This is a genomic window from Streptodolium elevatio, from assembly GCF_053592165.1.
On sequence record NZ_JBSFVE010000001.1, the window covers coordinates 464,325 to 521,995 of the forward strand.

38 protein-coding genes and 1 riboswitch (2 of these 39 cut by a window edge) are annotated in these 57,671 nt (G+C 72.9%); of the genes, 13 read left to right on the top strand and 25 right to left on the bottom strand.

The features are described from left to right. The 6 genes from sucD to ACWD12_RS02060 form a co-directional block, all read right to left on the bottom strand. Positions 1–490 carry the 5' portion of a succinate--CoA ligase subunit alpha gene (sucD, locus tag ACWD12_RS02035; RefSeq protein WP_358356643.1) on the bottom strand. Its footprint begins 395 nt before the window's first position, so only the first 490 of its 885 coding nucleotides appear in the window; it begins with the start codon at positions 488–490; its stop codon lies off the left edge, out of view. Positions 491–507: 17 nt separating this feature from the next. Further along, a complete protein-coding gene (sucC, locus tag ACWD12_RS02040) occupies positions 508–1,683 on the bottom strand; it encodes an ADP-forming succinate--CoA ligase subunit beta (RefSeq protein WP_450097929.1) in 1,176 nt (391 codons plus the stop codon). Positions 1,684–2,053: 370 nt separating this feature from the next. Beyond that, a complete protein-coding gene (locus tag ACWD12_RS02045; protein ID WP_358356670.1) occupies positions 2,054–3,205 on the bottom strand; it encodes a VWA domain-containing protein in 1,152 nt (383 codons plus the stop codon). A 104-nt stretch (positions 3,206–3,309) separates the two neighbouring features. Continuing rightward, complete coding sequence (locus tag ACWD12_RS02050; protein ID WP_450097930.1) at positions 3,310–5,985, bottom strand: DUF5682 family protein; 2,676 nt, start codon at positions 5,983–5,985, stop codon at positions 3,310–3,312. Continuing rightward, positions 5,985–7,136: an ATP-binding protein gene (locus tag ACWD12_RS02055; protein WP_450097931.1), complete on the bottom strand. Its 1,152-nt coding sequence runs from the start codon at positions 7,134–7,136 to the stop codon at positions 5,985–5,987. Before ACWD12_RS02055 ends, ACWD12_RS02050 begins: the two co-directional genes overlap by 1 nt. 323 nt (positions 7,137–7,459) lie before the next feature. Continuing rightward, positions 7,460–8,164, bottom strand: a complete 705-nt coding sequence (locus ACWD12_RS02060) for a hypothetical protein (RefSeq protein ID WP_358356639.1) — start codon at positions 8,162–8,164, stop codon at positions 7,460–7,462. Positions 8,165–8,361: 197 nt separating this feature from the next. On the opposite strand from ACWD12_RS02060, the gene ACWD12_RS02065 reads away from it, so the two are divergent. Together ACWD12_RS02065 and ACWD12_RS02070 are read left to right on the top strand one after the other, a co-directional pair. Continuing rightward, the gene (locus tag ACWD12_RS02065; protein WP_450097932.1) at positions 8,362–10,536 is read left to right on the top strand and encodes a histidine kinase; all 2,175 of its coding nucleotides are present in this window, start codon (positions 8,362–8,364) and stop codon (positions 10,534–10,536) included. 132 nt (positions 10,537–10,668) lie between these two features. Continuing rightward, positions 10,669–11,352 carry a response regulator gene (locus ACWD12_RS02070; RefSeq protein WP_450097933.1) on the top strand — a complete coding sequence of 228 codons (684 nt, stop codon included), beginning with the start codon at positions 10,669–10,671 and terminating at the stop codon, positions 11,350–11,352. Between the two features lie 205 nt (positions 11,353–11,557). Here ACWD12_RS02070 and ACWD12_RS02075 read toward each other — a convergent pair whose 3' ends face one another. Further along, entirely contained in the window at positions 11,558–13,090 is a 1,533-nt protein-coding gene (locus tag ACWD12_RS02075; protein WP_450097934.1) for a DUF5691 domain-containing protein, read from the bottom strand. Positions 13,091–13,283: 193 nt separating this feature from the next. Continuing rightward, the gene (locus ACWD12_RS02080) at positions 13,284–14,720 is read right to left on the bottom strand and encodes an SWIM zinc finger family protein (protein WP_450097935.1); all 1,437 of its coding nucleotides are present in this window, start codon (positions 14,718–14,720) and stop codon (positions 13,284–13,286) included. 521 nt (positions 14,721–15,241) lie between these two features. On the opposite strand from ACWD12_RS02080, the gene ACWD12_RS02085 reads away from it, so the two are divergent. Further along, positions 15,242–16,225, top strand: a complete 984-nt coding sequence (locus tag ACWD12_RS02085) for an esterase/lipase family protein (RefSeq protein ID WP_450097936.1) — start codon at positions 15,242–15,244, stop codon at positions 16,223–16,225. Between the two features lie 234 nt (positions 16,226–16,459). Further along, on the top strand, positions 16,460–18,343 hold the full coding sequence (locus tag ACWD12_RS02090) for a peptidoglycan DD-metalloendopeptidase family protein (protein ID WP_450097937.1): 1,884 nt from the start codon (positions 16,460–16,462) through the stop codon (positions 18,341–18,343). A gap of 198 nt (positions 18,344–18,541) precedes the next feature. Here ACWD12_RS02090 and pcrA read toward each other — a convergent pair whose 3' ends face one another. Together pcrA and ACWD12_RS02100 are read right to left on the bottom strand one after the other, a co-directional pair. Further along, positions 18,542–21,019, bottom strand: a complete 2,478-nt coding sequence (pcrA, locus tag ACWD12_RS02095; protein ID WP_450097938.1) for a DNA helicase PcrA — start codon at positions 21,017–21,019, stop codon at positions 18,542–18,544. 65 nt (positions 21,020–21,084) lie between these two features. Continuing rightward, positions 21,085–21,438 (bottom strand): hypothetical protein, encoded by a 354-nt coding sequence (locus ACWD12_RS02100; protein ID WP_450097939.1) that lies wholly within the window; start codon positions 21,436–21,438, stop codon positions 21,085–21,087. 226 nt (positions 21,439–21,664) lie between these two features. Then, positions 21,665–21,801, top strand: a riboswitch (cyclic di-AMP (ydaO/yuaA leader). A gap of 8 nt (positions 21,802–21,809) precedes the next feature. Between ACWD12_RS02100 and ACWD12_RS02105 the strand changes: the two genes are divergently transcribed. Next, positions 21,810–22,892 carry a C40 family peptidase gene (locus tag ACWD12_RS02105; protein ID WP_358356622.1) on the top strand — a complete coding sequence of 361 codons (1,083 nt, stop codon included), beginning with the start codon at positions 21,810–21,812 and terminating at the stop codon, positions 22,890–22,892. Positions 22,893–23,010: 118 nt separating this feature from the next. On the opposite strand, the gene ACWD12_RS02110 is transcribed toward ACWD12_RS02105, so the two are convergent. Together ACWD12_RS02110 and ACWD12_RS02115 are read right to left on the bottom strand one after the other, a co-directional pair. Continuing rightward, positions 23,011–23,610: a LuxR C-terminal-related transcriptional regulator gene (locus ACWD12_RS02110; RefSeq protein WP_450098197.1), complete on the bottom strand. Its 600-nt coding sequence runs from the start codon at positions 23,608–23,610 to the stop codon at positions 23,011–23,013. Between the two features lie 170 nt (positions 23,611–23,780). Further along, entirely contained in the window at positions 23,781–25,058 is a 1,278-nt protein-coding gene (locus ACWD12_RS02115; protein ID WP_358356620.1) for an ATP-binding protein, read from the bottom strand. A 210-nt stretch (positions 25,059–25,268) separates the two neighbouring features. Between ACWD12_RS02115 and ACWD12_RS02120 the strand changes: the two genes are divergently transcribed. Next, the gene (locus ACWD12_RS02120) at positions 25,269–26,525 is read left to right on the top strand and encodes a PspC domain-containing protein (RefSeq protein WP_450097940.1); all 1,257 of its coding nucleotides are present in this window, start codon (positions 25,269–25,271) and stop codon (positions 26,523–26,525) included. Next, on the top strand, positions 26,512–27,252 hold the full coding sequence (locus tag ACWD12_RS02125; protein WP_450097941.1) for a hypothetical protein: 741 nt from the start codon (positions 26,512–26,514) through the stop codon (positions 27,250–27,252). Before ACWD12_RS02120 ends, ACWD12_RS02125 begins: the two co-directional genes overlap by 14 nt. A gap of 140 nt (positions 27,253–27,392) precedes the next feature. Here the strand turns inward: ACWD12_RS02125 and ACWD12_RS02130 are convergent, their stop codons facing one another. Continuing rightward, positions 27,393–28,694: a hypothetical protein gene (locus ACWD12_RS02130; protein WP_450097942.1), complete on the bottom strand. Its 1,302-nt coding sequence runs from the start codon at positions 28,692–28,694 to the stop codon at positions 27,393–27,395. 174 nt (positions 28,695–28,868) lie between these two features. Between ACWD12_RS02130 and icmF the strand changes: the two genes are divergently transcribed. Beyond that, the gene (gene icmF / locus ACWD12_RS02135; protein ID WP_450097943.1) at positions 28,869–32,087 is read left to right on the top strand and encodes a fused isobutyryl-CoA mutase/GTPase IcmF; all 3,219 of its coding nucleotides are present in this window, start codon (positions 28,869–28,871) and stop codon (positions 32,085–32,087) included. A 203-nt stretch (positions 32,088–32,290) separates the two neighbouring features. Here the strand turns inward: icmF and ACWD12_RS02140 are convergent, their stop codons facing one another. Together ACWD12_RS02140 and ACWD12_RS02145 are read right to left on the bottom strand one after the other, a co-directional pair. Then, entirely contained in the window at positions 32,291–34,414 is a 2,124-nt protein-coding gene (locus ACWD12_RS02140; protein ID WP_450097944.1) for a hypothetical protein, read from the bottom strand. A gap of 209 nt (positions 34,415–34,623) precedes the next feature. Beyond that, positions 34,624–35,823 carry an MFS transporter gene (locus ACWD12_RS02145; protein WP_450097945.1) on the bottom strand — a complete coding sequence of 400 codons (1,200 nt, stop codon included), beginning with the start codon at positions 35,821–35,823 and terminating at the stop codon, positions 34,624–34,626. An 86-nt stretch (positions 35,824–35,909) separates the two neighbouring features. Here ACWD12_RS02145 and ACWD12_RS02150 point away from each other — a divergent pair, with 86 nt between their 5' ends. Then, a complete protein-coding gene (locus ACWD12_RS02150; protein WP_450097946.1) occupies positions 35,910–37,100 on the top strand; it encodes an ROK family transcriptional regulator in 1,191 nt (396 codons plus the stop codon). A gap of 21 nt (positions 37,101–37,121) precedes the next feature. Here the strand turns inward: ACWD12_RS02150 and ACWD12_RS02155 are convergent, their stop codons facing one another. Continuing rightward, positions 37,122–37,631, bottom strand: a complete 510-nt coding sequence (locus ACWD12_RS02155; RefSeq protein ID WP_450097947.1) for a DUF1990 family protein — start codon at positions 37,629–37,631, stop codon at positions 37,122–37,124. Positions 37,632–37,750: 119 nt separating this feature from the next. On the opposite strand from ACWD12_RS02155, the gene ACWD12_RS02160 reads away from it, so the two are divergent. After that, a complete protein-coding gene (locus tag ACWD12_RS02160) occupies positions 37,751–38,356 on the top strand; it encodes a Uma2 family endonuclease (protein ID WP_450097948.1) in 606 nt (201 codons plus the stop codon). 70 nt (positions 38,357–38,426) lie between these two features. Here ACWD12_RS02160 and guaA read toward each other — a convergent pair whose 3' ends face one another. Then, positions 38,427–40,016, bottom strand: coding sequence for a glutamine-hydrolyzing GMP synthase (guaA, locus tag ACWD12_RS02165; protein WP_450097949.1), 1,590 nt, complete (start codon positions 40,014–40,016; stop codon positions 38,427–38,429). Between the two features lie 345 nt (positions 40,017–40,361). Between guaA and ACWD12_RS02170 the strand changes: the two genes are divergently transcribed. Further along, complete coding sequence (locus tag ACWD12_RS02170; RefSeq protein WP_450097950.1) at positions 40,362–40,658, top strand: chorismate mutase; 297 nt, start codon at positions 40,362–40,364, stop codon at positions 40,656–40,658. Positions 40,659–41,267: 609 nt separating this feature from the next. On the opposite strand, the gene ACWD12_RS02175 is transcribed toward ACWD12_RS02170, so the two are convergent. The 6 genes from ACWD12_RS02175 to ACWD12_RS02200 all read right to left on the bottom strand — a co-directional run bounded on the left by ACWD12_RS02175 (position 41,268) and on the right by ACWD12_RS02200 (position 53,285). Further along, a complete protein-coding gene (locus tag ACWD12_RS02175) occupies positions 41,268–42,842 on the bottom strand; it encodes a succinic semialdehyde dehydrogenase (RefSeq protein WP_450097951.1) in 1,575 nt (524 codons plus the stop codon). A 135-nt stretch (positions 42,843–42,977) separates the two neighbouring features. Then, entirely contained in the window at positions 42,978–45,053 is a 2,076-nt protein-coding gene (locus tag ACWD12_RS02180) for a protein kinase domain-containing protein (RefSeq protein ID WP_450097952.1), read from the bottom strand. Positions 45,054–45,311: 258 nt separating this feature from the next. Beyond that, the gene (locus tag ACWD12_RS02185) at positions 45,312–47,132 is read right to left on the bottom strand and encodes a serine/threonine-protein kinase (protein ID WP_450097953.1); all 1,821 of its coding nucleotides are present in this window, start codon (positions 47,130–47,132) and stop codon (positions 45,312–45,314) included. Between the two features lie 131 nt (positions 47,133–47,263). After that, positions 47,264–49,045, bottom strand: coding sequence for a serine/threonine-protein kinase (locus tag ACWD12_RS02190; RefSeq protein WP_450097954.1), 1,782 nt, complete (start codon positions 49,043–49,045; stop codon positions 47,264–47,266). Positions 49,046–49,165: 120 nt separating this feature from the next. Further along, positions 49,166–51,343, bottom strand: coding sequence for a serine/threonine-protein kinase (locus tag ACWD12_RS02195; protein WP_450097955.1), 2,178 nt, complete (start codon positions 51,341–51,343; stop codon positions 49,166–49,168). A gap of 232 nt (positions 51,344–51,575) precedes the next feature. After that, complete coding sequence (locus tag ACWD12_RS02200; protein ID WP_450097956.1) at positions 51,576–53,285, bottom strand: glycerol-3-phosphate dehydrogenase/oxidase; 1,710 nt, start codon at positions 53,283–53,285, stop codon at positions 51,576–51,578. Between the two features lie 263 nt (positions 53,286–53,548). On the opposite strand from ACWD12_RS02200, the gene ACWD12_RS02205 reads away from it, so the two are divergent. Further along, a complete protein-coding gene (locus tag ACWD12_RS02205) occupies positions 53,549–54,496 on the top strand; it encodes an HAD family hydrolase (protein WP_450097957.1) in 948 nt (315 codons plus the stop codon). Positions 54,497–54,585: 89 nt separating this feature from the next. After that, complete coding sequence (locus ACWD12_RS02210) at positions 54,586–56,340, top strand: serine/threonine-protein kinase (protein WP_450097958.1); 1,755 nt, start codon at positions 54,586–54,588, stop codon at positions 56,338–56,340. Between the two features lie 97 nt (positions 56,341–56,437). Here ACWD12_RS02210 and ACWD12_RS02215 read toward each other — a convergent pair whose 3' ends face one another. Beyond that, a complete protein-coding gene (locus tag ACWD12_RS02215) occupies positions 56,438–56,761 on the bottom strand; it encodes a hypothetical protein (protein WP_450097959.1) in 324 nt (107 codons plus the stop codon). Positions 56,762–57,055: 294 nt separating this feature from the next. Next, a protein-coding gene (locus ACWD12_RS02220) for a GuaB3 family IMP dehydrogenase-related protein (protein ID WP_358355228.1) crosses the window boundary here: on the bottom strand, positions 57,056–57,671 show its 3' portion. The gene runs 500 nt beyond the window's last position; 616 of the gene's 1,116 nt are visible here — the last part of the coding sequence; its start codon lies off the right edge, out of view; it ends in the stop codon at positions 57,056–57,058.

Genomic DNA, 57,671 nt, shown 5'->3' on the forward strand with positions numbered 1-57,671 from the left:
TCAGCGTGCCGGACTTCGACACCAGGCCGATGCGGCCCGGCTTGGTGATGTCGGCAGGGATGATGCCCGCGTTCGACTGGCCGGGGGTGATCAGGCCGGGGCAGTTCGGACCCACGATGCGGGTCTTGCCGCCCTTCTGGCCGGCCAGCGCCCAGAACTGCGCGGTGTCGTGCACCGGCACGCCCTCGGTGATGACGACCGCGAGGCCGATCTCCGCCTCGATGGCCTCGACCACCGCGTCCTTGGTGAACTTCGGCGGTACGAAGATGACCGTGACGTCCGCGCCGGTCGCCTCGATGGCCTCGGCCACCGTGCCGAAGACCGAGATCTCGGTGCCGTCGACGTCGACCTTCTCGCCGGCCTTGCGCGGGTTCACGCCGCCGACGATGTTCGTCCCGGAGGCCAGCATGCGGCGGGTGTGCTTCATACCCTCCGAGCCGGTCATGCCCTGGACGATGACCTTGCTGTCCTTGGTCAGGAAGATAGCCATGGCTGGTTCGTGCTCCCTTACTTCGCAGCCGCGAGCTCGGCGGCACGGTCGGCCGCGCCGTCCATGGTGTCCACCTGCTGGACCAGCGGGTGGTTGGCGTCGGTCAGGATCTGACGACCCAGCTCCGCGTTGTTGCCGTCGAGGCGCACGACGAGCGGCTTGGTGACCGCCTCGCCCTTGCTCGACAGCAGCTCCAGCGCCTGCACGATGCCGTTCGCGACCGCGTCGCACGCGGTGATGCCGCCGAAGACGTTGACGAAGACCGACTTGACGGCCGGGTCGCCGAGGATGATCTCCAGGCCGTTCGCCATGACCTCGGCCGAGGCGCCGCCGCCGATGTCGAGGAAGTTGGCGGGCTTGACGTTCGCGTGCTTCTCACCGGCGTACGCGACGACGTCCAGGGTGCTCATGACGAGACCCGCGCCGTTGCCGATGATGCCGACCTCGCCGTCCAGCTTGACGTAGTTGAGGCCCTTGGCCTTGGCCGCCGCCTCCAACGGGTCGGCCGAGTCCTTGTCCTCCAGCGCCGCGTGGTCCGCGTGCCGGAAGTCGGCGTTCTCGTCCAGCGTCACCTTGCCGTCGAGCGCGATGATCTTGCCCTCGCCGGACTTGATCAGCGGGTTGACCTCGACCAGCGTGGCGTCCTCGGCGACGAAGACGGTCCACAGGCGCTGCAGCACGTCGACCAGCTGGTCGTGCAGCTCGGCCGGGAACTTGGCGGCCTCGACGATCTCGCGGGCCTTGGCCTCGGTCACGCCCTCGATGGCGTCGACCGGGATCTTGGCGAGCGCGTCCGGGTTCTCCTCGGCCACGACCTCGATCTCCACGCCGCCCTCGACGGACGCCATGGCGAGGAAGGTGCGGTTGGTCCGGTCGAGGAGGAAGGAGACGTAGTACTCCTCCGCGATCTCGCCCAGGCCGGCCAGCATGACCTTGTGGACGGTGTGGCCCTTGATGTCCATGCCCAGGATGTCGGTGGCCTTCTCGACCGCCTCGTCCGGGGAGAACGCCAGCTTGACGCCGCCCGCCTTGCCGCGGCCGCCGACCTTGACCTGGGCCTTGACGACAGCCTTGCCGCCCAGGCGCTCCGTGGCGGCCCGGGCCGCCTCCGGGGTGTCGACGACTTCACCGGGAAGAACCGGCACCTCATGCTTGGCGAAGAGGTCCCTCGCCTGGTACTCGAACAGGTCCACGCGCGTCCGTCCTTGTGATCGCGGTTGTTGTCGGAAGACATCGCGCCACGTTCGTCGACCACGAGGGTCCCGCGGAGGCCAGGAAGGCTCGCCCCCAGAACCCTGGTGGACGGCGTCCGTACGCGCAGCTGATCCGCTTGCAGATTAACCGGGACGGCAACCCGGTCAGAACCGGGGGCTTGATCACACCGCTTCATGTGTCGTACCGCCGACACCGACCGACCCCCGTCCGGGCCGGGTACGTCCCGTTTCACCCGATCCATCGTTGCGCACACCGCACGCTCGCGCACGCTCCGGTCCGAAATGCCGCTTCCGGATGTGGTGCAGCCCACGTCGCGCACACCGGCTCACCGGGTCGGTGAGCGCGGATTCACCCCTCCGGGACCGGCAGCGGCGTCCCCCGGACGGCGGCGGCCATCAGCTCCGGGAACAGATCGGGCGTGCAGGCGAAGGCCGGACTACCCAGCGCGGCCAGCGCCGCGGCGTTCTCGTGGTCGTACGCCGGGGCCCCCTCGTCGGACAGCGCCAGCAGCGTGACGACCTGCACGCCCGCCCGCCGCATGGCCGCGACCCGGCGCAGCATCTCCTGCCGCACACCGCCCTCGAACAGGTCGCTGACCAGCACCACAATCGTGTCCGAGGGCCGGGTGACCAGGCCCTGGCAGTACGCCAGCGCGCGGTTGATGTCCGTACCGCCGCCCAGTTGCGTGCCGAAGAGCACGTCCACCGGGTCGGCGAGCTGGTCGGTCAGGTCCACGACCGCCGTGTCGAAGACGACCAGCGAGGTGCGCAGCGACCGCATCGAGGCGAGGACCGCACCGAAGACCGAGGCGTAGACGACCGAGGCCGCCATCGAGCCGGACTGGTCGACGCACAGCACGACGTCCTTCCGCACACCGTGCCGCTGCCGCCCGTACCCGACCAGGCGCTCGGGCACCACCGTGCGGTGCTCGGCCTGGTAGTGCTTGAGGTTCGCGCGAATCGTGGCGTTCCAGTCGATGTCGGCGTGCCGCGGCCGGTGCACGCGCGTCGAGCGGTCCAGGGCACCCTGCACGAGGCTGCGCGTGCGCTGCGCGATCCGCCGCTCCAGGTCGTCGACGACGCGGCGGACCACGCCCCGCGCGACCTCCTTGGTCTCGTCCGGCATCAGCCGGTTGAGCGAGAGGAGGGTGCCGACCAGGTGCACGTCGGGCTCGACGGCCTCCAGCATCTCCGGTTCGAGCAGGAGCCGGGTCAGGTCCAGGCGCTCGATCGCGTCCTGCTGGAGGATCTGCACGACGCCGGGCGGGAAGTACTCGCGGATGTCGCCGAGCCAGCGGGCGACCGAGGGGGCCGAGGCGCCGAGCCCCGCGGAACGCGGCCCCGTACCGCCGCCGCCCCGGCTCTGCCCGGGCGCGGGACGGTAGAGCGCGGCCAGTGCCTCGTCCATGCGGCGGTCCTGGCCGGCGAGGCCGCAGCCGGTGCCGTCCGCGTCACCGCCCAGGATCAACCGCCAGCGCCGCAGGCGCTCGGGGTCCGCGATGCCGGGACCCGCCCCCGGCCCGGGCGCGGCCCCGGACGGTGCGCTGCCGGACGATGTGCCTCCGGACGATTCGCCTCCGGACGCCGCGCTGTCGTAGGACGTCGTCACGAGTCGCCTCCCGAGGGGACGGGGCCGCCGAGCAGGTACGCGACCAACGGCAGTGTGGAGTCCGCCCGATCGCGGTCGAAGGGGAAGTCGCCGTCGCCCGGGCCGCCCTGCCCGCCGCGGGCCGGGTTGCGCAGGCGTTCGCCCAGCGTGCGCCGCTCCGGCGCCGCGAAGCCGGAGAAAGTGCGGCGCAGCAGCGGCAGCACGTCGGTGAAATCCTCCGCGGGGATCCCGGACACCCACGCGTCGACCAGGCCGAGCAGCGCCTCGTCGTGCGCCAGCAGCAGGCCACCGCCGGACAGGAAGCCCTCGATCCACGCGGCGGCGTCGCGGTACGCCGTGCCGCGCGTCAGCGCCCGCGACATCCGCGGCCCGGCGTCGTCCGCGGTCAGCCGCCCCGCGTCCAGCAGCAGGCGGACCGCGCGGCCGGTCAGCAGGCCCGGGAGGCTGTCGCGGTCGGCGAGCCGGCCGAGCGCGGCGTACCAGTACTCGCGCAGGTCTTCGTCGCCCGGCCGCGGCGCGAGAAGTGTCGTGGCGTCGTGCACGTCGTCGAGGTGGCGGCGCATGTCGCGCGCACCGTCGTCGTCCAGGCCCGCGCAGGCCGGGACGAGGCCGACGCAGATGCGCAGCAGCATTCCGTCGACCACCGAGGCCAGCGCGGCCGTGTCGGTGCCGCGCACGTCCCCGTAGCGCAGCGCGCGCACCAGGGCGGGCAGCGCCTCCGCGAGTGCCGCGACGTCGGAGTCCAGCGCGACACGGTCCTCCAGCACGCGCATCACGGTCGGCAGCGCGTCCGGCAGGTCGGCCCGGAGGCAGCGCTCGGCGACGGCGGTCACCTCGCCCAACGACGAGGCGTGGACGGCCAGATCGACCGCCCGCGCGGTCGCCGCCGCCAGGACGGTGGTGCCCCAGATCCCCGCCTCCGCGACCCGGATCGCGAGTTCGGGCTGCCACGCGAGGGTCCACTCCTCGCGGAACGTCCCGGTGCCGCGCTGCCCGGCGGCCGGGACGCCCCACGCCACGTCCAGCAGGTCGAGCCTGGTGAGCAGGCGGCTTCGCGCGAGGTCGGTGGGCTTGCGCAGGTCGAGCCGCAGTTCACGCACCGCGGCCTCGGGGCCCAGCCGCAACTTCTTCTGCTGCCGGTTGAGGTCGCGTTGCAGCGGTACGGCGGGCACGCTGTCCGGCACGGTCCCGATGCGGTCGCCGACGACGATGTCGTCGTGCACAAGGGCGAGAGGCGCGTCGTCGCCGTCGCACATGACCGCGCGTACCGCCTCCAGGGTTTCGTCGAGCCCGGCGAGCGGGCGGCCGCGCAGCGTCGCCAACGCCTCGGCGTGCCGGACCGCCTCGATGACGTGCGCCGCCGAGACGGGCCGTCCGGCGTCGCGGAACAACCCCGCGATGCGCACGAACCAGTGGGGAAGCATGCGTTCGGGTGCGTGGTCGGCGAACAAGTGGTGGTACCAGCCCGGCGAGGCGACGCCCGCGCCGTAGCCCGAGGCGTGGGCGAGGCGGCGGTACGTCCACGGCACCCACGTGGCCTCGACCTTGACCTTGGGCAGCACGCCGCCGCGCGAGAACGCCGCGAACGGGGCCAGCACCGCACGGTCTTCGGCCGCGGGCCGGGTGGCCGCCAGCGCGGGTACGTGCCACGCCCCGCAGACCACCGCCACTTCGCGGAACCCCTGCTTGTAGGCGGCCGCGACGGCCAGCCGCATGTGCGCTTCGCGCGCCGCCTCCAGGTCGGGGAACGGCGAGGCGGGCGGCGAGGCGGGCGGCGGTGGTTCGGCCGCGGGGGTGCCCGTGGCGCCCTCGGCTGCGCCGTCGGCGCTCTTGCCGTCCGCGTCTGTGCCGTCCTTGCCCGGGCTGCGCTTGCCTGTGCCGTCGTTGCCTGTGTCGCCCGCTGCCGTGCCGACCGCGCGCAAAGCGGCCATCGCCTCGGCGAGGAGCGCGAACGGCGCCATCGGGTCGCTGTGGTCGGCCCGGTGCTCGACCGCGTCCTCCCACCAGCGCTCGGGGTCGTCGTGCCCGGCGACCCGGGCGAGCATCGCGATGGGGTCGGTGCGGGTGGCGGCCGGGTCGGTCACCGGGTCCGGTGCGCTGTCGCCTGCACCGCCGGGCCGGGTGTCGGTTCCGGCATCGGTTCGGGCGTCGGTCTTGGCGGCGGCATCGGTGTCGATCTCGGTATCCGTACCGGGGTCGGTGTCGGTGTCGGTGTCGGTGTCGGTGTCGGTGTCTTCCGCGGTCGGCGGCCCGTGCAGGGACGGGACCGGCAGCGCGTTGCGGGCGCGGTCCAGGGCGAAGGAGCAGCCGGCCGGCAGGTCGATGAACCGGACCGGGATGCCGTTGTCGAGCGCGTACCGGACGGCGACCCATTCGGGGCTGAACTCGGCGTACGGCCAGAACCCCGCCTGGGCCGGGTCGTCGACCGCGTGCGCGAGCAGCGCGACCGGCGGCTTCATGTCGGGGTCCGCGGCGTACGACAGCAGCAGGTCGGCCTCGGGCGGCCCCTCGACCAACACGATGTCCGGGGCGAGGGCTTCGAGGGCGGCGGCCACGGCCCGTGCGGAGCCGGGGCCGTGGTGGCGTACCCCGAGAAGATGCGGAGTCCTCGCCGCCTTCCCGGACTTCGCGGGCGTACCGGACTTCCCCGCCCGCGGGCCGGGGACCGTCATCAAGATGCCCCCGCCTCGCGGGCCGCGCGGTAGAAGTCCTGCCATCCGTCACGCGACCGGACGACCGTCTCCAGGTACTCCTGCCACACCACGGCGTCCGAGCCCGGGTCCTTGACCACCGCGCCGAGGATGCCCGCCGCGGTGTCCGCCGGACGCAGCACGCCGTCGCCGAAGTGCGCTGCAAGCGCCAGGCCGCCGGTGACCACCGAGATCGCCTCGGCCGTCGACAGCGTCCCGGACGGGGACTTGAGCTTGGTGCGGCCGTCCTCGGTCATGCCGGAGCGCAGCTCGCGGAACACCGTGACGACGCGCCGCAGTTCGGCCTCCGCCGCCTCGACCTTCGGCAACTGGAGCGAGACGCCGAGTTGTTCGACACGGCGGGCGACGATGTCGACCTCGTCGTCCGCACTCGCGGGCAGCGGCAGCACCACCGTGTTGAACCTGCGCCGGAGCGCGCTGGACAGGTCGTTGACGCCGCGGTCGCGGTCGTTGGCGGTGGCGATGAGGTTGAACCCGCGTACCGCCTGCACCTCGTCGTTCAACTCCGGCACCGGCAGCGTCTTCTCGGACAGGATCGTGATGAGGCTGTCCTGCACGTCCGCGGGGATCCGGGTCAGCTCCTCGACGCGTGCGATGCGGCCCTCGGCCATGGCACGCATGACCGGCCCCGCGACCAGTGCGTCCCGGGACGGGCCGTGGGCCAGGAGTTGCGCGTAGTTCCAGCCGTAGCGGATCGCCTCCTCGGGGGTGCCCGCGGTGCCCTGCACCAGCAGCGTCGAGTCGCCGCAGATGGCCGCGGCCAGGTGCTCGGACACCCAAGTCTTCGCGGTGCCGGGCACGCCGAGCAGCAGCAGAGCGCGGTCGGTGACGAGAGTGGTGACGGCAACCTCGACTATGCGTCGCGGCCCCACGTACTTCGGGCTGATCACGGTGCCGTCGGGTAGCACACCGCCGAGCAGGTACGTCGACACCGCCCACGGCGACAGCCGCCACCGCGGCGGACGGGGCCGGTCGTCGGCTCCGGCCAGCGCCGTGAGCTCGGCGGCGAAGTCCTGCTCGGCGTGCGGCCGCAGCGCGGTGCCGGTGTCCGCCCGGTCGCCGGCCGGGCCGGCCGCGCCGGTCGCGGGAGTCGTGGGTGCGGAAGAGGTCACGGACAGCCCCCGGAGTCGATGTGTGCGGTCTCTGGATCCGGCCGAGGGCCCCGGCCGCCGTGATCGCGGCTGCCCCGACATGTCCAAGACTGCCCGGCCGGTCTGACACGTTCCGGACCGCCCCCGCCTTCCCGCGGCGCACGCGCGAAAGCGCCCGAGGCGCCCGGCGAACCGGGAACCTCGGGCGCGGTGCGCTGACGGGGCTTCAGCGCGGTCTCGGGCACACCGGGACGCCTGCCGAGACGGCGGCCCCCCGCCACCGTCCCGGCAAAGCGTCCCGGTCACACAGCGTCCCGGTCACACAGCGTCCCCGCCCGCCGGCGTCAGCGGGTGATGGTGCTCTTGCCGAACGTCAGTCCCACGAACGTGACCACCATCCACAGCGGCATCGTGATCGCGGCAAGCCCCGGCACCGACATCACCACGAAGCCGATGACGGGCAGCGCCACCAGCACGGCACCGACCCACCCGATCCAGCGGTCGACGGTCCGCTCGCGAAGCGCCATCCAGCACACCGCGCCCGCCGCCACCAGGACCCCGAACCACGGGATGTAGGCGCCGAAGTCGTTGAGCATGAAGTAGACGTAGCGCCCCTGCACGTCGAACGCGTCGCTCTCCGGGCCGCCTTCGCCGTAGATGCCCATCGCGCCCTTCCACCCGTAGCCGAGCGTCAGCCCCCCGGCCGCGGACACCAGTGCCAGGCTCACCACACCGGCCGCCGTACTGCCCGGCACGCGCGGCTCTACGCGGCGGCGCCACGCGGCCGCGGTCACGAGCAGCAGCGCCACCGCGGCGAAGCCGCCGAGGAACCCGGCGCGCGACACCATGACCTCGACGTCGTTCACCCGGTCGATGGTCATCGTGTCGGTCGGGCCGTCCGGCATGCCCATGCGGACGTCCAGCATCAGCGTCGAGATCCCGCCCAGCGCGCCGGCCGCCGCCCCCACGAGCGGCCAGTAGGTCCGGCGCACCGGGGTCTCCCCCACCCCGGTGCGCCCGTCGACCGGGCCCGGTTCCGTGTACGTCATGTGGATCTTTCTCCCCCCACACATGTTCGCCGCCTGCTTGACAGCCCCCCGGCGGCACGTACCGGACCCGATGCCCGGCGACATGGTCCACTTTCCGCGCCGCCGCGTCCCGGGCACCAGGGACACCGGCACCCCTCGTCCGGGATATCGGCCGGACCCCGGTGCCGAGTCCACCGGGGCTGAGGCAGCATGACCGCGTGACCACGCATCTGCCCGACGCCGGCGGCCTGGGGGACGCAGACGAGCCGACGACCCCGGGTGGAGCCGGCACGCCCGCGAGCGGAGCCGCCGCGTCCGCGGACGCGCGCGAGTCCGGTGCCGGGTCCAGGTCCGGTGCCGCGCGCCCGTCGCGGCGCGGGCAACTGCGCGCCCTCGCGCTGCGGATCCCCGAGTCGCGCCTGATCGCGCTGGCCACCGCGCTGGCGGTGGTCGCCGTCGTGTCCAGCGTCGCGTACGTACCGCTGTACCACTGGACCGCGGCCCGTGCGGACCTGCGCGCGCTGTCCGCCGGCGACGTGGTGCTCGGCTCGGCGTGGCCGGTGATCGGGGCGTTCGTGGTGCGCGGGCGGCCGCGCAACCCGGTCGGGTGGCTGCTGCTGATCCCGGCCTCGCTGTCGCCGTACCTCAACTTGTCGCTGTACGCCGTCATCTCCGAGGAGATCGCCGACGACCCGCTGCCGTTCGCGGACTTCGCCGCGTGGATCGGGACCTGGGGATTCGCCCAGTACTTCGTGGTCGTGCCGCTGCTGCTCCTGGTCTTCCCGGACGGGCACCTGCCCGGGCGGCGCTGGCGGATCCCGGCGTACGCGATCGTCGCGGTGGCCACGCTCGCCGCGCTGGCCGCGATGTTCCGCGACGGACCGATCGACGTGACGGACCAGGTCCACAACCCCTATGCGATACCCGGCACCCGGTGGCTGGGCTACGTCACGCTCGCGGGCGCCGGAACGGCGTTGTTCCCGGGGACCGCGCTCGGCGTCGCCGCCCTGGTCGTACGCACCCGGCGCGCGGTCGGCGTGCAGCGCACGCAGTTGCAGTGGCTGGTGCTCGGCGGCATGGTCCTGGTCATCACGTGGACGCTGTCGCTCGTCATCGCGGGCCGGCTGACCATCGACGTCCTGTTCGGCCTGGGCCTGCTCGGGCCGCCGGTCGGAATCGCCGTCGCGATGCTGCGGCACCGGATGTTCGACGTGGTCGTGGTCCTCAACCGCACGATCGTGTACGTGGTGCTGACCCTCGTCATGGTCGGCGTGTACGCGGGCCTGGTGGTCGGCGTCGGACGCGCCGCGCCGACCTCGACGCTCGGGTTCGTCGCGGTCGCGGTGATCGCGCTGCTCGCCGCGGTCGGCCGGGGCGCGGTGCAGAAGGCCGTGGACCGCTGGCTGTTCGGGCACCGGCACGACCCGTACGCGGTGGTCGCCCGGGTGGGCCGCCATGTCGCGCCCGCGTCGGAGCCGACCGAGGCGTTGCAGCGGCTGGTCGACGCGCTCCGGCGGGCCCTGCGGCTGCCGTACGTCGCGTTCCAAGGCGACGGCGAGACCCCCGTGGTCGCGGTGAGCGGCACTCCGGTGAAGGGCTGGCGGGCGGTGCCCGCGCACGCTCTCGGGCAGCACATGGGCGAGTTGCACGTCGGGATACGCCCCGGCGACGAGCGCTGGACGCCGGAGGAGCAGGCGGCCGTGGAGGAGGTCGCGACGCGCGCGGCGACACTCGCCTACGCGGCGGGGCTGGTCGCCGACGTCGCGCGCAGCCGTGCCCGGATCGTCGTCGCGCGCGAGGAGGAGCGGCGGCGCCTGCGCGCCGACCTGCACGACGGCGTCGGCCCCGCGCTGGCGGGCACCGCGCATCAGCTCGACGCGCTGGCCCGCCGCATCGAGTCCTCAGACCGGCCCGAACTCGCGGACCGGGCCCGGTCGATCCGCGACCGGCTGCGCCAGACCGTGACCGACCTGCGGTCCGTGGTGCACGGCCTGCGCCCGCCGATACTCGACCAACTTGGCCTCACCGGCGCGCTGCGCGACCTGGTGGCGGGCTACGAGACGCCGCACTGCTCGGTGGAGCTGAGGCCGGGCCTGGACACGATGCCCGCGGCGGTCGAGGTCGCCGCGTACGCGATCGCCGCCGAGGCGATCACCAACGCCGTGCGGCACAGCGGCGCCGGCGAGTTGTGGCTCGACGCGGCCGTGCGCGCCGGAACACTCGTCATCGAAGTCAGCGACAACGGCTGCGGAATGCCGGTGTACCCGCACGCGGGGGTGGGCCTGCGCAGCATGGGGGAACGCGCGGGCGAGGTCGGCGGACGCGTGGACATCCTGCCGCGCGCGGGCGGCGGCACGATCGTGCGGGCCACGCTGCCAGGCGGCCCCCAGTGACCCGCGGCGCCGCGTATGAGGCGCGTGCGCACCTTCCGCGTTCGACGACATCGACGTCGTCCTGCGCAGCCGACCCGACGCCGCCCTCGGCGTCATACGAATCCAACCCAACACTAAAGAACGGGCAGGGAATTGAGCGAGGACACGACGCCGGTAGGGGTCTTGGTGGTGGACGACCACCCGGTCTTCCGGGCGGGCATGGTGGCAGTACTGGAAGACCTCGACGACCTCGACGTGGTCGGTCAGGCCGGGGACGGAGCGGCGGCCCTCGACGAAGTGGCTCGCCTGGCACCGGACGTCGTACTGATGGACCTGCGCATGCCCGGCATGGGCGGTCTGGAGGCGACGGCGCGCATCGGCACCACGCATCCGGCGACCGCCGTCATCGTGCTGACGATGGACGAGGACGACGACTCGGTGTTCGCGGCACTGCGCGCGGGCGCACGCGGCTACCTGCTGAAGGAGTCGGACGGAGACGACATCCGCCGCGCGATCCTCGGGGTCGCCCGGGGCGAGGCCGTCTTCGGACCGCGCATCGCCCAGCGCGTCCTGGCGTTCTTCTCCGCCTCGCCCGCGCACACCCGCGGCGCGGTGCCCTTCCCGCAGCTCACCGACCGGGAGCGGGAGATCCTCGACCTGCTCGCGCACGGCCTCGACAACGGCGCCATCGCGCGCAGGCTGGTGTTGTCGGAGAAGACCGTCCGCAACCGGGTGAGCGACGTCCTCGCCAAACTCCGCGCCCGCAGTCGCGCGGAAGCGGTGGCCATCGCCCGCGACGCCGGCCTGGGCCCGACGCCGCCCGCCAACCAGAACTGAAGTACGTCGGGGAGCGACGGCCCGGACTATGTCTTCAAGTCGCGTCGGGCCCACAGGACGGCGAGGACACCCACCAACCACCGCGCCTTCCGCCGACCCGATCGCCGTGCCAGTCGTGCCAGTCGTGCCAGGAAGAATCGTCGAGCTACCAGGCGAAGCACTCGTCGGCCGAGTCGTCAAAGCACTCGTCGACCCACCCACCGAACTACTCGTCGAACTCCGTTCGCATAACGGCGCGTTCGCGCAGCGTCGCGGCCAGGTCGGCGAAGGCCCGCCCCCAATAGCCGTCTTCACCCGCGGCACCGGCCAGTCCCTCGATCTCGGTGGCGAGTGCGGGGTCCAGCGATCGTGCGGCGAGCCCGGTGACGCCGCTGAAGCTCCACGGGTACGCCGACTCTCGGGCCGCCCGCGCCAGCGCCTCCACCACGGCCCGTCCGAGCACCTTCGGCCACACCGCCGGGCAGCCGGCCAGGAGTTGGAACGCCTCCGAAAGGCCGTGCTCCGCGACGTGCTCCGCGACATGCCCGGCGCGTTCGTCCGCGGGCAGTACGGAGAGCAGGCGCGTCGGCGCGCCGCGGCCCACCTGGGCACGCGCCCAGTCGGCGTCGCCCTGGGCGACCGCCGCCCGCGCCCAGCCGTCGCGGATGTCCTCCGCCCAGCGGCGCGGCAGCCGCCGCCGCAGGATCCGGTCCGGGGTCTCCCGGAAGACGTCGGCCCAGAGCGACAGCGGGGTGGCGGCGACGATCTCGCCGAGCCACCAAGCCCGTTCCTCCCGTCCGGTGGGCGACGTACCGGCTATCCCGTCGCGGCGCATCGCCTCGTCGCAGACCTCCGGCGGCAGGACGACCACCGCGGCGGCGCCGTCCCTGCGCACGCAGGCCCGGGCGCGCTCGGCCATGCGCCGGGCCAGCGCCGATTCGGGCAGCGTGCTCAGCAGCGCGGCCGCCCCGGCGCGTACGGCCTTGCCCCGGTCGTCGAGGGCGGCTTCGAGGAAGGGCTCGTCGTCGGGCGAGAGCCCGGTACGCAGGACCGCGAGGAACTGGGCTCGGTCCTCCGCGGGTTCCTCGCGCCAGGTCCGCGCCAACAGGTCGCGGGCAGCGGCCGGGTCGCGCTGCCGCAGTGCGGTCAGGTGAGCGAGGCGTTCGCCGAACAGGCCGTGCTGCCAAATCCCTTCGTCCGCGGGCGACGACGACGCCGGGTCCTCCGCGACGTCGGCGGCGGCGACGCGGGCGGCCCAGGCCCAGTCCGGATTGAGGCGAGCGAGCCAGCGTCCGCGCGCACCTGCCAACGCGGCGACGTCCGTCCGGAGTTCGCTGTGCGAGCGGGCGGTGTCGAGGAGTTCGGGCAGCTCCGACTCGGGCGCCCGGAAGCCGCGCGCCCGCGCCTCGGCGAGCCATTCCGGCAGGAGTTCGGCGATGGCGGTGCGCCGGTCGCCGGTGCTGCTGCCGAGCAGGAGGCGCAGCCGTCCGCGCGCCCGCTCGGGTACGGCGGGACGCGGGTCCGGAGCGCAGGCCGGCAGCGGTGTTGCTCCCGTCCCCGGACGCCGTCCGGCCCGCCGGTGGACGAGCGCCAACGCGGCGAGGTCCAGAAGGCGTTCGGCCGAGTCCTCGCGTCCGATGCCGTCCACCGCCGCGCCCAGCGCGCTGCTCTTGTCGACACCGGGGACCGGTCGCTTGCCCGTGCCCACAAGGGCGGTCGAGACCAGGTCCTCCCACAGCGTCTCGGTGCCTGCCGTCATCACGATCCCCTGTTCTCGCGCACCGAAGTCCTTGCGCGCTCAGCCGAGTTCGCGCACCGCCGCGGTCGTCGCCGCCCACGCTCGGCGCCGGTCACCCTCGGCGCCGCCCGCCCTCGTCACCGGTCACACCCTCGTCGTCCATCGCCCATGTCCACGTTCGCCCTCGTGCCCCGCCGGCCGGCCTGCCGACTGCTCAGAGCGGCACGGCCCGGCCTTCGTGCCAGCCGGTCACCGGGGCGAATCCGCGTGCGCCGTACTCTCCGAAGACCGTCATACCGGCCCCGCCCGACATCGCCGCGAGCCGCCACAAGGACTCCTCGCGTGCCCGGGAGCGGTCGACCGGGAGCCAGAATCCGTCGCCGCCCGCGATGCGCCAGCCGAGCGAGTCCGGGACCGCCGCCACGTCCGCCAGGACGACCGGCCAGGTCTCCAGCCACGGTTCGCTGCGCAGCGCCTCGGCGTACGCCAATGCCGCCGTCTCCGCGTCGCAACCCGCCGGTTCGCCGGCCGGCTCGGGCGGCCCGTGCCGCTCCGCGACATGCGCGCGCAGCGGCGCGGCGGCGTCGTGGAACACGAGGTCGGCCTCGAAGCGTTCGCCCACCGGCAGCGCGAGTGCGGGGGCCTGGCCGCCCGCGCCGTAGGCGAGGACCAGGGCGGTGCGCCCCGACTGCTCGCCGCGCAGCCAGATCTGGCGGACGGTCAGCTTCTCCTCGTCGTTGTCGCGGCTGCCGAGGACCGTCCAGTGGTCGCGGACCGACGTACCCTGCTCGGCCGAGCGGCGCAGCAACTCCTGGGCGTCGACCTGCCATCCGATGAGCGACTTGAGCGAAGCCGCCAACGGCGGCTCCAACGTGTCCAGCCGGTCGTGGGCCCGCAGCACGAGCCACATCACCGCGTAGTCCTCCAGCAAACGGCCCGGCCAGCCCTCGCCGGAGCCGGGTCTTGTGCCGGCCCGGCGCAACCTCCCGGCGAGGCCCTGCGCCTGGGCGTCGACCATCGACGCGGCCATGGCCTCCCATGGGGCATAGCCGGCCCGGTCGGCACCGGCCAGCCCCTGACGCACCTGGTCGGAGAGCCACTGGCCCAACTTGTCGACGCCGCCCGCGACCCGGGCGGCGCGCTCTTCGGCACGCCGCCGTACGGCCTCGGGGTCGGCCGGACCCGCGGCCTGTCGCTCGACACGCTGCTTCTCCCGGCCCTGACGGTTTGTCAGCCAGCTCTCGACCCAGTCGGGCGCCGCTGCGGCATCCTCCGCGATGCCGCCGGCGGACCACAGCAACAACAGCCCGAGTGCGTGCTTGCACGGCAGTTTGCGGCTCGGGCACGTGCACGACCACGCCGGACCGTCGAGGTCCACCGCCGTGCGGTACGCCGTCGCGCCGCTGCCCTTGCACAGTCCCCATACACCGCGCTTCGCGGTCACATCGCCTGTCGCCCCCCGGCCATCCTCCCGGCCCTCTTCTCGGTTCTCGCGCTGATCGTCGTGCCCTTGGCCCGGCTCGGGAACGGGTATCTCCCCCGCCCCCAGTCCCGACCACGGCCCCGGGGCCGCCAGCTTCGATCCGGCCTTCTGCGACGCGGCGTCGGGTGCCAGTGCCAACACCCGGTCCGCGGTCCAGCGTTCCAGCATGACGGTCACGGTACGGCGTCGGGCCGACACCCGCACGGCCGGATCCGGAATCCCCCGCCGAACACGCGGGCGGCACAGGTTCGACGCACCGTCAGGTCGCGGGCCACGCCGGGGCGACGGCGAGAACGGCTCCGGGACAGCTCCGGGACACCTCCGAGACATCGGCGCGACGCCGTTGTCACCGGGGCGAAATACCCTGAGAAAAACGGATGTTCGTCGAGTCCGTCATGTTAACGGGGTGTTTCGTGGCAAGTCGGTCGGGGCATACCGGTCAGTAGGAACTCGCGCAGTGACCGGTCTGCGGCGTCGCCACCACAGGGTCTCCCTACTTGTCGTTCGCGATCCGCCGTCCCTTCCTTTCGAACCCACCCGCATCGACTCGTCCCGACTCGTCCGCGACTTGTTCCTCCGGCTGAACCCCTGGCCGGCCGGCCGGCCGCGTACATGTCCCCGACGACGCTTTGGGTTCGCCGTACGCCTCACCCCACACCCCACGCCTGAATCCCGCACGGAGGTGGGTCATGGCCGCGTTCCCGGAAACGGGACACGACGAAGCACCGCACGGCGGGTCCGCCGAGCCCGGCAGCCCGGCGGACCCGGTACGCAGGACCGCCGTTCCGCCGGTCGGCCTGCTGCGCGGCACGGTGCGCGAACTCGCCTGGATCGCCGGGCATCTCGCGCTCTACCCCACGGGCCTGGTCTCGCTGGGCGTCGCGGCCGTACTCGCCCCTCCCGACGGCCGGGACTCCGGTCCGCCCCCGGCGGTGCTCCCGTCTCCCCGCGACGAGCAGGCCGGTCCGCTGCCGGTCGTCCTCGTGCACGGGCTCGCCGACAACCGCTCGATCTTCGCGGTCCTGCGCCGCGCGCTCCGCCGCGAGGGGATTGCCCGCCTCCACCCGTTCGACCACAACCCGCTCGGCGGGGACGTACGCACGAAGGCCGAGCTTCTGGACCGGCACATCGCACGGGTCGTCGCCCGTACCGGCGCGCCCGGGGTGCACGTGGTCGGCCACAGCCTGGGCGGACTGATCGCCCGCTACCACGCGCAGTTCCTCGACAAAGGCGTGCGCGTGCGTACGGTCGTCACGCTCGGCACCCCGCACGAAGGCACGGCCGCCGCCCAATTGCTGCGCGCGCACTCGCTCGTCCGCGAGATGTGCCCGGACAGCCCCGTCGTCGCGGAACTCGCCGGACCCGCGCCCGGCTGCACGACGCGCTTCGTCGCCTACTGGGGTGACCTCGACCCCTTTGTCGTGCCGTGTGTCTCGGGGGCGCTGCGGCATCCCGACCTCGACGCGACCAGCGTGCGGGTCGGCGGCGCCGGTCACCTGACACTCCCGGCGTGCCGCCCCGTGGTGTCCCAGGTCTGCGCCCTGCTGACGGCGCCGCTCACGGCGCCAGTCGCAGCGCCGCTCGGCATGCCGGCCGCCGCGCGGAGCGCCGTTCCGTCGGCCACCGCCCCGCCCGCCGCCGACGCGGCCCCGGGCACTCCGCTCGCCGCGTAACCCACCACTCGGTAGGCGATAGAGACGTTGCCGGGCCCGATTTGGTTGCCCTGCTTGCCCGCCTTCATCCATACGAGTGAGTCGCGAATCGCCGCACAGGTGAGCCGCGGTGGATTGTCCCGGTCGCATTCGGAAGGCTAGAGTCCCCCCTTAATCGTTGTGGAAGGACCTGTCGAGCTTGCCCCCGCACGCTTGCGGAGGGCCGTATCTGCCCCCGAGACGAAGGCGAATCAGGTGACGGACGGCCATTATCCGGACGGCGACCCCTACGGTCGGGGCGTCGCGGACGAGGGCTACGGCACCGGCGCAAACGCTGCCTACCCCGCCTACGACTCGTACGACACGGGTGCGAACTCCGCCTACGGAGCCACCGCGTACGACTCGGGCGCGTGGCAGACGGGTGGCTACGACACGTCGGCGTACACGCAGTCGGCCTATCCGGCCGCGCAGACGGGCTACGACAGCGGGGCGTACGAGGCGGCGCCCGCGTCCCCCTACGTGGCCGACACCCCTTCTTATGGCACCACCGCCTACGACAGTTCGGCCTACGGAACCCCCGCGTACGGCACCACCGCCTACGACGGCTCCGGTTCCGGCTCGTACGAAGCCGTGGCGTCTTACGACACGTCCGGCTCGTACGCCGCGGTCGACAACAGCGGCGGCCACCCCGTCTACGACAGCGGCGCCTACCCGGCCGCGTCGTCCTACGAGACGTCCTACGACACGTCGTACGGCCAGACGGCGGTCATCCCGCAGCAGACGGGCTACGACTCCGGGACGGCCTGGTCGGGCGACACCGGCGCGGCGTGGTCCTCGGCCCCCGCCGCCGACATGTGGGCGGGTGACAACCGTCTAGGCGCCGACGCCTTCACCGACCCGCAGCGCAACGACGGCGGCGCGAGCGGCTGGTACGACGCGTCGACGCAGGTCCAGGAGCCCGCCCCGGCGTACGACGGCTATGCCGCCGCCTGGGACGACGCCGAGCCGTGGCACAACGGCAACGCCTCGGGCGCACCCACCCAGGCGTTCTCCGGCGGATTCGACACGGCCGGCGGATTCGACACGGCCGACGCGTACGACTCCACGCAGGAGTTCGCCACCGTCATCGTGGACCCGGACGCCGACGGCTTCGCCGCCGAGACCTACACCACCGGCGGATTCACCGCCGCCGCACGCCCCGCCGACGCACGCCCCGCGGACGAGTACAGCGCGGACGAGTACGCAGCCGCGGGCGAATATGCGACGGACGAATACCGCGACGAGCCCACCGGCGACTACGACGGCGCGTACACGGACGACGAAGACGAAGGGGAAGGCGAGCCCGACCCCCATGTCGCCGCCGTGGCCGCCGTCGCGGGTCTCTCCGCCACCGCCGCGGGCAGCCGTGCCGCCCGCCGCAAGACCACCCGGCGCACGCGCCCGATGGCCCGGGTCGCGGGCGCGTCGCTGGGCGTGCTCGGCGCGACCGCCATGGCGGTCGCCGCGGCCGGCGGCATCCAGGCCGCGGACAAGCAGGGCACCGTCGCCGACGACACCGTCGCCGCGGGCCCCGACGTCCCGCTCGCCTCGCCGCTCGACCAGCAGTTCACCGATCTGCGGGACAGTGCCGCGGACTTCGCCGACCGGGCGAGCCGCGCGCAGGCCCGGGTCGCGCTCCAGGAGCGCCAGGAGGAGATCGCCCGGCAGCAGGAGGAGGAGCGCAAGAAGCGCGAGCAGCTGCGCCCCAAGTACGTCCTCCCCGTCGCCCCCGGCCTGTCCGCCTACTTCGGCCAGGCGGGCGGCCGCTGGTCGAACCTGCACACCGGCATCGACTTCCCGGTGGACCGCGGTACGCCGGTCCGCGCGGTCACCGACGGCGTCGTGCGCACCGAGTGGAACCGCTCGTACGGGAACATGGTCATCCTGACCGCCGCCGACGGCACCGAGACGTGGTACTGCCACCTCACGCGCGCGAAGGTCAACTCCGGTCCGGTCAAGGCCGGTGACGTGATCGCGTACTCGGGCAACAGCGGCAACAGCACCGGCCCGCACCTCCACTTGGAGGTGCGCCCGAACGGCGGTGCCCCGATAAATCCCATACCGTGGCTGCGCGCCAAGGGCCTCGACCCCACGGGCTGACCCCGGGGGACGTCGGGGTCAGCCGCACGGCACCGCCCCGATCGGCACCGCCGTCGGCACCTCTCCTCGCCATGCAATACCGACGCGATCACTCGTCGCGGCAAGGGAGCAAGGGGTTCGGCCGACACAACGGACAACGTAGCGGGGCCCGGTGACATCGCCACCGGGCCCCGTTTCGCGTGTGCGGGTCGCGTGCCCCTACAGCTTCTCCACCGGGGCGTAGCGCAGCAGGAGTTGCTTGGTGCCGGTGGCGCCGAAGTCGATGGTGGCCTGCGCCTTGTCGCCCTCGCCCTGCGTCGCGACGACGGTGCCGAGGCCGAACTTGTCGTGCGTGACGCGGTCGCCCGGCTTGAGCGCGACGACCTCGCGGTCGGTGATGCGGCTCGGCCCGCTGAGACGCCCCAAGGGCGCCGAACGGGTGGTCCGGGTGGCGGACAGCGCCTGGGCCGCCGACGGCGCGCTGTTGCGCCACTCGACCAGCTTCTCGGGCAGCTCCTGAAGGAACCGGGAGGGCGGGTTGTACGCGGGCGCCCCCCACGCGCTGCGGATCTTCGCCAGCGTCACGTACAGCCGTTCGCGGGCTCGGGTGATCCCGACGTACGCGAGGCGCCGCTCCTCCTCCAATTCCTTGGTGTTGCCGAGCGCCCGCACGTGCGGGAACACGCCGTCCTCAAGGCCGGTCAGGAACACGACCGGGAACTCCAGGCCCTTCGCGGTGTGCAGCGTCATCAGCGTGACCACGCCGCCATCGTCGTCCGGGATCTGGTCGGAGTCGGCCACCAAGGCCACCTGCTCCAGGAAGTCCGCGAGCGTGCCCTCGGGTTGCGCCTGCTCGAACTCCAGGGCGACCGCCGCGAGTTCCTGGAGGTTCTCGATGCGCGTCTCGTCCTGCGGGTCCGTGGACGCCTGCAACTCGGCCAGGTAGCCGGTCTGTTCGAGTACCGCCTCCAGGACCGTGGCGGGGCCGGCGCCGCCGTCCACGACCGTGCGGAGCCGGTCGATCAGCGCCACGAAGCCCGCGACGGCCTTCGCCGAGCGGGTCGCCATGCCCGGCGCCTCGTGGGCCCGGCGCAGCGCGTCCGCGAACGGCACGCGATCGCGCGCGGCCAGCACCTCGACGCACGCCTCGGCGCGGTCGCCGATGCCGCGCTTGGGCACGTTGAGGATGCGCCGCAGCGAGACGACGTCGTCGGGGTTGGCGAGTATCCGCAGGTACGCGAGCGCGTCGCGGACCTCCTTGCGCTCGTAGAAGCGCACGCCGCCGACGACCTTGTACGGCAGTCCGACGCGGATGAAGACCTCTTCGAACACGCGCGACTGCGCGTTGGTGCGGTAGAAGACCGCGACCTGGCTGGGGGTGATCTTGCCGGTGTCGGTCAGCCGGTCGATCTCGTCGGCGATGAACTGCGCCTCGGCGTGCTCGTCGTCGGCCGTGTAGCCGGTGATCGTCGAGCCCTGCCCCGAGTCGGTCCACAGGTTCTTCGCGCGCCGGTTGCTGTTGCGCTCGATGACCGCGTTGGCGGCGGTCAGGATCGTCTGGGTGGAGCGGTAGTTCTGCTCCAGCATGATCGTCGTGGCGTTCGGGTAGTCCGACTCGAAGTCGAGGATGTTGCGGATGGTGGCACCGCGGAACGCGTAGATGGACTGGTCGGCGTCGCCCACGACGCACAGTTCGGCGGGCGGGACCTCGGCCAGGCCCTCCTCGGCGGGGTTGACCAGGTCGCCGTCGACGGTGCGCTTGGGGCCGTGCCCGGCGGCGCCGCCGACGAGCTCGCGGACCAGCACGTACTGCGCGTGGTTGGTGTCCTGGTACTCGTCGACGAGGACGTGCCGGAAGCGGCGGCGGTAGTGCTCGGCGACGTCCGGGAACGCCTGCAGCAGGTTGACCGTGGTCATGATGAGGTCGTCGAAGTCGAGGGCGTTGGCCTGCCGCAGGCGCGCCTGATAGAGCGTGTACGCCTCGGCGAGCTTGCGCTCGGCGTCGTTCTGCGTCCCGGACGCGTAGGTCTCCGGGTCGATGAGCTCGTTCTTGAGGTTCGACACCTGCGCGTTGAACTTGCGCGGGGGGTGCTGCTTGGGGTCGAGGTCCAGGTCGCGGCACACCATCGCCATGAGCCGCTGCGAGTCGGCGGCGTCGTAGATGGAGAAGGTCGAGCTGAGGCCGAGCTTCTTGTACTGCTGCCGCAGGATGCGCACGCACGAGGAGTGGAACGTGGAGACCCACATGGCCTTGGCGCGCGGGCCGACCAGTGCCTCGACGCGTTCCTTCATCTCGCCCGCGGCCTTGTTGGTGAAGGTGATCGCGAGGATCTCGCCGGGGTGCACGCCGCGCGCGCCCAGGAGGTACGCGATGCGGTGGGTCAGCACGCGGGTCTTGCCGGAGCCGGCGCCCGCGACGATGAGCAGCGGGGAGCCCTCGTGGACGACCGCGGCGCGCTGTTGCGGGTTCATGCCGTCGAGCAGGCGCGCGGGATCGATCACCGGCTTGCGGGCGCCGTTGCGGTAGTGGCCCTCGTACGGCTCGGTCGGCGGGGCGTAGTCGCCGTCGAACAGGTCGTCGGGAGCCGGGTCGTACTCGGGCGGCGGCGGGGCGTCGTCCGGCAGCGGCTCGGCGGCGGGCGGCGGGATCTCGGCGTCGAACCCCGGCAGCGGCATGTCGTCGAAGAGTTTGCTCATCGTCTGCCGAGTCTACGAGCCGCGGGCGGTGTTCCGGTGCCCGCCCGCCTCGGCCCGGGGCGAACTCAGGTCCACATGACGGCGATGACGATGTTGGCGACGGTGAGCAGGCCGACGGCGCCGAAGAGCTGCACGTCGACGCGCTCCTTCGCGCGGTTCGTCCACACCATGAGCAGGATCCCGATGAGGATGGCGAGCTTGACGCTGATCTTGGTGTTGTCGACGTCGAGGTCGTCGGCCTGCCGGACGCCGACCAGCGCGATGCCGGTGACGAGCATCGTGAGGGCGCCGTGCGTCATGGCCGGGTTGATGCGGACGTCTCCGGTCTTCATCCCCTTCATCTGGGTGAGGAAGCCGCCGAGCAGGGACCCGATCCCGATGATGTGCAGGACGAGCAGAAGTTGTCGGACGACGTCCACGAAACGCTCCTCACGGTGGGATGGCGCTCCGAGACTACAAAAATCACAAAGCGGACAATGAAACGGCCCTCAAGGTAAAGACTTGGCAATGCGGCCCGGAAAGCTGGGGGTCGTGACACTCCTGTGACTAATGTTCTCGGCCAGGCGGCCGTACCCCCGTGCTCCACCAGGAGTGCACGGCCGCCACCGCCGAGTCCGGCGACGTACCGAGGCCGCCCCCACGGCCGAGGAGCACGAGCCGGAGCCGGGGACCCAGGTTCCCATCGAGGCGAATCGGGTCCGGGCCCGCCAGTCCGGAGTCGTAGGGCGTCTTCTTCCGCCCGAGCCTGTCAGCTAACCCGGTAGGCGGCCGAGGAAGGAGTGACGCTTTCGTGGCGTCTCATCGCCGTCCCGCGCAGCACCGCCGGATAAAGCCGCGCAGCGCCCCGAGGGGTGCCGCCACGCTCGCCACCGCCGCCGTGACCATGACCGGTGTCGTGGCGTTCGCCGGCACCTCGAGCGCCGACCCGGCGCCCACCTCCGCGCAGGTGCAGGAGCAGGTCAACCAGCTGCACCGCGAGGTCGCCAAGGCGACGGACGTCTTCAACGGCGTCCAGGAGCAGGTCGAGGTGCTGCAGAAGGAGTCCAACGCGACGCAGACCCGCGTCGCCGAGGAGCAGGCCGCGATGAACCAGCTGCGCGAGCAGATCGGTGTCATAGCCGCCGAGGAGTACCGCAACGGGGGCATGCCGCCCGAGCTCCAGCTCGCGCTGAGCGGCGACCCCGCGATGTACCTCCAAAAGGCCCAGATGCTGGACCAGATCGACAGCCAGCAGGCCACCCGCCTCGAACAGATCGCCGCGCAGGCGCGCATGCTCCAGCAGGACCGCGCCGAGGCCTCCCAGCAGCTCGCCGACCTCGACGCGCTGCGCAAGGACCTCAACGGCAAGAAGAACGAGATCCAGGAGAAGCTCAACAAGGCCCAGGCGCTGCTCAACACCCTCACCGAGGCCGAGCGCCAGGCCGTCCTGGAGTCCAACGACCACGCCGACGAAGAGCGCACCGACGACCGCGCCGGGCGCGACAAGCCCGAGGCCGAAGAGCCGCTGCCGAACGTCCCGGCCTCCGGGCGCGCCGCGGTCGCCGTCGACTTCGCGATGGACCAGCGCGGCAAGCCGTACGGCTGGGGCAAGGCGGGGCCGAGCTCGTTCGACTGCTCCGGCCTCATGCAGGCCGCGTGGGCGAAGGCGAACGTCAAGCTGCCGCGTACCACCTGGGACCAGGTCAAGGTCGGCAGCCCGGTGTCCAAGTCCCAGCTCCAGCCGGGCGACCTGATCTTCTTCTACTCCGACATCAGCCACGTCGGGATGTACATCGGCGACGGCAAGATGGTGCACGCCCCTCGTCCGGGATCCGTCATCAAGGTCGCCCCGATCACCGAGATGCCGTTCCACTCCGCGCGCCGCGTGGGCTGACCCGCCGCACCACGTACCGCAGGCCCCCGATTCCGGTGCTCCGGAATCAGGGGCCCGCGTCGTTTCGGGTCCTGCCGCCCAGTCCTGCGCCCGGGCCTGCCGACGGGCAGCCGCGCGGTCAGACCAGGCGGCGGTCGGTCGCCCAGCGGGTCAGCTCGTGCCGGTTGGACAACTGCAACTTCCGCAGCACCGCCGACACATGCGTCTCGACCGTCTTGACCGAGATCACCAGCCGCCGCGCGATCTCCTTGTACGCGTAGCCGCGCGCGATCAGCCGCAGCACCTCGCGCTCGCGCTGCGTCAGCCGGTCCAGGTCCTCGTCGATCGGCGGTACGTCGGTCGCCGAGAACGCGTCCAGCACGAAGCCGGCCAGGCGCGGCGAGAACACCGCGTCGCCCTCGGCCACCCGGCCCACGGCGCGTACGAGTTCGTCGCCGGTGATGGACTTCGTGACATAGCCGCGGGCGCCGCCCCGGATGACCCCGATGACGTCCTCGGCCGCATCCGACACCGACAGCGCCAGGAACCGCACCCTGCCTTGCAGGCCGGCGCACTGCTTCAGCACCTCGACGCCTCCCCCGCCGGGCAGGTGCACGTCGAGCAGCACGACCTCGGGCATCGTCGCGTGGACGACCGAGACCGCCGACGCGACGTCCTCGGCCTCGCCGACGACCTCGACGGCCTCGCCGATCTCGGCGCGCACGCCGGTGCGGAACATGCGGTGGTCGTCGACCAGTACGACGCGCACGCGCGGTTCCGGCGCGTCCGCCGCCGCGCGCTCGGCGTCCTGCCGGGGATCCTGCGGCGCGTCGTGCGGCGCGTTCTGCGGCGGGTTCTGCGGCGTGCTTCGCCGGGGGGTGTGCGGGGTGTCCTGCGGGCCCTGGGTGCTCACTTGGTGCTCCTGTTCCTCGACGCCGCCTCGCCGCGCGCCATCTCGAGCTCGACCTCGGTGCCTTCGCCGGGCTCGCTGCGGATCACCGCGGTACCGCCGTTGCGGCGCATGCGCCCGAGGATCGACTCTCGCACACCGAGCCGGTCCTCGGGCAGCGCACCGGGGTCGAAGCCGGGCCCGCTGTCGCGTACGAAGACCGTCACCATCGTGTCCTCGACCTCCGCGAACACCTGGACCGGCGCGCCCGAGGCGTACTTGGCGGCGTTCACCATCGCCTCGCGCGCGGCGGCCAGTTGCGCGGCGAGGCGCTCGTCCACCGGGCAGTCGCCGACCGACACGATCTCGATGGTGGCTCCGTGCATGTCCTCGACCTCGGCGGCCTCCTGGCGCAGCGCGGCGGCGAACGTACGGTCGGGCTCCTCGCCCTCCGGCCGGTACAGCCACGCGCGCAGTTCGCGCTCCTGCGCGCGGGCGAGCTTGGCGACCTCGCGCGGGTCGTCGACGTGCCGCTGAATCAACGTCAGCGTGTGCAGCACGGAGTCGTGCACATGGGCCGCCACCTCCGCCCGCTCCTGCGCGCGGATGCGTGCCCTGCGCTCCGCCCCCAGGTCGCGCGTCTGGCGGAGCAGGAACGGCCCGAAGATCACCAGCAGCCCGAACAGCAGCAGCGCCGCGCCCCGCAGCGCCGCGAACGCGTCGCCCAGGCCGCCGCGGTAGGCGACGAAGAAGCCGATGCCGATCGCGAAGACCACGAGCCCGATGGCCGTACGCACGATCCCGGCGGTACGGCTGCGCCCGTCGAGCGACAGCCAGCGGGTGCGCTGCGCGTCGTCGGCCTGCCGCCACACCAGGGCCACGCCGGCCGATGCGACCAGCAGCGGCCACACCCACGCGCCCCGGTAGCCGGCGTCCCCGGCGACCGCCATGACGAGGGCGAAGGCCAGCAGCGCCGTGACGATGGCGAGGGCGGCGTGGCGCGACTTGCGCTCGCGGGCGTCGGCCGGTTCCTGGCGTACCTCCGCGCCGCCCTCGGGCACGTTGAGCCACAGCAGGCCGTACAGCACCATGCCGAGACCGCCGCCGAGGGTCAGCACCACGAACCCGACACGGATCCACACCACGTCCACCGCGAGGTGCCGGGACAGTCCGCGCGCCACGCCCGCGACGATGCGTCGCGAGGAGTCGCGGTACAGCGTGGGGGCCGACCGGCCGACCGTGGGCTCGAAACCCAGATAGGTCTGCGCGTGGGAGGCGGGAGGAGGTGCTGAGGTCACACGACCGATCGTCACACGCACGGGCTCGGCGACGCATCAGGGTGCGACCCTGATTCGCCCTCAGGGTCACCTCGGGGTACGACCCGGGCCCCTCCTGATAGGCGCGCACGCGCAAGGCCAGCACGATGGAGGCATGAGCGAGCGGGACGACCGAATCAACAGGGGAATGCGTTCCGCGAATGCGGACGCCGAGCCAAGCGAGGTGCCGGCATGAGCGGGACGAGCCCCCACCCGACCGGGACCACGCCGCGGGCCGAAACGGGCGACGGCGGGAATCCGCCGCTGCACCGCCCTCCGCACGACCGCGTGGTCTCGGGTGTGTGCGGCGGTCTCGGCCGGCACTTCGGCGTCGACCCGGTGATCTTCCGGGTGGTGTTCGTGGTGCTCGCCCTGTTCGGCGGCCTCGGTGTGCTGCTGTACGGCCTGGGCTGGCTGCTGATGCCGGCCGACGGCCAAACGGCGCCCCTGGCACGCGAGGTGCTCAACGGCCGCGGCATCGGTGCCGCGATCCCGGCGATCGCGCTCACCGGCATCGGCGTCGGCGTCTTCTTCAGCTACATCGACAACGGCTTCGACGGGGCGGTGCCGCTGCTGATCGTGGCCGCGATCATCCTGTACGTCGCCCAGCAGAGCACCCGGCGCAACCTGAAGGCCGCGGGTGTCGAGACCGCGGCCACCGCACCCCCGGCGGGCGTACCGCCGGCGGCGCCTCCCGTCGCCGACGCGCCGCAGGCCCCCGGGCCGCCGCTGGCGCCCGGGCCCGCCAAGTGGTGGCGGGCGCCGACCGGCAAGTCCCCGGACAGACCGGCGCCTTCGCAGGAGCCGAAGCCGCGCAGGCCGCGCTCGTACATCGCGGTGGCGACGGTGTCGCTCGCCGCGGTCGCGGGCGGGGTCATGTGGTGGCTGGACACCGGGACGTCGGCCGACATCTCGGTGCAGGCGGCCCTGGCGGTGGTCCTCGCGATCCTCGCGGGCGGCATGCTGGTCGGCACCTTCTTCGGCGGCGGCCGGTGGTTGATCCTGCCGTCCTTCGCGGTCGCGGTGCTGCTGAGCGCGGTCGCGGCGGTCACGGTGCCGTTCGTCGGGCCCAGCGGGGAACGGACCATCACCCCGGCGACGGCGGAGACGGTCTCGGCGAGTTCGCCGTACCGCATGAAGTTCGGCGAGATGCGGCTCGACCTCACCGAGCTCGACCTGACCGGGCGCGACCCGGCCGAACCGGTCCGCGTGGTGGCGACCGTGGGCGCCGGGAACATGCAGATCTACCTGCCCGACGACGTGCGCGTGATCATCGAGGCAGACGTCGACCTCGGCAACATCGACCTTCCGAACGGCAGCAGCAGCGGCTACCGGCCGGACCGCGACGCGGTCCTCCCGCCCGAGAACGGCGGCCCGCCGCGCGGCACGATCGCGCTCGACCTGGGAGTCGGCGTCGGAAACGTGGAGGTGTTCTATGGAGCCCCGTGAGCCGGAACCGCGCGGGCCGGAACCGCGTGAGCCGGAGCCCCGCGAGGCGGCGCTCGGCGAACCGAGCACAGGCGCCACCCCGGAAGACACGCACGAGGGCACGGGCGCGGACACCAGCGAGGGCACGTACGCGAGCGCAGACGACAGCACGCACGAGACCGCGTACGAGAGCACGCCCGAGAACGCCGACGGCGACCCGCCGGTGGACTCGCCCGACGACACACCGGAACGCGACTCGGAGGAGACCAAGGTGCTCGGCATCGAGCAGTCCGCAGCGACCGAACCTCCCGCCACCTCGCACGTACCCGTGGAAGACCCCGACTGGCGGCCGGGACTGCTGCCGCGCGACCCCGGCGTGAGCGGCACGAGGGGCACGAGCGGCGTGAGCGGGAGCACCGCACCCTTCTTCGCCGCGTCCGAGTCCGCGCCGAAGTCCTTTGGCTCTTCTGCCCGTTCCCCTCGGGGCGACATCGCCCGCCGGCACGGGTTCGACCCGATGGCCATGGTCGCCGGCGCCATCTTCATGGCCATCGCCGTGATGTACATGCTGGACGCGGGCGACGCGGTGGACGCCCGGCCCGGCCTGATGCTCGCGCTCGCGGTGATCGCGGTCGGCGCGTCCGGCTTCGTCGGCGCGGTCTGGGCGATGCTCACCGGACGCCGCAGGCGGCGGGCCGTGACCGCGGACGCCGAGGCGTCCGCGGTGGACCTCACCAAAGCGGGCTGATCAGGCCCCGAGAACGCGGTCGGGATCCGCGGTTCGGCCTCTCGTCGGGGCCGGTCCGCGGATCTCGGCGTTGCCGGTGTTCCAGCGCGGCCCAGGGCGTTCCAGGGGTTTCCAGCGCGTGTTCCTGGGTGTTCCTCGGGTCAGTCCGCGATTTCGATCTCGTACGGGTTCGACTCGACGCCCGACGCCGTCACGACGCACAGTTCGACCCGCCCGGGGTCGACGTCCACCGGGATCGGCACGACGAGCACCGCGTCGCACGGGTTGGCGAACCCCGTCTCCGTCGGAACGAGCGGCGCGTACACGTGCACCGCGCCGAACCGTACGACCACGCGGGCGAGTTGGTCGGGCTCTTGGGCGCCGGCGCCGACCAGGTTGGTGCCCCGGATCTCGATGTCGTCGCCCTGCCGCACCGCCGTGTCCAGGTTCCCCGGCACGTGCACGCGCACGACCGAGAGGATCACCGGGCGGTTGTTCTCGACCAGCTTGGCGACGACGTAGACCGCGACCGAGACCATCGCGAGGGCGACGAGCGTCGCCGGGATGTCGGGCAGGGCGCCCGGATCGCGGGCCAGGCCGACCACCACGAAGCCGACGGCGACGAGGTTGACCAGCACGTACTGCGCGTCGGTGAGCGAGCTGCGGCCCGCGTCGTCGGTCGCCAGGTCCCGCAGGCGTCCGCGGTCGGAGTGCGGCTTCTGCAGGACGCGGCGGTTGACCTTGTCGCCGACGACGCGGCGTACCAGGACCGCGGCGAACAGCGGCGCCGCGAACAGCGCGATCTGGTCGGCGGACACCGAGCCGAGGCTGTCCAGCAGGTCCGAGCGGTCGTCGCTGTCGGAGGCCGCGGCCAGGCGTACCGCGAAGAAGGCGAACGTGTAGGCGAGGGCTACGGCCCACAGCCCGGCGACGGCCTTTGACGTGGACAGGCGGCCGTCGACCCCCCGCACCGGCGCGTAGAGGCCGGCCCCCGTACGGGCCCAGTACGCGACGCCGGTCAGGACCGCGGTCGACACCACGGCCGCGGCCAGGGCGGCGGTACGCGTGACCGTCCACCCGGTGCCGATCGCGGTGAGCGCCTCGACGACCAGGAGCACCACCACGGCGCCCCACAGGAACGCGATCGTGCGAGTGCCAAGCAACCGCAGCGCGGCGCGGCCGTGTGCCCGCCGCTTCACCGCCAACTCCTGCGAGCGCGCGCGGAGTTCGTCGTCTATCCACTGCCGGGTGGCGGGATCGGAGGGCGCCACGACGGACGGCACCCCCTCGCGGCGGGCGAGCGCGCGCCGTGCCTCGGCGAAGCCCTCGTGGGCCCGCCGGTACTCCTCGCGGACCACGCAATGGCAGTCCGGCCCGTGCACGCTGACGCCGTGCGCCATCGAGAAACCCTCCCCTGGGAGCGGCGGCGCGCCGAGTCCGGTGATCGCACCTGCCAGCGGCATTCTGCCGCATGCGGGAGGTGCCGATGGTGCCGGTGGGGTACGGGATTTCCCCGGCAGCCACCCCGCGGTTCACCCGGACCCCACTGTGCTTAACCTGGGCAATAGTAGGACTTCCTAGTATCTTGGGGGCCAGGCATCTGTCCGTGCGTCGCCCATGCGTTGTCGGAGGCTTCCGTGGCCCTGTACGTCCCGACCCGTCCCGTGCGGTTCGTGACCGCGTCCGCCCTGTTCGACGGGCACGACGCGGCCATCAACATCATGCGGCGGATCCTCCAGTCGCAGGGCGCCGAGGTGGTGCACCTCGGCCACAACAGGTCGGTGAGCGAGGTCGTCGACGCGGCCCTGGAGGAGGACGCCCAGGGCGTCGCGGTCAGCTCGTACCAGGGCGGCCACGTCGAGTACTTCGAGTACCTGGTCGAGTCCCTGCGCGAACGCGGCGCCGACCACGTGCGGGTGTTCGGCGGCGGTGGCGGCGTCATCATCCCCGAGGAGATCTCCCGCCTGGCCCGGTCGGGCGTCACGGTCTTCTCCCCCGAGGACGGCCAGCGCCTGGGCCTCGCCGGGATGATCAACACGCTGATCGAGGCCTGCGACGTCGACCTCGCAGAGCGGCCCGCCGCCCTCGACGCGCTCCTCGCCGGCGACCGGGGCGCGCTGGCCCGCACGCTGACGGTCGTGGAGAACCGCGGGCTGGGCGACGCGGACCTCGCGGCGGTGCGCGCGGCGGCCGCCGACCGGCGCGTACCGGTCCTCGGCATCACCGGCACCGGCGGATCGGGCAAGTCGTCGCTCACCGACGAACTCGTCCGGCGCCTGCGCACCGACCAGCAGGACAAGCTGCGCGTCGCGGTGCTCGCGGTGGACCCGACCCGGCGGCGCGGCGGCGGCGCACTGCTCGGCGACCGCATCCGGATGAACGCGCTCGACGGCGAGCGGGTGTTCTTCCGGTCCGTCGCGACGCGCGCCGCGGGCCGTGAACTCCCCGAGCGCATCGAGCAGTTCCTCGACGTGTGCAAGGCGGCCGGCTACGACCTGGTGATCCTGGAGACGCCGGGCATCGGGCAGGGCGACGCGGCGGTCACGCAGTACGCCGACACCTCGCTCTACGTCATGACCCCCGAGTTCGGCGCCGCCTCCCAGCTCGAGAAGATCGACATGCTGGACTTCGCCGACGTCGTCGCGATCAACAAGTTCGAACGCCGCGGCGCGGAGGACGCGCTGCGCGACGTGTCGCGGCAACTCGTGCGCAACCGCGAGGCGTTCGGCTCCCGGCCTGAGGACATGCCGGTGTTCGGCACCAGCGCCGCGACGTTCAACGACGACGGCGTGACGGCGCTGTACCAGCACCTCGCGGAACGCCTCGCCGAACAGGGTCTGCCGCTGGAACCGGGCGCGCTGACGCCGGTTTCGGTGCGTACCTCCACCGGTGCGGCGCACATCGTCCCGGCCTCGCGCACCCGCTACCTGGCCGAGGTCGCCGAGACGGTACGCGGCTACCACGCGGAGACGCGTACCCAGTCGGCGGCCGCGGCCCGCCTCCAGCGCGTCGCCCTGGTCCGCGACGAACTCCCGGACCCCGTCGAGTCGGTGGACGCGCTGCACGCCGACGCGGAGGCGGCCGTGACGGCGGACTCCCGGGAGCTGCTGGCGGCCTGGCCGGCGACGGTCGAGGCGTACTCGGGCGACGAGCAGGTGGTGCGGGTCCGGGACCGCGAGATCCATACCGCCCTGACCCGCGAGTCGTTGTCCGGCAACCGCATCCGGCGCGTCGCGCTGCCGCGCGTCACCGACCACGGCGAACTGCTGCGCTTCCTGCGCGAGGAGAACCTGCCGGGCCACTTCCCGTTCACCGCGGGGGTGTTCCCCTTCAAGCGGGACGGCGAGGACCCGGCGCGGATGTTCGCGGGCGAGGGCGACCCGTTCCGCACCAACCGCCGCTTCAAGCTGCTGTCCCACGACGGCGAGGCCACGCGGCTGTCCACGGCCTTCGACTCGGTCACCCTGTACGGCCGCGACCCCGACGAACGCCCGGACATCTACGGCAAGGTCGGCACCTCGGGCGTCTCCGTCGCGACGCTCGACGACATGAAGGCGCTGTACGACGGCTTCGACCTCACCGCGCCCTCGACGTCCGTCTCGATGACCATCAACGGACCGGCGCCGACGATCCTGGCGTTCTTCCTCAACACCGTCGTCGACGCCGAACTCGCCAAGTTCCGGGACGCCGAGGGCCGCGAGCCGTCCGAGGCCGAGGCCGCCGACATCCGGGCGAAGGCGCTGGCAACCGTACGCGGCACCGTGCAGGCCGACATCCTCAAGGAGGACCAGGGCCAGAACACCTGCCTGTTCTCCACGGAGTTCAGCCTGCGCATGATGGCGGACATCCAGGAGTGGTTCATCCGCAACCGCGTCCGCAACTTCTACTCGGTCTCGATCTCCGGCTACCACATCGCCGAAGCCGGTGCGAACCCCATCAGCCAGCTCGCGTTCACCCTCGCGAACGGCTTCACGTACGTCGAGTCGTACCTCGCCCGCGGCATGGACGTCGACGATTTCGCGCCGAACCTCTCCTTCTTCTTCAGCAACGGCATGGACCCGGAGTACTCGGTCCTCGGCCGCGTCGCCCGCCGCATCTGGGCGGTGGCCATGCGCGACCGCTACGACGCGAACGAGCGCAGCCAGAAGCTGAAGTACCACGTGCAGACCTCGGGCCGCTCACTGCACGCGCAGGAAATGGACTTCAACGACATCCGCACGACCCTGCAGGCGCTCATCGCCATCTACGACAACTGCAACAGCCTGCACACCAACGCCTTCGACGAGGCGGTCACCACGCCCACCGAGGAGTCGGTCCGCCGCGCCCTCGCGATCCAGCTGATCATCAACCGCGAGTGGGGCCTCGCGATGAACGAGAACCCGCTGCAGGGCTCGTACATCATCGACGAACTCACCGACCTGGTCGAGGAGGCGGTCCTCACCGAGTTCGACCGCATCAGCGAACGCGGCGGCGTGCTGGGCGCGATGGAGACCGGCTACCAGCGCGGCCGCATCCAGGACGAGTCCATGCTGTACGAGCAGCGCAAGCACGACGGCACCCTCCCCATCGTCGGCGTCAACACCTTCCGCGCCCCGCACGCCGACGACGCCCCGCCCGCCCCCGTCGCCCTCGCCCGCGCCACCGAGGCCGAGAAGGAGTCGCAGCTCACCCGCGTCCGCGACTTCCGCACCCGGCACCGCTCCGACGCGGACGCCGCCCTCGCCGCCCTCAAGCACGCGGCCACCCACAACGAGAACGTCTTCGAAGTCCTGATGGGCGCATCCCGCGTCTGCACCCTCCAACAGATCACCGAAGCCTTCTTCGAAGTAGGCGGCGCCTACCGCCGCAACGTCTGACCCCCACAGCCGCACCGGGCCGACCGGTGAACGTCGAACGTTCCGTCCCGTCGAGACTCCCCGGCGTAGTCTGATACCGACGTCATTGGTGCTGCCGGAGCCGTACCCCGAGTTGGACACAGCCTCCTGGTAAGACGCGCGGTTTGTCGGAATGGCGGGGTCCCGGTCGGAGACCCCGCCACTCCATTTTGTGGAGGCTCGGGTCAGGGGGTGTGGGTGATCTTTACCGTGGAGACGCGGTGTTGGTCGGTGGTCTCGCCGGTGGCGGCGGTGAAGGCGGGGACGACGCGGGTGGGGAGGGTGACCGGGGTCCGGAGGACTTCGGTGCCGTCGATGCGCACGGTCAGTACGCCGGCGGCCACCGCGACCTCGTAGTGGTGGGTGGCGCGCAGGGACGGTACGGAGGTCGTGGAGGCGGCGTACCGCATCGTGGTCCCTTGGGCCGAGGTCGCGTAGCCGACCCGGTCCGCCGATTTGTGCGTGGTGTTGTCGAAGGTGTCGAACACGACCGCGGGGCCGGTCAGTCCGCTGTAGCCGAGGCCGCCGCCTATTTCGCCGACGCGGGCGCCGGTAGCGGGGTCGAGGAAGGCGAGGGTCATACCGTCGCCGCCCTTGCCGCCGCCGATGGCCGCGTCGAACGACACCTGGAGCGCGGCGGACGGCACCGAGCCGTCGTAGTACAGGGACCCGGCGGCGAACTGCTGGTCGGCGCGGGTGAGTACGGCGGTGCCGGTCGCGGCCGTCGCGGAGCCCTGCGTACGCCAGCGCGGGTCGCCGATGTCGGGGAGTTGCAGGCGCTGTTGGCCGCCCGGCGGCGGGTTCGGGGCGGGCTGCTGCCCGGGCGCCGGGGTGCCGGCGGTCGGCGGGGCGCCCGGAGCGGGCGGTGCGGACGGGCCGGTGGCGCCGGGCGCGGTCGGGGTCGGGGTGGTGGGCGTACCGGGCGGGGGCGTTGAAGCGGCCGGTGCGGAGGGTGCGGGCGAGGGGGACGTGGGGTTGTCCGTGGGCGCGGCCGACGGGTCGGTGCCCGGGGTGCCGGTGACCAGGCCGTTCACCACGAAGGTGGTGATGGACATGCCCGGCAGGAAGGCGCCGATGCCGCCGTCGGCGATGTTGACGCTGCCGCGCTTGGTGGGGCGGTTGACGTCGGTCAGGGCGCCGGAGCTCTGCCACACGTCGACGGATCCGCGCAGCGCGCCCGCGAGTTCGATGCGCGCGGTGCCCTCCGTACCGGTGTTGACGACCACGATGTTGGTGTCGTGGTTGGACGCGTAGACCCGGACGTCCGGGTTGCTGCTGGTGGCTTCGACGACGTCGCGGCCGAAGTGCCGGATGCCGAGGGGGCTTCCGGTGAACATCTCCATGCCGACGTAGCTCGCCTTGGGAGTGCCGTTGGGGCCGAGCAGGCCCATGGCGTCGTTCTTGTCGGCGTACAGCATCGCGGTCGCTCCACGCGTCACGATGCTGCCGAACGCGTTCGCCACCCAGAGGCTGGCGAAGTGCGTGTTGTGCTGCGACTCGTCGCCCCAGTTCATGTTGAACTCGCCGATCTGGAGGCCGACTCCGGGGGCGTCACCGAGCATCGTGCGGAGTTTGTCGAGTTGTTCCGTGTAGCGGATCGAGGAGGCGACGGTCGCGTTCTCGCCGTTGCCCGCGCCGTACGCGTGGAAGTCGACGAAGCTGGCACGCTCCTGCGGGGGAGCCTGGTGGACCGCGCCGTCGACGAAGACCCGCAGCAGGCCCTCGTCGAAGTACGCGGTGGCCGGACCGCCGATCTCCAGCCCCGGTGTCCTCGCCCGCATCTGCGCGGCGATCGTCCGGAATGCCGCGGTGTACTGCTCGGCGGTCATCTTCGACTTGCTGTTCTCGTCCATCTCGTTGCCGATGACGAACCGCTTGACGTGGTGGCCGTACTGGTTGAGGTACCCGAGCACCGCGAGCGCGTCCGCACGGTCGGCGTTGACCACGACCGTGGGCTCCGCGCCGATGGCTTCGATCGCGGACAGCCACTCGTGCCCGGTGATGCCGCGGTCGCCGCCGCCGGCGCCGGAGACGATCTCGCCCCGGTCGTTCGGCGCCAGGTGGACGCGGATGCCGCCGACGCCCAGACCGCGCAGTGCGGCGATGTCGCCCGGGTTCTTCACGACCGGACCGCCGTCCACGGCGAACGTCGAGAACGTCACCCCGAAGTTGCCGGCGGGAGCCTGGCCGACCACTTTGGTGAAGTCGACCGAAAGGACGGTGTCAGGCGCCGCGTTCGCGGTGCCTTGGGTTTGCACATAGACCGTCGCGCCCGCGCACATGGCGAGGACGAGACCCGACCCGAGCACGAGATTACGCTTGGCGGAGAGGAGAACAGAGCCACGGATTCTCACAACAGCCGGTCCCCAGGTAGTCGTCGGCTATTCGCCGGCTACACGTCGCCGATGCGATGGCGGGGTCAGGCTGGCACACGGGTGTTCCGGGAAAGTGAACAGGCCGCGAAGCCGCGCGTTTTGGACAGCGGACCGGCGCGCGGCGTCCGGTCTTCCGCGCGGCGTCAGGCCTTCGGGGTCTCGGCGACCGGGCGGGAGGCGGACCGCAGGACGTTCGCACCGGCGATCAGGCCGAAGGCGAGCAGGGTGACGAGGCCGAACGACACCACCAGCGACGTCGCGTCGGCCACCGCGCCTATCGCGGACGGGGCGATCAGGCCCGAGGTGTAGGTGACGGTGGCGACGCCGGCGATGGCCTGGCTGGTGTTGGGCCCGCCGCTGTGCCCGGCCGCGGCGAAGGCCAGCGGGACGACGACGGCGATGCCGAGGCCCATGCACCCGAAGCCGGCCATCGCGAGCGCGGGGTGCGGGGCGAAGACCACCATCAGGCCGCCGAAGGTGGCGAGGACGCCGCCGGAGCGGACCGTGCGTACCGCGCCGAACCGGTTGACGACGGCGTCGCCGGCCAGCCTGGCCACCGCCATGGTGAGGGCGAAGGCGGTGGTGGACGCGGCGGCGAGGCCCGCGGAGGTGTCGAGTTCGTCCTCCAGGTAGACCGCCGACCAGTCGAGGCTTGCGCCCTCGGCGAAGACCGCGCAGAAGCCGACCGCGCCGATGAGCCACGCCGATTTGGGCGGCAGCGCGAAGTGCGGCGGGGGGTGTTCGTCGGGGGCGGCCTCGACGTTCAGTACCCAGCGGGAGACCACGAGGCCGATTGCGGTGAGGACGACCGCCGCGACGGTGAACTGCGCGCGGGCGTCGACGTCGAGGTGCGCGGCGATGGTGCCGACGCCCGAGCCGATGAGCAGGCCGACGCTCCACATGCCGTGCAGGCTCGACATGATCGACCGGCCGAGGCGGCTCTCGGTCTCGACGCCGATCGCGTTCATGGCGACGTCGGACATGCCCGCGGTGCAGCCGTAGACGAACAGGACCGCGCACAGGGTGTACACGTTGGGGGCGAGCGCGGGCAGGGTCAGTGCCAGCGTCCACAGGGCGAGCAGTCCGCGCATCGCCTTGCGGGCGCCGAAGCGGTGGGTGATGGCCCCGGCCATCGGCATTGCTATCGCGGCGCCGATGGCCGGGAAGGCCAGCGCCAGGCCGAGTTGGCCGGCGCCGACCGAGGCGTGGTCCTGGATCCAGGGAACGCGGGTCGCGAAGTTGCCGGTGACTGCGCCGTGCACACAGAACACCGCCGCGACCGCGTATCGGGCCCGCCGGAGGCTCTGCCGGTCGGTCTCGGTGTCGGCCGACACGAGGCTCATGGCGTTCCCTTTCTCCCTGACCCAGGACTCCTGCGTTAAACTATCAGGAACCCTGCCTGATAGAAATATCTGGAAGGATCCACGTCATGCCGCCCGCCTCACCCAGCACCGCCCGGGCCCTCAACGACCGGCTCGCCCTGCGGCTGCTCCAGCACGAGGGCCCGCTCACCGCGGGCCAGCTCAAGACTCTCACCGGCCTGTCCCGGCCGACCGTCGCCGACCTGGTGGAACGCCTCCAGGGCTCGGGCCTGATCCACGTCGTCGGCGAGGCCGGCGCCGAGCGGCGCGGCCCCAACGCCCGCGTGTACGGGATCGTCGCCGACCAGGCCCACCTCGCGGCGGTCGACGTACGCATGAACAGCGTCGCCGTCGTGGTCGCCGACCTGCTGGGCACCACCCTGGCCGAGGCCGCCGCCCCCATCGACGCGGCGGGCGGCATCGAGAACGCCGTCGGGCAGGCCGTCGGACTGGTCGAACGCACCGCCCGCGAGGCCGGGGCCACCCGCCTGCACAGCGTCGGCGTGGGCGCGCCCGGCCTCGTCGACCCCACGACCGGCGAACTCCGCGACTCCTCCGGCCTCCCCGCGTGGCACCGCCGCCTCGTCGTAGCCCTCCAGGAGCGCCTGCCGGCCACGGTCCTCGTGGCGAACGAGACCAACCTCGCGGCCACCGCCGAGCGCCGCTACGGCGCGGCGCGCGACCACGACACGTTCGTCCTGGTGTGGCTCAGCCTCGGCATCGGCGCGGCGGTCGTGCTGGACGGCAGCGTCCGGCGCGGCGCCTCGGGCGGCGCGGGCGAACTGGGCTTCCTGCCGGTGCCCGGCACCAACGGCCTGCCGTCCGCCGGGTCCTGCGACGGCGGGTTCCACTCACTGTGCGGCAGCCCCGCGATCATGGAACTGGGCGCCGAGCACGGCCTGTCCGTACCCGAAGGCGCCGACCTCCACGAGCCCCCGGCCGCCGCGCTCGTACGTGCGGCCGTCGCGGCAGGCACACCCGGCGCCGACGCCTTCCTCGACGCCCTCGCCACCCGCCTCGCCCTCGGCGCGGCCTCCGTCGCCGCCGTCCTCGACCCCGGCTGCATCGTCCTCGGCGGCGAAACCGGCCACGCGGGCGGTCCCGACCTCGCCGCCCGGGTCCAGGACCGCCTGGCCCCGCTCTCCCCCGTCCGCACCGAGGTCCGCGCCAGCACCCTCGGCGGCGCCGCGATCCTCAGCGGCGCCCTCCTGGCCGCCCAACAGGCCGCCCAGGACGCCCTGTTCCCCTCCGGGACCTGACGCGCCGCGCCCGCTACCCCCTCACGCCACCAACCGCTGCCCGGCGCGCATGTAGCGGTTCGTCACCTGCTTCTGCATCAGCCGCGCGAACGGCGCACCGAGCTTGGACCACCACGTGCCCGGGCGGCTGAACGCGCGTACGACGAACCAGACTTCACCGTCCGCGGCCTTCTCCGCCCAGAACGCCTCCTCACCGCGCTCCGGGTGCCCCGGGAGCGTCCCGTACGCGAAGCCCTTGCGGTCCGGCTCGTCCAGCACGGCAACCACCCGGCACGGCACCGGAACCCGCACCGGTCCCACCCGGGCCCCACAGGTGATGTCCACACCCACCGCGGCCCGATCGGCCCCCGCCCGCACCGTGAGCCCCGCCCCGCGCTGGATCTCCCAGCGCATGACGCCCTCGGCGAGCGCGGCGAAGTCCGCATCCCCGCGCCCGACCCGCACCCGCCGCTCGACATGGTGATACCCGGCCGGCATCTCGTCGGCAAGAGTCGCCCCGACCTCGGAGTACGTCAACGTGGCAGCAGTCATGAACCCATCCTGCCGCCCCGCCATGACCCACTAGGTCAAACGGGTGATGCAGACAAGTTCCTCGGCGCACGCCACGGCAGTCGTAGTCTGATGGCGTTCGTCGCGACGGAGGAGGGCATATGACCGTCATGGTCGAACGCAGTGTGAACATCCCCGAGCTCCTCGATGGCATCCGCGCACCAGACGGTTGGCGAGTCGAGTTCGTCGAGGGGGAAATCACCGTGTCACCGCCGGCCGGGGGGCCGCACAATGTCATCGCGAACGTGATCACGAGGGAGTTCAACTGGCACTTCCGCACCGCGGGAGTCGCCTATGAAGCGAACATGTGCTTCGGCCACTGCAATACCGTGTTGTGCGGCGACGAGGAGAAGGGCGATCACGTGATCCCGGACGTGGCGGTCGCTACGCGTCCGTTCACCGCCGCCGAGCTCAAGGCTTCCGACCGGCACTCCGGTTGGGTTTCGTGCGCCGCATTGGATCTCGTGGTGGAAGTCACCAGCGGCAACCGCACGGCGGACACCGTGGCCAAGGTCAGGGCGTACGGCCGCATGGGCATCCCGAGTTACCTTCTCGTGGACCGCCGGGACCGGGTCACGATCCTGTTCACCGAGCCCACGGGCGACGTCGTCGACCCCGGATACACCGCCAAGCAGATCTTCGCCTTCGGTGACGAAGTCACTCTTCCCGGGCCTTACCCCGTGCTCGACACCAAGGGCTGGTACTGACCCCGGCGTTCGTACGCGTGTGCCCGGTGGTTCGAGGAATCACCGGGCACTCGTGCGGGCTGCTACCGGGTCACTCCCACTCGATGGTGCCCGGGGGCTTGCTCGTGACGTCGAGGGCCACGCGGTTGACCTCGCGGACCTCGTTGGTGATGCGGTTGGAGATGCGGGCGAGCAGGTCGTACGGGAGACGCGACCAGTCGGCGGTCATGGCGTCCTCGGAGGAGACCGGGCGCAGCACGATCGGGTGGCCGTAGGTGCGGCCGTCGCCCTGCACGCCGACGGAGCGTACATCTGCCAGCAGGACCACGGGGCACTGCCAGATCTCGCGGTCGAGCCCCGCGCGGGAGAGTTCCTCGCGGGCGATGGCGTCGGCCTCGCGCAGCGTTTCGAGGCGGTCGGCGGTCACCTCGCCGATGATGCGGATGCCCAGGCCGGGGCCGGGGAAGGGCTGGCGCCAGACGATCTCGGAGGGCAGGCCCAGTTCCTCGCCGACCGCGCGCACCTCGTCCTTGAACAGCTTGCGCAGCGGCTCGATGAGCTGGAACTGCAGGTCCTCGGGCAGGCCGCCGACGTTGTGGTGCGACTTGATGTTGGCGGTGCCGGTGCCGCCGCCGGACTCGACGACGTCCGGGTAGAGGGTGCCCTGCACGAGGAACTCGACCTGCTCGCCGTGCGCGTCGGCCTCGGCGACGACCTCGGCGGCGGCCTGTTCGAAGACGCGGATGAACTCGCGGCCGATGATCTTGCGCTTCTCCTCGGGGTCGGTGACCCCCGCAAGGGCGTTGAGGAAGCGCTCCTGGGCGTCGACGACCTTGAGGGACACGCCCGTCGAGGCGACGTAGTCGCGCTCGACCTGCTCGGCCTCGCCCTTGCGCAGCAGGCCGTGGTCGACGAAGACGCAGGTCAGCTTGTCGCCGACGGCCTTCTGGACGAGCGCCGCGGCGACCGCGGAGTCGACGCCGCCGGACAGCCCGCAGATGACGTGCTTGTCGCCGACCCGCTCGCGGATGTCCGCGACCTGCTCGTCGATGACGTTGGCCATCGTCCAGTCGGCCCGCAGGCCCGCGCCGGCGTGCAGGAAGCGCTCCAGGAGCCGCTGGCCGTGCTTCGAGTGCAGGACCTCGGGGTGGTACTGGACGCCGTACAGCTTGCGGTCGTCGTCCTCGAACGCGGCGACCGGGGCGCCGTCGGTGGTGGCGGTGACCGCGAAGCCCTCGGGGGCACGGTCGACCGAGTCGCCGTGCGACATCCACACCGACTGGGCGATCGGCTGGCCCTCGAACAGCGTCGAGCCGGTGTCGGTGACCTTGAGGTCGGTCGCGCCGAACTCGGCGAGGCCGGTCTTGGCGACGTTGCCGCCGAGTGCGCGGGCCATCGCCTGGAAGCCGTAGCAGATGCCGAAGACCGGGACGCCGGCCTCGAACAGCGCGGCGTCGACGCCGGGGGCGCCGTCCGCGTACACCGACGACGGGCCGCCGGAGAGGATGATCGCGGACGGCTTCTTCGCCAGGATCTCGTCGGCCGGCATGGTGTGCGGGACGATCTCGCTGTAGACGCGGGCCTCACGAACCCGTCGGGCGATCAGTTGCGCGTACTGGGCACCGAAGTCGACGACGAGAACGGTTTCGGTACCGGTCGCGTCCGGACTGGTCGAGGTCACGGAGGGCCTTCCGAGGAGTGCGGGGGTTGCCTCGATTCTACGGGCCCGCGACCGCCGGTCCGCCGGGGCACCGGGGACGGCGTCCGCGGCGGGCGCCGGATGCCCGCGAAGCGGAACGCACATCTCGACATACGGAAAGCGCCCGCGTGGTCGTCGGAGACTCGGCATACTGGCGGACATGTTCAGGACGGCAGACGTCTTTACCTATGGCTCCGGGGACCCCGGCGCCATCGCTGCTGCCTGAACGACCTCAGGCTTCATCGGCGCCCCGGGTTCTCGGAACCCGGGGCGTCTGCCGTCTCCGGGTATGCGAGCAGCCGGTACGCCTCGACCCAGGAGACCACCGTGACCCACACCCAGCCCCCGAGCGCCGTCGCCCCGAACTCCCCCGCAACCGCTCCGGACCAGGTCATCGCGGACACGCGCGCCCGCATCGACGACCTCGACCGGCGCATCATCGCGCTGATCACCGAACGGGTGGCGCTGTCGCAGGAGGTGCAGCGCACCCGGATCGCGGCGGGCGGCCGCCGCGTGCAGCTCACCCGCGAGATGGACGTCATCGCCCGCTACCGCGAGGCGCTCGACAAGCCGGGTACGGAGGTCGCGATGGCGCTCCTGGAACTGTGCCGCGGCCGCATCTGAGGCGCGGGGCGGTCGGGCTGAACGCCGTGTGGGGCATCGAGTCGGGCGCGGCCGGAAAGCCGGTCCGAAGATCGGCGGGAGAGCCGAGCTGACGTCCTCTCAGAGGGCGACTCGGCAGGAGATCGGCCCGCACGTCACCCGAAAGGGGACGTTCTCCGACCCGTCGGCGTAACCTCCCCGCGCCGCCCGTCGTTGTGCCTGCTGACCAGCCCGCCCGTGCGGCGGCTCTGGTGCAGGATCGTCGGCGCGATGAGGCATGTCGTATGCGGCTGCCGTGGGACCTCGCGTCGGCGCCGTGACCGGGACGCAGGGGACAGCAAACCGGTCACGACCCCGCCGGCGGCCGGTGTCGGGGACGCCCGACATCGGCCGCCGAGCCAAGGCGGCAGCGTGCCTCGTACAGCGTGCCGAAGAAGGGCACGCGTCGCGGTTGCCGACGCGGTACGGCACGGCAGTTCGCACCGAATCGTCACGCTCCGCCCGGAGATCACACACTATCTGCAATCAGGCCGGACGCGGGCGCTTCGGCACTCCGGCGCGCGACACGGGCACGCGACGCCGTCGCGAGCGCGTCCCGGCAGCGTCACCGGAACACGACACCGGCAGGCGTCAGCGCACGCCGAACGACTTCATGATCCGCAACGACAGCGTGAGCGACCGGGCCCACTGCTCGTCCGTCATGCCGAACGGCGCCGCGATCGGGATCACCCGCTGCGTGGCCACGGTCTGCGCCTCGGTGAACTTGGTGATGCCCTCGATGCCGTGCCGCCGGCCGAGGCCGGAGTCGCCCATTCCGCCCATGGGTGCGCCCGCGCTGCCGTAGGAGGCCGCGTACCCCTCGTTGACGTTGACGCTGCCCGCGCGCAGCCGCTGCGCGATCCGGGCGCCGCGCCGGGTGTCGCGGGTCCAGACGCTGGCGTTGAGGCCGTACGCGGTCGCATTCGCGCGTGCAACGGCGTCGTCGACGTCCGTGAACGGGTAGACCGCGACGACCGGCCCGAACGTCTCCTCCGCACACACCGCCATGCCGGGCGTGACGTCCTGCAGCACGGTCGGCTCGTAGAAGAGCGGGCCGATGTCGGGGCGCGGACGGCCGCCGGTCAGCACCTTGGCGCCGTGCTCGCGGGCGTCCTCGACGTGGCGCGTCACGTTGTCGAGCTGGCGGCGCGACACGAGGGAGCCCATGTCGGCGTCCCAGCCGTAGCCCGGCGCGAGGCGCATCGCCTCGACGCGCGCGAGGAAGCGTTCGAGGAACTGGTCCTGGATGTCGGCGTGCACGTACATGCGCTCGATCGACACGCACAGCTGGCCGGCCGACGAGAAGCACGCGCGGACGGCCCCCTCGGCGGCGCGTTCGAGGTCGGCGTCCGGCAGCACGATCATGGCGTTCTTGCCGCCGAGTTCGAGGGACGCGCCGACCAGCCGCGCGGCGGCGCGCTGCGCTACCTCGCGCCCGGTACGCGTCGAGCCGGTGAAGCACACGTAGTCCGCGCGGTCGACGACGGCCGGGCCGATGACCGGGCCGTCGCCGATGACGATCTGCCACAGGTCCTCGGGCAGGCCGCACTCGGTCAGGACGTCGAGCGCCCACAGCGCGGTCAGCGCGGTCTGCGTGTCGGGCTTCATGACGACCGCGTTGCCGGCCACCATCGCCGGGATCGCGTCGCCGATCGACAGCGCCAGCGGGTAGTTCCACGGGGAGACGAGGCCGACGACGCCCTTGGGGTGGCGTACCTCGACGGCCTTGGTCAGCACCGGCAGGGCGCCCGCGCGCCGGCGCGAACGCAGGTAGCCGCGCGCCCGGCGCCCGTAGTGGCGGCAGCAGAGGGCGACTTCGAGGACTTCCTCGAACGCGTGCTTGCGGACCTTGCCGGTCTCGGTCTGGATGATGTCGAGGATCTCGTCCTGGCGTTCCAGCAGCCGGTCGTGGAAGCGCAGGAAGACGGCGGCGCGCTCGGCGACCGGGCGCTCCGCCCAGCGCTCCTGGGCGGAGCGCGCCCGCGTGTACGCCAGCGCGACGTCCTCGTCCGTGGACTCCGGCAGCTCGGCGACGGCCGCACCGGTGAACGGCGCCCGGGTGGTGACCCTGGTCGGGACGGGACCGGCCACGACGCGCCGCAGCAGGCGGTCGACCGGGAGCCGGGGGTGGGCAGCGGGGATCGCGTCGCGGGCTGTGTCGGTCATGCGCCCAGACTAAGCCGGGCTACTTTGCGGTAACAAGGGCACGCCGACACAGCCGCCGACACAGCCCACGACGCGACCGACGACACGGCCGCGGGCGGCCGGGGCCGGACGCGCGGCCGAGAGTCCCGGGGCGGGTCAGCCCTCGCGGAAGTGCGTCACCACGTTGTCGAAGACCGCCTTCGCGGCCGGCCAGTCCGTTTCGAACGATGCCACGTAGATCGAGAAGTCGGTGCCCTGCGCGGTACGGATTCCCAGGTCGATGGCATGGCTGGGGCGCAGGCTGCCGCCGTCCGGGTCGAACGGGTTGCCGGACCAGGTGAACTCCCACACGGCCGCTTCCCAACCGGGCACGTCGGTGGGGTAGTCGTCGAGCTGAAGGGTCTGGTACTGCTGCTTCTTCGTCGCGAAGTCGGCGTCGATCGCCCGGAAGTTGTCGAGCGGGTGCACGCCCCCGTTGTCCACGCCGATGCGCAGGAACGTCTTGCCGCGCGGGTCCTTGTAGTCGATCTGGCTGCCGCTCTGCGAGCGCTTCCAGCCGTCCGGGACGAACAGCGCGAAGCCGGCGGGGTCGCGGGTCCAGGTGTAGCCGGGGACGCGCGCGGGCGCCGCGGTGTTCGACGACGCGCCGGTGGGCGGGGTCAGCCCGGGTTGTGCCGCAGTGCCGGAGGGCGGGGTGAGCCCCGGTTTTGTCGCGGTGCCGGTGGGCGGCGCGCTCGGCGCCGCGGGGTCGGTCGGCGGGAGGACGGCGGGCTGGCCCTGGCCGCCGGCCGTCGCCGAGTTGGTGCCGCCAGTGGCGGTGTTGTCCTTGCCCTTGTCGTCGCCGTTGCCGATGACGACGACCGTCACGACGACCGCCGCGATGACGGCGACGACGAGCGCGACGACGCCGAGAATCATGGGCTTGCGCGACGCCCGGGGGCCGGGCGCGGCGGACACGACGGTTCCGGGTCCGGCCCCGCCGCCGGTGCTTCCGCCGCTGCCCGCCTCGGACGGGGAGGCCGCGTATTGGGGTGGGGGCCAGGACGCCTCGGGGCTGGGCGAAGTTCCGTACGGAGCCTGGGCGTTCGCGGCGTACGTGGGGGCCGCGTACGTGGGGGCCGCGTGCGTGCCTGCCGCGTGCGTGCCTGCCGCGTGGGTGCCCGCGGCAGGGGTGCCCACCGAGGGGACGTACGTCGGCGGCGCGGGCGGTCCGGGCACCCCAGGGCCGGAGCCGAAACCCGGACCGGATCCCGGAGCAGATCCCGGGCCGGAGTCGGCCCGCGAGGTCACGGTGGCGGACTCGGACGGCCCCGCGGCGGCGTGCGTACCCGATGCCGAAGGCAGGTGCGGCGGGACGGCGTTGGGGTGCGCCTGCGTCAGGTCGCCGCGGACGACGCCGCGCAGCAGGCGGTCGAGTTCCTTGTCGGTGAGGCGGTGCGCGGGGTCCTTGACCAGCAGGCCTTCGATGACCGGCAGCAGCACGCCCGCGCGGCGCGGCGGGTCGGGCTCTTCGAGGAGGATCGAGTTGAGCGTGCTGATCATGGTGGGCCGGTCGAAGGGGTTGCGGCCCTCGACGGCCATGTAGAGGACGAGCCCGAGCGACCACAGGTCGGCGGCGAGGCTGGGGCGCAGCCCCTGCGCGCGTTCCGGGGCGAGGAAGTTCGGGGAGCCGATGAGCATGCCGGTCGCGGTGAGCGTCTGTGCGCCGGTCTCGGTGGCTATGCCGAAGTCGGTGAGGACGACGCGCCCGCTCGCGGTCACGAGGATGTTGGCCGGCTTGACGTCGCGGTGCAGAACGCCCTTTTCCTGGGCGGCCAGGAGCGCGTCGAGGACCTTGAGCCCGATCTCGGCCGCCTCGACAGGCGAGAGGGTCCCGCGGTGCTTGAGGATGTCGGCGAGCGAGTCGGCGTGCACCAACTCCATGACGATCCACGGGATGCCGCCGTCCTCGACGACGTCGTGGATGGTGATGACGTTCTCGTGCGTGATGCGCGCCGCGGTGCGGGCCTCGCGGAGGGTGCGCTGCTGCTGGATCTCGCGTTCCTCGTCGTCGAGGTGGCCCGGCATGCGCAGTTCCTTGACCGCGACGTCCCGGTGCAGCATCTCGTCGACCGCGTGCCAGACGGTTCCCATGCCGCCGCGCCCGAGAACGCTCGCAAGCCGGTAGCGTCCCGCGACGAGCCGCGTCCCGCCGCCGGGTGTGGCACCTCCGGGCGCCGCCCCGTCCGCCATGGTTCGGTTCCTCCCCGCTGGTCCGGTGGCCGACCTCCCCCGTCGGTCCACCGGTGAAGTGTCATTCGCGGTCTCAGCCTAGGCCCTGCCGTCCCGCCGCCGCGGCCGGGCACGGACGGACCGCGGGTGCGGCCGCGCACGGCAGGGCAGGCACCCGCCCATCACCTGACAAAGCCCCGCCAACGGAGCCGCGCGGCCCGGCCAACGGCAGGGCGGGCGCCGCCGACACCCCGGCACGGCGCCGCCGACGCCCCGGCGTCAGTTGCCTCCGCCCTGGGCTGCTCCCGTCGGCGTGGGTTCGTCGGTCGGTCGGTGCGTGGTCGGGCTCGTCGTGGTCGGCTTCGTGGTCGTCGGCCTGGTGGTGGTCGTGGTCGGACGGGTCGTCGTGGTCGTCGGCGGCCGCGTCGTCGTCGGCGGGCGCGTGGTGCGCTTGGTCGTCGGCGCCGTGTACTCCGGCGTGTCCGAGTCCGTGCCGGTGTCCCCATCGGTCGGTGCGGTCGCGGTCGGCGCCTGTGTCGTCTCCGGTGCCGACGGCGACAGCCCCACCCCCGCCCCGCCCGCGGGACCGCTGTTCGTCACCCCCGGGTTGCCGGGCGGCTTGTCCTTCTGGTCGCCGAACGCCGCGGGTATCACCCAGAACGCGGTGGCGACCGCGGCCGCGACCAGGCCCGCGAGCACCGCGTACAGTCCCTTCGGCCGGCGCCGCGGCGGGTACGCCCCGCCCAGCGGCTCCGGCCGCGTCCCGCTCGGCCCGAGACCTCCGGAGCCGTGGCCGGTGCCGCTGCCCGGGCCGGTCGGCATGCCGCCGAACCCGCTTCCGGTACCGCCGCCTTCGCCGGTCCCGTGGAACCCGCCGATCGCGAACGGCGCCGGGGTGTCCGGCGAACGCGGGTGCCCCGCACCGCCGGTACGCGACTCCTCCGCCTGCCCGTGCACGCTCCCCGGCGGCCAGTCGGCCCAGCCGCCGGACTCGCGGGAGGCGGCGTAGCCGGCCGCCGCGCCCGCACCGGCACCCGCGGCGGCGCCGTACGCCGCGCCGCGCGCCTCCGGTCCGTGCCGGTACCCGTCCTGTCCCGGACCCACGGTCGGGCCGTGCGGCCCGTAGGGATCCTCGACCGTCCCCTGCGTGTCGGAACCGACCGGACCGGTCGGCGGCGCCGGGATCGGCGGCTGCATCGCGGACGCGGTGAGCGAACCCACCGCCGCCCCGGACGCCGCCGTGGGGGCCTGCCCGGCACCGTGCTGCTTCCCCTTCAACGCGGCGCCGAGCAGGAGTTCGGTGGCCTCTTCGTCGGGCCGGTCGCCCGGCTCCTTGCGGAGCAGGGCCTCGATCGCGGGCGCGAGCGGCCCCGCGTACGCCATGGGCTCCGGCTCGTCCTGGAGCACCGCGGTCAGCGTCTCGATCGCCGATCCGCGCTGGAACGGCGAACGGCCCTCCAGCGCCTGGTACAGCGTCACGCCGAGCGACCACAGGTCGGACGCCGGTCCGGGGCTGCGGCCCAGCACCCGTTCCGGGGCCAGGTATTCCGGCGAGCCGATGAGCATGCCGGTCGCCGTCAGCGTCGCGGAGCCGAGCACGGTCGCGATGCCGAAGTCGGTCAGGACGACGCGGCCGCCCTCGGCGATCAGGATGTTGCTCGGCTTGACGTCGCGGTGCAGGACGTCGGCCGCGCGCGCGGCCCGCAGTGCGGCCAGCACCTTGAGACCGATCTCCGCGGCCTCGGCCGCGCCGAGGCGTCCCTCCTGCGCGATGACGTCGTCGAGCGCCTTCGCCCGCACGAGTTCCATGACGATCCACGGCCGGCCGCCGTCCTCGACGACGTCGTAGATCGTCACCACGTTCGGGTGCACGACCCGGGCCGCGGCCCGGGCCTCACGCATCGCCCGCTCGCGCCGGACCTCCTGCTCCCCCTCGTCGAGGTCGTCCGGGATCCGCACCTCCTTGACGGCCACGTCGCGGCGCAGCAGTTCGTCGGCCGCCCGCCACACCGTGCCCATGCCCCCGCGGCCCAGCGACTCGCCGAGCCGGTACCTACCGTTCACCACGCGGCCTGCTGTTCCGCCGCTCGCCTCCGTCACGGGTCCCTCCCCATCGGACCGTGGAGCCGTCGTCCCCCCGAACGACAACGTACGGAGACACCTCCCCGTTCAAGACGCGCGCAACCGGATCCGGACCCGCCCGTGACGGAACCGGCACAGAGGATCTGAGGTCAACTGGTTGGTGTGAAGCTGGACTTCGCCGCGTCGAACACGTCACGCACGATCACCGTCGCGCTGACGGGGCCGGAGACCCAGAAGTCGTACATGCGGACGCCGTCGGTGTAGCGGAGGTTCACCGACCGGCGCGGCGTACCCGAGTCGTTCCAGGTGAACTCCCAGAGGCAGCCGGGCATGCCGTTGTGGGTGCTCACGGCGAGCTGCATGCGCACGTAGCCGGGGTACGCCGCGGTCGCCGACGAACCGGTGCCGCCCGCGTCCTGGGCGGCGAGGTCGGCGCACGGGTCGCCGGAGGTGTCCACCGGGTCGAGGCGCAGGCCGAGCCGCGTGACGTTGCCGGGCGACCGGTAGAACACCCGGTCGCCGTCCGTGTGCGGGCCGGACCAGCCGTCCGGCACCAGGACGCTGAACCCCGGATCGGCCACCCGGTGGTACCCGGGGCGCGTGACCGAGCCGGTGCCGCCGGGCGGGATGGCGGGCGGCGTACTCACGGGATCCGCCGGGCCCTGGCCGCCGCCCGCCTTGGGCGCGGAATCCACCAGGCCGTCCGGGTCGCCGTCGGCCGGGTCGCCGGCTCTGCCCGACGCGGCCGCCGATGCGCCCCGGCCCTCGTCCGAGCGGTCGTTCCGGCTGTCACCGACGAGCTTGACGCCGGTGCCGGCCGCCGCCGCGATCAGCAGCAGGGCCAGCGCCGACACCATCAGCCGGGTACGCCGTGCCGTGCCCTGTGCCCCCACCTGCGCCCCCACCCGCGGCGGTACGGCGGGTACCGGGGGCGGGCCACCCACGGGGGCGGGTCGGCCATGATCACCGTTCGGGGCGGCGTACCAGTCGATCTGTTCGACGGCCGAAGCCGTGACCGCTTCTTCCGGAGGCATGCCGGACGGCCCGGGCAGGTCGGCGTCCTCGTCGACCCGTTCGGCGGAAGCGGCTTCGGGGCAGCCGTCCGGCCCGCCGAACCCCGCCTCCGCGAGCATGCGCAACGCGCCGTCCGCCGTCAGGCGCCGGTCCGGATCGGGCTCCAGCAGCCCGGCCAGCACTCCGGCGAGCGGCCCCGCGTGCCGGGGCGGGTCGAACGTCCCGTCCAACACCGCCTGCAGCGTGGCGAATTCACCGTTGCGACGGAAGGGCGAGCGGCCTTCGAGCATCTCGTACATGGTCGCGCCGAGGGACCACAGGTCGGAGGCCGGCCCCGGGCGGAGCCCCTGCGCGCGCTCCGGCGCCATGTACTCCAACGTGCCGATGGTCGTGCCCGTCGCGGTGATCGTCGTCGTCCCGACGAGCGTCGCGATGCCGAAGTCGGTGAGGACCGCGCGGCCGTCGTTCGACAGGAGCACGTTGCCGGGCTTGACGTCGCGGTGCACGACCGAGGCGGCGTGCACGGCCCGGAGCGCTTCGAGGAGTTGCCGGGTGAAGCGGGCGGCGTCGCGTGCCGGGAGGCGGCCCTCGTCGAGGTCGTCCGCGAGGGTGCGGCCGACGACCAGTTCCATGATGATCCACGGGCGGCCGTCGTCCTCGACGACGTCGTGGACGCCGACCACGTTGGGGTGCGAGACGAGTGCCGCGGCCCGGACCTCCCGCATGGCGCGGGCCGAGCGCCGGGCGCGCTCCTCGTCGTCGAGATCGTCGGGTACGCGCAGTTCCTTCATCGCCACGACCCGGTCCAGCACCGTGTCGTACGCGCGCCACACCGTCCCCATGCCGCCCCGGCCCAGCATCTCCGCCGGCCGGTAGCGTCCCGCGACCGTCCGGTCGCCGGTCGGACCACCCGTCATGCCGATTCCTGCCCCGCTCGTGACCGTCCCCGGCGGCCACCGTACTCACATCAGCCACACAAGCGCCGCACAACTGTGCAGGAACAGGACGGCATCCGGGCGGCAACGGGCACCAAGCGGTCAGCGCACGATCGAGAGGTTGTCCTTGGCGTGCTCGAAGTAGGCGCCGGCCGTCGGCCACAGTTCCTCGCGGCAGCGCACGGTCATCCAGTAACGCACGCCGTCGGCGGTCCGGACGACCAGGTCCTTGCCGTGGAAGGACGCGCCTTCGGGGCCGCGCCACACGTACTCCCACTCGGCGGCGTCGTGGCCCCGGTAGTCCATCGAGGCCAGCTCGACGCGCCGATAGCCCTCGCTGTCGCGGTAGTCGCGCGAGGCGAGCGTGCCGTGCTCGCGGTGCAGCACCGACTCCTCGGGCGGCATGACGATGCCGCGGTCGACGGTGACGGTCACCGAGATCAGGCGGTCCGGGTCGTAGACCGACAGGCCGGCCTCGGTCGGCGTGCAGCTCCAGCCCTCCGGGACGGGCAGCGCGAACCCGAGCCCCGATCCGGTGCGCAGCCGCCGCAGCACCGCCCCGTCGATCAGCGGGCCGAGCACCAGGCAGCCCCCGACCAGGGCGAGCACCCAGACCAGGTCCGGTTCGATGTCGAGCAGTTGCAGCGCGCCGCCGCCGATGACGCCGGCGAGCATCGCGGCCGGGACCGATCTGGACAACCTTCGGTGCGGCAGGACGAGCCACACGCCGAGGACGGCCGCGAGCAGCGAGATGGTGTACATCCCGGCCCATGTGCCGTAATTGGCCAGCCACTTCGCCATGGCGGCGCTGACGATCGCGACGATGACCAGGACCGTGGCCCAGTGCCGGATCCACCAGCGCGGCCAGCGGCGGTAGCGGGCGCGGAAGCCGCCGCCGCGACGGGCGCGGGCCCGGGCCCGCCGCCCCGGCTTGCGTTCCGATGCCTCGGTGCCGGTGCCGGTGCCGGTGCCGACGCCGGGGTCGTCGACGTCGGCGGCCGGGACGGTCTCGCCGGTGCGGGTGCGTTGGACCCGCATGTTGGTCTGGGTGACATCGGCACGCGGTCCGTCGTGCGCCGCGTCGGCGGCGGGTCCGCTCCCGGCGGTGGCGCCCGTACGGGTCCCCTTGCCCGTCCCGGCCCCTGCGCCCACGCCGGCCCCGGTGCCCGTGCCCGTGCCGGTCCCCGGCGCGGTGCCGGTGTCGGTACTGCTCCCGGCCCCGGCGGCGGTGCCCGTCCCGAGTGCGCTCCCCCGGCCGGTACGCCCGGTGGCATGACCGCGCCGGGCCGCCGGGTCGGTGACCGAGTGCCGTACGCCCGTACCGCCGCCGTTCGACGACGCGTCGCGCCCGGCCGTACCCGGGTGCAGCGCGTGGCGCCGCGCGGCGGGGTGCCGGGCTCGCCCCGGAAACGTGCGCGCTCCGCCGGGCGCCCCGGCGGATGACGCCGCGGGAGCCGCCTCGGCCGCCTCGATCAGGCGTTCGCGCAGCAGCGGCGACGCGGCGCGGGCGGTGGGGTCCTGCACGAGGACGGACCGCAGCGCGGGCATCAGCACCCCGGCGTGGTCCAGGTCGGGAAAGCGCGCCGTGGCGACCGCGGCCAGCGTGGCGGCGTGCGTGGCGCGGCGGTACGCGGGCCGGCCCTCGACCGCCTCGTACAGCGTCACGCCGAGCGACCACAGGTCGGCCGGCGGTCCCGGCATCTGCCCGTCCACCTGCTCGGGAGCCAGGTACTCGGGCGAGCCGACCAGGGCGCCGACCTGGGTGAGGGTGGCGCTGTCCTCGACCGAGGCGACGCCGAAGTCGGTGAGCACCACGCGTCCGTTGCGGGCCAGCAGCACGTTGGCGGGCTTGACGTCGCGGTGCAGCACGCCGGCCTCGTGGGCGGCGTCGAGCGCGGACAGCAGGCGCAGGCCCATCTCGGCGACCTGGCCGGGCGGCAGCGGGCCGTCCTTCTCGATCTCCTGGGCGAGCGAGAGGCCGCGGACCAGCTCCATGACGATCCAGGGGCGGCCGTCCTCCTCGACGACATCGAAGATCGTGACGACGTTGGGGTGGTCGATGCGCGCCGCGGCGCGCGCCTCGCGCAGCATGCGGGCGCACAGCGTGCCGCGCTCGTCGTCGTCGACGTGGGCCGGGACCCTGAGTTCCTTGACCGCGACGTGCCGGTCGAGGACCTCGTCGAGCGCACTCCACACCGTGCCCATGCCGCCGCGTCCGAGGCGTTCCCGCAGCCGGTACCGGCCCGCGAGCACGCGCCCGTCGGACTCGGGGTCGGTCATGCGCGTCTCCTGTGGTGGTTTGCGCGGCTCTTCCAGTCAACCACCCCCGCGGGCGGTTGGCGGGCTGCTCCCACCCGCAATTCCCGCCAAAACCCCTGACAGTTCGTCAGGTCGGCACCGCCCGAGCGGCACCGCCGAGCGGCATGGCCCGTCGGCATGGCCCGAACGGCACAGCCCGATTAACACGCCCGATCGACGCGGCACGAGTGGCACCGCCGGGGGTGCGGCGCTCTCACGCCAGCGGCACGACTTCCTCCGCGCCCATCCGCACCGCGTCGGCCGTACGGTCGTCCGGCTGCTCCTGCGACTCGCGCTCGGCCTCGACGCGCTTGAGGTAGTAGTCCACCTCGCGGCGCACCTGCTCCTCCGTCCAGCCCAGCGCGGGGGCCATCAGGCGCGCGCACTCCTCGGCGACGCGCACGCCGCGGTCGAACGTCTCGATCGAGATCCGCGTGCGGCGGTCCAGCACGTCGTCCAGGTGCAGCGCGCCCTCGTGGGTGCAGGCGTACACGACCTCGGCGCGCAGGTAGTCGTCGGCGCCGTCGAGCGGCTGGCCGAGCGCCGCGTCGCCGTCGACGATGGCCAGCACCTCGTCGACGAGCGACCCGTACCGGTTCAGGAGGTGCTCGACCCGTGCCACGTGCAGCCCGCTGCGCGCGGCGATCGCGGTACGCGCGTTCCACAGCGCGTGGTACCCCTCGGCCCCGGCCAACGGCACCGTCTCCGTGCAACTGGCCGCCACCTTGCGGTCCAGACCGTGCACGGCCGCATCGACCGCGTCGGCGGCCATCACGCGGTACGTCGTGTACTTGCCGCCCGCAACGACCACCAGCCCCGGGACCGGATGGGCCACGGTGTGCTCGCGTGACAGCTGGCTGGTCGCGTCCGACTCGCCGCGCAGCAGGGGACGCAGGCCCGCGTACACTCCCTCGACGTCCTCGCGGCTGAGCGGCACGGCGAGCACCGCGTTGACGCGCTCCAGCAGGTATTCGATGTCGGTGCGGCTCGCCGCGGGGTGCGACTTGTCGAGGTCCCAGTCAGTGTCGGTGGTGCCGATGATCCAATGCCGGCCCCACGGGATCACGAACAGCACGGACTTCTCGGTGCGCAGGATCAGGCCGGTCGAGGAGTGGATGCGGTCCTTGGGCACGACCAGATGAATGCCCTTGGACGCGCGCACGTGGAACTGCCCGCGCTCGCCGACCATCGCCTGCGTCTCGTCGGTCCACACGCCGGTCGCGTTGACCACCTGCCGGGCACGGATGTCGTACGTGCGGCCCTGCTCGACGTCCCGCACGTGCACGCCGACCACGCGCTCGCCCTCGCGCAGGAAGCCGGTCACCGTCGCGCGGGAGGCGACGTGCGCGCCGTAGCCGGCGGCGGTGCGGACCAGCGTCATGGTGTGCCGTGCGTCGTCCACCTGGGCGTCGTAGTACTGCACGGCGCCGACGAGGGAGTCCTTGCGCAGCGCGGGGGCCAGTCGCAGCGCGCGTCGGCGGGAGAGGTGGCGGTGGCCCGGCAGCCCGCGGGTGTGGCCGGAGGACATGCCCATCGTGTCGTAGAGCGCGACGCCCGAGCCGACGTACGCCCGTTCCCACGCGTGGTGTTGCAGCGGGTACAGGAACGGCACCGGGCGGACCAGGTGCGGCGCGAGGCGCTGGACCATGAGGCCGCGCTCGCGCAGGGCCTCGCGCACCAGCGCGAAGTCCAGCATCTCCAGATAGCGCAGGCCGCCGTGGATGAGCTTGCTGGAGCGGCTGGAGGTGCCCGAGGCCCAGTCGCGCGCCTCCACCAGGCCCACACTCAGGCCGCGCGTGACGGCGTCGAGGGCGGTCCCCGCGCCGACCACGCCCCCGCCGACCACGACGACGTCCAGTTCCGCCTCGGACATCCGGTACAGCGCGTCCTCGCGCGCCCGCAACCCCAACGCCGTCGTCCTCAACGCGTCGTCACCCGCTCCCGTTCGTCGTCGTGCGCACCCGTCGGGCGCGTGCCGTGCCACTGGGCACGTCCCCGATGCATGTCCCCGATCATCACCCGCGCGCGCCTTTGCCGCGCGGAGGCGGCACCGCAGGTGCGCCCCGCCCGTGCCGCGGGCGCCCGTACCCGCGGTCCTCTATACCCCGGTCGGGTGAACTTCCCGTGAGCCGCGCAGTACCGTCGGACGACGGCCAGCGAGAGCACCGCCACCGAGAGCGAGGACCCGTGACCGCCGCGGCAACCCCGGCAGGAACGCCCGGCTCCCCGGAACCGGGGTGGCCCGGGCAACCCGGCGAGCCCCTCGGCAGGCGCCCGCTGATCGTGTGCGACCTCGACGGGACGCTGCTGCGGCCCGACGCGACCGCCTCGGCCTACACGCGGCGCACCCTCAACCGCCTGGCCGCCGCAGGGGTGGCGCTGACCATCGCGACCGCACGCGGGATGCCGTCGATCCGCGCCCTGCTCGCGGGTGTCGAACTTCCGCTTCCGGTCGTGGAGTTGGGTGGGAGCTACATCTCCGACGCGGTTACCGGGGAGCACTTCGTCAACCATACGCTCGACCGTGAGGTGACCGTCGCACTCGTCGACGCGCTGGCGGTCTCGGGCATCGAGCCGACGCTGACGAGTTGGGACGGGACGGCCGACCACGTGGACTTCGGGGAACTCGGCAACGACAGCGTGCGGTGGTTCCACGACGAGAAGGCCGCGCTCGGCGACCCGCGGCTGCGGTACTGCCCGGACTTCCGGGCGCTGGCGAGGTCCGCCCAGGTGGTGCTGGTACGCCTGGCCGCGCCGCACGACGACGCCGAACGGGTCGGCAAGCTGATCGCCGCGGCATGCGGCGACCGGGCCGCGGTGCTGGCGATCAGGAACGACTACTGCCCGGGGTGGACGGAGTTCAGCGTGACCGCGCCCACCGCCGACAAGGGCACGGCGGTACGCGGCTTGCGCGAGCGCCTGGGGCACACCGGGCCGCTGGTGGTGTGCGGGGACCACCTCAACGACCTGTCGATGTTCGCGGTCGCGACCGCGCCCCAGGACAGGCGGATCGTGCCGTCCGGCGCACACCCCGACGTACTGGCCCTCGCCACGGATGTGACCGATCCGAGCGACGCGGACGGAGTGGCCCGGTACTTGGCGTCCGCGTACCTGGCGGAGATCGCGGAGGGCTAGGCGCGGCGGACCGCCCTCCCGCCCCGGACCGCGTCCCGCCTGGCAAGGTGGCCCTCTGCGCAGTCACGAACATTTCCGGAGAGTGGTGCATGAACGGGGACGCGGCGAACAGCCGGCGCGTCGGCGACGGCCGTTTCGAACTCGTCGAACGCCTCGGCAGAGGCGCCATGGGCACGGTCTGGCGCGCCGTGGACACCACGCTGCACCGCGAGGTGGCCATCAAGGAGGTCCGCGTCCGCGAGGACGCCCCGGCCGACCAGATCGCCCTTCTGCACGCCCGCGTCCTGCGCGAGGCGCAGGCCCTCGCCCGCCTCCGCAACCCGCACGTGGCGACCGTGCACCAGATCGTCGACGACGAGCCGTTCCCGTGGATCGTCATGGAGCTGGTCCCCGGACAGCCGCTCACCTCGCTGCTCGCCGAGGGCACGCTCACGCCGCACGACGCCGCCGACGTCGCGGCCGACATCCTCGAAGCGCTGACCGCCGCACACGACGCGGGCGTCCTGCACCGCGACGTCAAGCCCGCGAACGTCCTGATCCGCCCCGACGGCGCCGCCGTCCTCGTCGACTTCGGCATCGCCGCCGTCGAGGGCACCGCCACGGTCACCGGAACCGGCTCCTTCGTCGGCACGATCGAGTACATAGCGCCCGAGCGCACGGAAGGCCGCCGCCCGACGCCCGCGTCCGACCTGTGGTCGCTCGGCGTCCTGCTGTACGTCGCCGTCGAGGGCTACAGCCCGTTCCGCCGCCCGAACGACTGGGCGACCATCACCGCGATCGTCAACGACCCGCACGCACCGCCGCGCAGGGCGGGCGAACTCACCGACGTGATCGACGCGTTGCTCGCCAAGGACCCGCGGCACCGCCCCACCGCCGCCGAGTTGGCGCCGCGGCTCGCCGCGATCGCGGGGCGTACCGCGGGTGCGGCGGGTCCGGCAGGTCCGGCAGGCACAGCGGGTACGGCTCCGTCGGGCGGCACACGCGAAGTCCCGGACGCCGTCGAACCGAGTGCCGACCCGATTGCGGCCACCGGGACGCCCGCCGCGCCCCGGCCCGACGTACTCCCCACGGTCACCGGCGGTCCACCGCCCGGCCCCGGCACACCGCCCGGCAACGGCACCCTGCCGGGCGGCGGCACCACCGCGCCCCGGGACCCCGCGCCGCCGCGACCGGGCCGGGTCCGGCGCATCATCCTCGCGGTGGCCGTCGGGGCGGTCCTCGCCGGCGGCGGCACAGCCGCCGGCCTGATGCTGGCCGACGGTGACGACGAGGGCGCGAAGTCCCAGGGCCCGCCCACCCCGACGGCGCCCGGAACAAGCTCCGGCTCGGCACCTTCGGCACCCCCGTCGTCCCGGACGTCGCCCGCACCGGTCCCCGATTCGCGGCCGGCCGTCCCCGAGGGCTTCAAGCGGCAGACCGACACCGAGGGCATCGAGGTCGCGGTCCCGGCGAACTGGCGGCTCGGCCGGGACGACTCGGGAGACATCGCGTACAAGTCGCCCGACGGCCGCTACCTCATCGTCGTACGCGCGCTCCGCGGCGACACCGCGGACCCCTTCGCCGAGCAGTCGGCCTCCGCGACCGAGACCAAGGCCTCGCCGTCCTACCCCGGCTATGAGCAACTGACGCTCTCCCGCCGGAGCGACCCGGGAGACAGCGCCGCCGTGTGGGACTACCGATACCGGGCGCCGGACGGCCCGCGCGCGGTCCGGGACATCCGATGGCGGAGCGGCGACAACAGCTACAACCTGTGGGTGGTCGGTCCCGAGACGGACGACTGGTCCCAGTACGAGGACCTGCTCGACGTCGCCGTCGAACAGTTCCGGGACACCCGGGCCGGCTGACCCGCGCCGACTGACCCGGACCGCCGTACATGCACCGCTGTTTCTCGCAGCGCCGTTCCTCGGGGCCGCGGTTCCTCGGGGCCGCCGTTCCTCGCGCCTACGCCCGCCCGGGCGCCGACTTGAGCCACGTCGCGACGGTCGCCGCCAGGATGAGGAGCAGCACGTACGCGCCCACGAGTTGGCTGACCAGGCCGTCGTCCGGACGCGTGAACACGAGCACCAGCTCCACCGCCGACGCGACCGTGAAACCGAGCCACCACCGGTGGTCGGCCGAGCCGCGGGGCTGCCGGTAGGCCCAGTACGCGAACGGCAGCCACGCGCCGAACCCGATGGTCACGACGGGCACCAGCGTCCAGACCACCCGGTGCCACAAAGGGAGGTCGCGCGGCGAACCGGACGGGTCCACGGACGGTCTGCTCACGGTCTCCCCCTCAAGGCACCACGGCTGGCGCACAACGTACCGTCCCCCGCCACGCGGGTAGGCGGTAAGCGGAAGACTGCCCGCCCACTCGAACTATTGCCCGGCGCAAAGCCGTTGACGCATCGTCAGGACGCGGTGGAGAAATGCCGGCATCCGGTGCCGCAAACGCGCGCTCCCGCCGACCGGCCCTCCGCAAAGGCGGGGGCGCGGGTGGCGGGAGCGTGTACTCGGGGGACCTGCGGCGACGTCAGTGCCACCGCAATGTCAGTGCTCGGCGCTTCGGTACTCGGCGCTTCAGTGCTGCGGCGAAACCGTCACCTCGACCTGCTGGAACTTCTTCAGGTCCGTGTAGCCGGTGGTCGCCATCGCCCGGCGCAGCGCGCCGAAGAGGTTCATGGAGCCGTCCGAGACGTGCGACGGGCCGTTCAGCACCTCCTCCAGCGTGCCGACGGCGCCGAGGTCCATGCGGCGGCCGCGCGGCAGTTCGGGGTGGTGGGCCTCCGAACCCCAGTGGTGGCCGCGGCCGGGGGCGTCGGTCGCGCGGGCAAGCGCCGAGCCGATCATGACGGCGTCCGCGCCGCACGCGACGGCCTTGGCGATGTCGCCGCTGGCGCCGACGCTGCCGTCCGCGATGACGTGCACGTACCGGCCGCCCGACTCGTCGAGGTAGTCGCGACGCGCCTCGGCGACGTCCGCGACCGCGGTCGCCATCGGCACCGCGACGCCGAGCACCCGGCGCGTGGTGTGCGCCGCACCGCCGCCGAAGCCGACCAGCACGCCCGCCGCGCCGGTGCGCATGAGGTGCAGCGCGCCCTGGTACGTCGCGCAGCCGCCGACGATCACCGGCACGTCGAGGTCGTAGATGAACTGCTTGAGGTTGAGTGGCTCGGTGCTGCCGGACACGTGCTCC

Excerpts from the sequence above, each read along its gene's own strand:
- ACWD12_RS02050 (WP_450097930.1), bottom strand. The coding sequence starts at position 5,985 with ATGACGGTCCCCGGCCCGCGGGCGGGGAAGTCCGGTACGCCCGCGAAG.
- ACWD12_RS02060 (WP_358356639.1), bottom strand. The coding sequence starts at position 8,164 with ATGACGTACACGGAACCGGGCCCGGTCGACGGGCGCACCGGGGTGGGG.
- ACWD12_RS02075 (WP_450097934.1), bottom strand. The coding sequence starts at position 13,090 with ATGACGGCAGGCACCGAGACGCTGTGGGAGGACCTGGTCTCGACCGCC.
- ACWD12_RS02080 (WP_450097935.1), bottom strand. The coding sequence starts at position 14,720 with ATGCTGGAACGCTGGACCGCGGACCGGGTGTTGGCACTGGCACCCGAC.
- ACWD12_RS02085 (WP_450097936.1), top strand. The coding sequence starts at position 15,242 with ATGGCCGCGTTCCCGGAAACGGGACACGACGAAGCACCGCACGGCGGG.
- pcrA (WP_450097938.1), bottom strand. The coding sequence starts at position 21,019 with ATGAGCAAACTCTTCGACGACATGCCGCTGCCGGGGTTCGACGCCGAG.
- ACWD12_RS02110 (WP_450098197.1), bottom strand. The coding sequence starts at position 23,610 with ATGTTCCGCACCGGCGTGCGCGCCGAGATCGGCGAGGCCGTCGAGGTC.
- ACWD12_RS02120 (WP_450097940.1), top strand. The coding sequence starts at position 25,269 with ATGAGCGGGACGAGCCCCCACCCGACCGGGACCACGCCGCGGGCCGAA.
- ACWD12_RS02125 (WP_450097941.1), top strand. The coding sequence starts at position 26,512 with ATGGAGCCCCGTGAGCCGGAACCGCGCGGGCCGGAACCGCGTGAGCCG.
- ACWD12_RS02130 (WP_450097942.1), bottom strand. The coding sequence starts at position 28,694 with ATGCCGCTGGCAGGTGCGATCACCGGACTCGGCGCGCCGCCGCTCCCA.
- ACWD12_RS02145 (WP_450097945.1), bottom strand. The coding sequence starts at position 35,823 with ATGAGCCTCGTGTCGGCCGACACCGAGACCGACCGGCAGAGCCTCCGG.
- ACWD12_RS02150 (WP_450097946.1), top strand. The coding sequence starts at position 35,910 with ATGCCGCCCGCCTCACCCAGCACCGCCCGGGCCCTCAACGACCGGCTC.
- ACWD12_RS02155 (WP_450097947.1), bottom strand. The coding sequence starts at position 37,631 with ATGACTGCTGCCACGTTGACGTACTCCGAGGTCGGGGCGACTCTTGCC.
- ACWD12_RS02160 (WP_450097948.1), top strand. The coding sequence starts at position 37,751 with ATGACCGTCATGGTCGAACGCAGTGTGAACATCCCCGAGCTCCTCGAT.
- ACWD12_RS02175 (WP_450097951.1), bottom strand. The coding sequence starts at position 42,842 with ATGACCGACACAGCCCGCGACGCGATCCCCGCTGCCCACCCCCGGCTC.
- ACWD12_RS02180 (WP_450097952.1), bottom strand. The coding sequence starts at position 45,053 with ATGGCGGACGGGGCGGCGCCCGGAGGTGCCACACCCGGCGGCGGGACG.
- ACWD12_RS02190 (WP_450097954.1), bottom strand. The coding sequence starts at position 49,045 with ATGACGGGTGGTCCGACCGGCGACCGGACGGTCGCGGGACGCTACCGG.
- ACWD12_RS02195 (WP_450097955.1), bottom strand. The coding sequence starts at position 51,343 with ATGACCGACCCCGAGTCCGACGGGCGCGTGCTCGCGGGCCGGTACCGG.
- ACWD12_RS02210 (WP_450097958.1), top strand. The coding sequence starts at position 54,586 with ATGAACGGGGACGCGGCGAACAGCCGGCGCGTCGGCGACGGCCGTTTC.